A 56,634-nucleotide genomic window follows, 5' to 3' on the forward strand; every position below is an offset into this window, starting at 1 on the left:
GCGGAGCGGCCGAGCGAACCCGGTCGCCAACGATTGCGCTGCCGCGTAGTTTGCGTCACCACGAATAGCCTTGCATGCCGTAATCGGTGTCGTGTCGACGACCCCACCACGGCAGGTAAGCATTGTTGCCGCCGCGTGCGCGGAACCAGTCTTTGGCGGGATCGATCGGGGTGAGCTTCGATGGTGGTCTGACGACGACCGCGACAGGGTGCTCGGGGTCGGTCGTGCCGGCTACCAGCGCGTTGCCGCCAAAGTGGTTGATCCGGCCGATTGCGAGTGCGACGTCGGTCAACGCGCTGCCGGTTCCCATGTCGCCGAGCAGGGCGGCCGTGTTGAAGGTCTGATTCCTGGGGTCGTATTCCGGAAGGGTTTCAGTCAAGGTCTGCGCGAGCGAGACAACGCGTAACGACGCTGCGTCGCTGGGTACACCTGCGTCGTGGACGATGTAATTCAGGTCCGTGACCGCGACACCGGCGTTGCGTGCTGCTTCGTCGATCGTGGCTTTCCATGCCTGCACCGTTCGCGTCGTGCCGACCTTCGGCGAAAAATCGTGCGTGTTGCCGGTTGCGGCCTTGCCGATCCAGGCGAGCGGTTCGCGCTCGGTGTTGAAGTTCGGGCCGGCGAGGAACAGCACGACGAGGTTTTCGTTGATCTGCGCATCCGTGGGCGGGAAGTTCGGGGCGTCCCAGTTCATGGCCCATACGGTCTTGTCGGGGTTCGCCTGCAAGTAGTCCAGCGCGTTGTTCAGCGATGTGAAGCCGGCGTTCGCGCCGCCTTGAGTGATTTGCACGTCGGGAGGTGTGTCGCGGCTCCAAAGCGTCTTCGGTGATGGCGGGCCAATCTCGAAGAAGTTCATCATCCGATCGACCATGCGCGACTTGGCAAAGGCCGGATCGAGTCGGGGCGGAACGGCAGCTTCGACGCGTATGCCGGCGAGTTCGCGCCAATGGCCTTGGTTTTCTGGCTTTACCGTGTAGAAGTAACCTGAGTTGCTAAAGTAGCGCGAGCGCAGGAGGAGAATGAACTTATCAATGTACTTCGCGTAGAAGCCCTTGAACGTTTCCTCGCCCTCGTTGCCGTAAACCAATGCTCCGATGGAGCGAAGTGACGAAAATTTTTCGGGCTTCGTGCGCACCATGTCGTCATTTTTGTTCGGTTTGGTCAGCCCTTGCGCCCACAACAATTGCCATTCGGTGGGGTAGTCCATCCGTTGCAACGGATTCAACCACATCAGCCCGACAACCTGAGCGGTGAATGGCTTCGCCGGATCTTCGGCTGCTGGTGTTGAATTCGCCGCAGGCTCTCTAACAGGGGCGGCGTGTGCGGAGCGCATCGTGGCCGTAGTGAAGAGAAACACCGTGAGCGCAGCCAGTCCAGGTACGACAAAGTATCGTTTCATCCAATCCCCTACTTCCAAATGTGCCGGGTCGGGTTGTTCTACATGAGCCATCAGCGAGGCCATGAGAACAGTGGTGATTAACCAAACCGAAATGGCAACGGCGATACGTCGTGGTCGCGTAGTAATCAGTGCCCTCATACGGCACCTCCGACCTTCAAATAAAGCTGACCTTCCCGCTCATCCACGATCGCGAGCGGCATCTTGCCTTCGCTTTTCTCGGTGTGTACCCATTCGGGGAGAGGTGTTCTATCGAGAGTTCCCGACGCAAAATAGTCGACGTACTTCTTGTTCGGATTTTCCAAGGGGATTCCATCCCCCATCCTCCAATCCGCCTCTATACGCAACGCTTTGAGTTGCTTCTCCGTTACGTAGCACAAGCCCACTGCGACGTCATACGCAAGCGCCTTTTCAGCATGCTCGGGGTTGGTCATCGTCGTTGAGTGATTCGTGGGGCTATTGGTCGCACCGCGATCGAGCCAATCGACGATCTGCTTGTCGCGCCAATCCTTGTAGCCTTCCGGCATCGCGCTCTTGCCATCCTCGCCGATCACGTGGCCGTCTCGGTCTAGCCACTCCGTGTTCAATGTCCTACGTGCCTCCATTCGCATCAATGCGCGGTCCTCGTAACGCTGCCCGGCTTCGGTTGCGGCCGTACCTTGAGCGATACTGTCCTGGTTCTTCGCCTTGTACTGGTCGTAGGGGTCGTCGGCTCGCTTGTCCGCGTCAGCCTTGTTCGCATCGCGCCATGCAGCCGGCGGATCGTTGCCTTCGTTGAAGTCGCTGATCGCGTCGCCGTCCTTGGTCTCGACTGACTTGCCGAATCGCAAGGCCTTCGGCGGGAAAGGTTCATCAAGCGCCGGGGCATCCGCCACCACCGTCCAGCCCTTCGGCGGATCGGCGTTCACGCGGAGCATGTTCAATGCCGAACTGATGCCGGTCACGACGAACATGAGTGGCGCGGTCACGAGCGTCGCCGCCACACCGAACACAGACTCGTTCCCTCTGATCGCACCCACCAGATTGAATTTGGCCGGCGGCGAGGGCGGATACCAGAACCCCGGCTTCGTTCCTTGCTTTCCATGTCGCCAATCGTCTTCCCAGTATCGGTATGGTTTCTGCACGCCGACCGCGAAACCCGATGCAAACACGCGCTGCGTCAGGATACCGGCCGCGCCGATATCGTCGAGTTCGTGCGTGCTGATGCCGCGCCAGCCGATCCCTTGAACCGTCACCGCCGAAATCACCTGATCGTGCGGGCAGCAATATGCGGTGACGCGGCCATATGTCGATTCATTCAGCCCGTGCCTCGCGCGATCCTCTTGCGCCGCATAAGACCGCTTGCTCGTCGGCGAGACCCGCTCGTTTTCCATGTCCTCATCGATTTTGTCGGCAGGCTGTTCGTAAGCTTTTCGAGCGCTGATGATCGACAGGAATTTGCCGAATGTCTTCGTGCGCGCGGCGTAGGTTTGTCGTCCACGCCGGCCGCTGCCGTCTTTCGTCGCGCGTTGCGACCATGAATCCATGAATGTATCGGACTTGTTCGGGCCGTCAGCATTGGCGAGGCTGTACGGTGCGTTCGCCAGCACGTAGGCGTCTGCCACGCAGTGGCCCGAGCGCCCCCACGGATCTTCGACATCGGGGAATGCGTCGCCGAAGAACGCGGCAGTGAGGCCCACGATATTTCCTTGGCTGTGGCATACGACGGTAATCGGGACATCGGCCTGCATGCTTCGGATCGACTCGATCAGCCTGGCCAAGCGCAACGCGGCGAGTACGCCATACGCACGCGGCGGCGCGCGATACAGCGGCCGATTGGTCGGGTTGATGCCTTGCACGGTCATCCAGCCCATCGTTCGATCATCCAGACCGCCGTGCCAAAGATCGGGCAGGCTGGCACACCCGTTCGTGAACGGGCCGCCGCCCCAATAATCTTTTTCGTTGAGAAAGATCTTGTCGCCGTACTCTTTCAATTCCGCTGCGGTCGCGCGATAGCCCCAGCGGAAATGAATGACGGGTGAGAACGACGGATCGGGCTTGATGTAATTGTCTGCCAGCAAATCAGGGTTCAGGAACCCATCCGGCGTCACACTCTCCGTGTACTTCGCGGGCGTCAATTGCCCCGCATCGATACCGTGATACATCATCTGATCGTCCAGACGCCCGAGCCTGCGATTCAGGCCTTTGCATAGCCCATCCTCCGACGCCTCGAACCATTCGCCTTCTGAATTCACCCCATGCACGAAGATCACGATACCGGGCAAGGGCAATTGCTTGATGCAGATGAGTGGCGTGTTCTTCGCGAACATCGTCACGCCTTCGACGCGGCCGACGACGATCGGCGGCGGTTTCGGTCGCGGCGCCGGCCCGTCTCGGGCTATGGCTTCAGCGCCGCGCGCCCCCGTTCGAGCGGCTGCTACTGGCCGCGCATCGGAAAATGAATCGCTCATCTGCATTCCTTCATATATCTTGACCATTCTTCTTGATGAACCGCGTCGCCGGCCTCCCGAACCGGTCTGCGTCGGCCGCCGGTCGCTTTCATGTACGCGCAACCCTAGGCCGCACATAACGCCGGAGCGATATCGGCACGCGCTTCCTTTCGTTCCGACCGATGATCGTGGGGGAGGCATGCAAAGTGCCCCCCTGCATCGGCCCTCCTCAGACGTCAGCAAGACGAAGCGCCGACGCACTGGACAATCACGCGTTCAGCCTTTCGATATGAAGGACAACCAAACGATTGTCCAAGTCGACGCGGCCCTAAGAAAGATTCCGGAATGTCACTGCTACCGAGATAGCGCTCGTGATTCCTGTTCTCGGCTCCCCGCCTGCTCCGCGCCGTCCAGGCAGCTCGCAACCTTGCCGCCGTCGAGCCCCAGCGCGGCCGCTCGCTGAACCAGCTCGATGTCGTTGCTCGCACCGAGTTTCTTCATCGCGCTGATCTTCTGCGCGCTGACCGTTTGCTTGCCCTTGTTCAGCCGCTGCGCGATCGCCTTGATCGGCATGCCGGCCAGATAAAGGCGAATCACCTCGATCTCGCGCGTCGAAAGCTTCACCGGCGGCGCCTCGTGTCCGGCCAACGCATCGAGCGCGCGGCGCACAAGCGGCGACAGATAGTGACCGCCGCTATAGCTCGAGTGAATCGCAGTGACGATATGGCCCACCTCGTCGAACTTGCTCACGAGGCTCGCGCCGACTTGCGAGAGAATCGAGCGGAAGATCACCGGGTTCTCGTTCCCGACCAACGCAACGATCCCGACGTTCGGACGCATGCGTCGCAGCCACTCGCACAGTGCGAAGCCGTTCATCTGCGCATCGCCGCGGACCGAATAATCGACCAGCGCGATGTCGCAATCGAGCGTGTCGAGGGTCGCGACGAGTTCGTCCGGCGTCCGGCAGACACCGACGAGATCGATTGCGCACACGTCGCCGGCAATGTGCTCCATGCCGGCGAGCGTCAACGGCCAGTCGTATGCAAAGATGGTGCGAATATTGAATTTCCCCATGCGCGGTTCCAGAAGGTTCACCCGGCGCGCGGCGCGGAATGCGCGTACGACCGGCGTGGCGTTGAATTTACGAGTGAGATATTTTTATCCCGATCGTTATTCTATGAGGCGACGCTTGGACGGGATATCGGACGGTGAATAGAGCGGCCTGCGGGGACGTAGTACAAGTTTGATTTTTGGCGCCGGCCCGACCGTTTGGCCGGTGTCGCCCTCGTCCTGACAGCCAACGTTACAGGTCGCGCGGGCCGCACCGACGGCCCGCGGGGTAAAATTGCGGCCTTTGCATGCCATTCCGGGCGACCGGCCAGGGGCAGCGCGCCGTTGCCGGCCGCGCGCCCCGCCCGTTCGCCGGCGGCCCGTACTCCCGCTTCCTCCATGACCGAATCCGATCTGCAATCCGACGACACCACCATCCACGAAGACGGCCTCTGGCGCGACAACGGCTGGACGGCCCGCATCATCAAGAACGAAGACGACGACGGCTGGGCCGTCGAGATGATCAAGGACGGCGAAGCCGAGCCCGCGCTCGTCGGCCCGTGGACCATGGGTCGCGACAAGAAGAACCCGAAGCCGATGGACGCGAACGCGTTCCGCACGCTGGTGAAGACCGCGACCGAGGTGCTGATGCGTCACGAGCAGCAGCGCCGCGCGATGCTGCACAAGGAAGTGACGGTGCAGGACGGCGACGGGCAGGATGTGTCGGTCACGCTCGACATCGTGCCGGACGAGTTCGAGCCGTATGCGCAACTGAAGGCGTTCGACCCGTACGGCGAACTGCTGGCCGACGCGAAAGTGTCCGCCGGGTTCAAGCTCAACAAGGCCAGCGCCGCACGCTGGGTCGAATCGGGCTTCGAACGGCCGGCCTGACGCCGCGAGCCGTGGGCCATGGGCCGCGACGTCGGGCCGCGTGCCGCGCGGCCGCAACCGGCGTCAGCCGTGCAGGCCGAGCGCGGTCATCAGCCGGTACAGCGTCGCGCGCGAGATGCCGAGTTCCGCCGCGACGTCGGCATGCTGATGCCGATGCCGCAACAGCGTTTCCTCGATCGTGCGCCGCTCGGCCTGCCGGCGCGATTCCGCGAGCGTCGGCGGCCGATGCGACGTGTACTGGTTCAGTTGGAGATCGACGGCCGAGATCAGCGGGCCGTTCGTCATCACGACCGCGAAACGAATCCGGTTGATCAGTTCGCGCACGTTGCCGGGCCACGCATAGTTGTGGATCGCCTCGATCGCGCACGGCATGAAGCCGCGAATCCGGTGCGAACTTTCGCCGCGATAGCGCCGCAGCACATGATCGGCGAGCAGCATGATGTCGCGGCCGCGCGCGCGCAGCGGCGGCTCGTCGATGCGCAGCACGCACAGTCGGTAGTACAGGTCCGGGCGGAACCGCCCCGCCTGCATCGCGGACTCGAGATCGACGTGAGTCGCGGACACGATCCGCACGTCGACCGGAATCGACGCGCGCCCGCCGAGCCGCTCGATCTTGCCCTCCTGCAGGAACCGCAGCAGGCTCGCCTGGCTCTCGAACGGCATGTCGCCGATTTCGTCGAGAAACAGCGTGCCGCCGTGCGCGGCCTCGATGCGGCCGATATTGCGCTGATGCGCGCCGGTAAACGCGCCCCGCTCATGACCGAACAGTTCGGCCTGCAGCAGCGTCGACGGAATCGCCGCGCAATTCACGGCGACGAACGGCGCATCGGCGCGCGACGAATGCTGGTGGATCGCCGATGCGGTCAACTCCTTGCCGGTGCCGGATTCGCCGGCGATGAACACGGTGGCTTCGGTGTTCGCGACCTTGCGGATCGTCGCGAACAGGCGGCGCATCGCGGCGCACGCGCCGATCATCACACCGCCGGGCGGCGCGGCATCGTCGGCCGGATCGCTTTCCGCCAGTTTCAGCATCCCGTATGCATGGCCGACGAGATAACCGATCGTCGTGTAGGCCGTCACATTGCGCACGTAGTCGAAGCAGCACTGGCGAATCAGGCGCGCGATGGTGGCATCGCGCAGCCGCTCGCCGTCGGCGAGCGCGACCCAGCCGATCCGCGGATCACGCAGCAGCGTCTCGAACGACGCGACGTCGGGCGACGCGAAGCCGTCGAAATCGACGATGCCCGCATGCAGGCGGTTCGCCTTCACGAGATTGAATGCGTCCGCAACGGATTTAGCGTGCCACACATCCCAGCCGCGCGACGCGAGACAGTCGACGAGCCCCGCATCGGGATGCTGCGACAGATAGACGAGCGGGCGCGACAGCACGGTTAGGTGACGCCGGGCCGCAACGAACGGCGGCGCGTATGCGGCCCGTTCGTCCTCGTGCGGGCCTGACAGGCTGATCTGGCAGCAATGGTTCATGATGGCCTCGCCGCATAGGGTTGTCTGACGGAGCGGGCGGCGCGAAGCGGTGCGCGGCGGGCCTCCCTGCCCGCACGCGGCGCTACCGGCATGTCCGCTCCGGAAAGTTTCGTCATCGGCAGAACACGACACGCTGCGTGTAGATCTGCGGTTCGACGACGGGCCGCGCGGCCTGGTTGAGTTCCTCGCGATACGTGCGGTAGGTCTTGCCGTTCACCGTCACTTGCGTCGCGGGCGCCGTCTCGATCGTGTTCAATCCTTTGCGCTGCCAGTCGCTGACCCGCGCCGACGCGGACAGGTTCGACTCGCCGGCGATCTTCTGCGTGATCGCACTGCTGTCGCTCCACGGCTGTGTCTGCATGTCCTCCGCGTGCTGCATCGCGCCGATTGTCTTGCCGGTCGCGGTCGGCCCGTTCTGCGCCTCGAACGACGCGCCGCGGCCGTACACCGGCGATTGCCACGACGGGGCGTGTCCGTCCTCCGGCATCATGTAGACCATCTGCGGATCGCCAACCATCATCATCGGCACGCATGCCGTGTTGTCCGCGCGGCCGAGCGTCGTCAGCGCCTGCTGGACGCTCGCGGCGTTCGCGAGAGTCTGCTCGCTCAGGATGACAAAGACCGCGGGGTTCTGGAAAACCGACTGTGCGGCGGCTTGTGTGTCGACCAGCAGCAGCGCGACCCAAAAGATCCTCATGATTGAGGCCTCCTCGTACCCTCGTCAGGCAAAAAGAGGTGTTGACCTCGGGGAGGGATCAACACCCGTCCAACTTGCACCGTGCGTCGCACAGCGGATCCCGGCGTTCCCGTGCGGCCCGGCTTGCCGGTCGCGCGGAAGCGTCGCCCGCGTGCTTACGACGATGTGCTCGTCGAGATGACGGTCGGAGCAGGCATCGCCGGCGCGGCCGGGGCGACCTGCTGGTCGGCCGCGGCCGGGGCTGGATCCGGCGCGGCCGGCATGTCGGCGGACGGCGCGGGCGCGGCGGCGGATTCGACCAAGCCGGTCGCCTTTGCGTCGACGGCTGGCGTGTCGGCAGCGGCTGCCGCCGTGGCGCGCGACGCGGCCTCCGGTGCGGGCGCTTCGGCTGCCGCCTGCGTTGCCGGCTCGGCAGCCTTCGCATCGACCGCGGGCTCGGGCGCTGCAGCGTAGGCCGGGGCCGGTGCGGCTTGCGCGGTGTCCGGCACCTTCGCGTCGACGGCAAGCGCTGCCGGGGCTTGCGCTGCGGTGTCGGTTGCAACCGGTGCCGGTTCCGGTGCCTTGTCGGCGACCGTCGACGCGGGTTCCGGCGCCTTGTCGGCGACCGTCGACGCGGGTTCCGGCGCCTTGTCGGCAACCGCCGGCGCGGGTTCCGGCGCCTTGTCCGCAACCGCTGGCGCAGATTCCGGCGCCTTGTCCGCGAAGCCCCCCGCGGCAACGATGGCGGCACCCGGCACCACGCTCATCGCAGCCGGTGCAACGGCAGGCGCAGCACTCACCGCCGGTGCTGCCGCGGCAACCGGCGTGGTGACGACGGCAGGCACGACGGCAGCCGCTTGCGATGCCTTCACGGCGGCCGCCTGCGTCGCGGCAGGCACCGCGCTGACGGCCGGCGCGACCATCGACGGCGCGGGCACCGGAACCGGAATCGGCGCCGCCTGGACCGCGGTCGTCGCCAGCGGGCGAATCTGCACGGGCGCGGCGGCATCGAGCGGCGGCAGGCCCATGCGGTTTCGCACGAGCGGATCGCGATACTTCACGTCGTCGGCGACGGTCGCTTCGGCGGACGGCGCCACATTCGAACGCGCGAGCGGCGTGGTCGTGCCCGGGCACAGATGCCCGGTCGCTTCCACCGCGCGCCGGTTCGCATCGCTCTGGCAGAGCAGCGCGAGCGCGACGTCGGTCAGCCCCATCGCGCGGAATTCCCGCGCATCGAGACGACGCACGCACGCCTGGTCGACCAGGGTCGTGCCGCCCGTCGCGCCGAAGCCCGGGAACGACACGCCGACGCTCACCGAGCCCATGCAGGTATCGGACAGCGTGGTCGTGAGGCCGGGCGCCTGGATCGACGGGTTCGTCTTGATCGTCTGGGTGCCCGAATAGTTGACGTTTTCCGACGCCTGAGTGTTGTAGGGGTTGGTGCCGGGCGAGCCGGCCGACTGGAGCGAGCTCACGCTCTGCGGCGTCACGTTCGAGCCGCCGCTCGTGCTGGATGGCATCGTAACGTTCACGTTCACGCTCGAATTGCCGCTGCCGCGCACGCCGCTCGTGCTGGCACTGCTGGCGTTGCCGCCGCGCGAACTGGTGACGTTCGTGTTCATGCTCGAGCCGCCGCCCTGGCTGATCGCCGTCGACGACGTCGAGGACTGCGAACTTGAAGTCGAGTCGGCAGTCTGCGCCTGGGCACCGATCGCGGCCATCGCGAACATTGCGGCACATGCCGCCCTGATCTTGTTGCTGTTCATTTCACTCTCCGGACGAGGTTTGACCTCCGACCCAGGCAACCGCACTAATTCCCCCGAATGCCTTCAGCTTTGCCCGCTTCCCCGAACTGCTTCCAGCCGCTACCCAGCTGGGACCACGAACCGCCCGACATTCCCGGCCACGCCAGGGAATCCGGTGCGCCGATGGCACTGCCCGACGAAAGCGTGTGTTGTTCTGACGGATTGGTTGCAGGGTTCGACGTCTGCAAATTTGATTGCACGTCCTCGGCAGCGCGGTCAGCGCCATATGCCGTCAGAGACGCGAGCATCAGAGCGGCGGCAATCAGGTTCTGCTTCATGCCAACTCCTTACTTGAACAACAGTGCGGAAAAGAGACCAGCGTCGCTGGGAAACTGGTCCCCCGCACCCGACTAGTGACTGCTCCCGGTCGCGCTCGAACTCCCCTGGCTTCCGCCCGATGCAGACGGCGAACCGGCCGGACCGGTACTCCACACGGTCGACGCGTTGTAGTGATTCGAACCCGCGATCGCGCCCGACCCGCCGCTGCCCGTCAACCCGGCAGCACCCGCGTTGGCGATACCCTGATCGTTCCCGCCGCTGGCCGTGTAGTGGTTCGCGCCGAGGACGATCGTGGCGGTCACCCCTCCCGACAGCGCATTCGCGTTCTCGTTCGTGCTGCTGTTTCCACCGTACGAACCTGCGGCACCGATACCGCCGCCTGCCGCGAACGCGCCCCCGTTCGAGCCCCAGCCGCTGGCCGTCGAAGTCGAGTTGTGGAAGGCCGATGCCGCGCCGGTGGAACCAGCGGGTGTCACGGTACTTCCTGCGCTTGCGCCCGCGACCGAATTCGAATTGCTCGTATAGCTGCCTGAGCCGACCAGCACCGAACCGGACACACCTGCTGCGACGGATTGCGTCTGGTTGGTCGTGGACGGACCGGCGGCCAATACGGCCGACGAAAGGACGGTGAGCGCTGTCGCTAAAATGACTTTGGCTTTCATAGCAATTCCTTGCCGTGAGAAAGTTTGATGGCGAAGTCGCCGGGCTCGCCCTCGCGAAACGAAACCCGGCGTCCGTGCCACCAGCCAATGACGAACGCTGCGCGCCGCGGCTCAGTGGTGATACGTCCAGCCGATCGAGCCGGCATTCGCACCGCTGTTGCCGCCCGCTTGTGCGCCGCCGAAGCCGAAGCCGCCCACCGTCGACGTTTGGACGTGGCTCGTGTACGAGATCGAACCGCTGCTGCCGCCGCCAGCCGTGGCACCGGCTGCGCCGAGTGCGGCACCCGAATCGGTCGCGGTGAAATGGCCGAATCCGGCAACCCCGGCAATCGTCGAGCCGCCGCTCGACGAATTGCTGGTCGATACCGTGCCGCTGCCGGCGAATGCTGCACCCGAAACCGCCAGAACTGCGGCTGCAATCAGAAGCTTCTTCATGGTCGACTCCATAACGGCGTGGACGGAACAAGCGAGGAAAGCTGCACGCCTTCAACTTTCCAGCCCTGAGCAATCCCCATAACATAAGGATCACTATCTAATTACAAAGAATTGATTCATCTCGAATCCGATGGCCGCACAATTTTTCGGCGATCCGAATCCTGGTTTCGTATTTTTTTAGTTTTCCGAAATTTTTATACTTATTATCGATATAAGTTATCGATCATTTATCAATCGGAAAAACGAATCGACGCACGCACCCGGAAACAGGCATTCGCCATTCGGGATCAGTCGTTTTCGAAATTTGCTTACACGGCATACCGGCACATGGCATCCGCTTCAGCGATCGAAAATGCGTGAGTACAGTTATCTACCGTGAATGCAGTGCCATCAAAACATGCGCGTTATCGCGGCGATAACGGGCCTGCATTACAGTCAGGCGGCATCGCTTCTCCCTGGGCTACCGATCAAAGATCTTCCGGGCAATCCGGCCGACGGGTATGCGAGCTAGTCCAGCCAGCGCAGGCATCGGCCCGGCGCAGCGGATACGGCTCGGCACGAGCGGAAACGATTCGGCGTCGAGCTGTCCGGCACGGACAGCATGGCCCATCCGGACGAGCTGAATGAAGGGGAGCACGGCTGTCGGCCGGTTGTCGTGAGAAACGACAGGCGGTCCAGCACGCGCAACGCGCGGATACCGGGAAACCGGCAACGAACCCGCGAAGCTGGCACTGCATCGCGAGTCCTGTTCCGAGCTGTCCGACTACCCCACGGGTGCGCAAGGAATGCGCGCATCAAGTTGTTGCTTCTGGTCTTCATCGCTATTTCCCCGACTGCTTATTGACGAACGGGCCGCCCCCCATCTTTGTTGCATCAGGTCGACCGCTCGCCGGTGCGTCCAATATCGCAAACGGCATGCCATGCGTGATTCCACCGATGGTTGCGCGTCGCGTATCGTTCGCGGCGCCCGCAATATCGCCGGGAATCGAATTTTTTGTTTCAGGAATGTATCGCGATAACGGTCGGCAGCACGCGCCGATCATCGAATGGCGCGAAGCAATGCCGGAAAAGGCGGACGAACGCGGCCCGCGGGGCCTCGCGCAAGGGGGTGTCGAACGGATGTTTCATACTTGAGAACTGCACCGTCGCATATCCCGGCCGATGTACATTTCGGCCCCGGCAAACCGCCTGCCGCAGCCCGTTCGGCAGCCTTCCCGTACGCGAAAAAATCGTGAATCGAAGCGCGCGACAACCGGTTCTGCGGGACCCGCGCGGCCGACATCGCTATCGTTCCGGACGTGCGGACCCGCCGCCGCGAAACGCAATTGATTCATCCGTGAAAATACCGACGATATCGAGCATCGGCCGGCGATGCGATCGCGCAGCAAAAACCGGTAAATACGACGCGAGCCGACATGACTTTCACGCCGCATATCGGAAAAAACGACGGCAGGTGCGCCATGCGGCCTTGAACACACTTTATCGATTTTTACTGTTTTCCTTCAATTCACCGACATCCAGTACCGGCAACCATCGTGCTCCAACGGCTGGGATGAGAACGCGCGCTGCGCGCGAGAAACATTTTCGAATCGATTTCGGCTGCGAATCTCATCGCGCGAAACATGGTCGTGAAATGCGCGATCCATGCAGAATGTGCGGGGCGGAGCGGCGTTATTGCGCGTTTCGGCCCGTCGGTTCGCATCCTGCCGGCATTTTCCGTATCGGTTCGCCCGTTTCCGGGATGCATGCTTGAAACAGAAGTTCGTGCGCGGCGTGGCGGCACGCTCCGCTGTCCCGTTGCGCATGCGTGCGGCGGCCATGGCACATCGATTGCGTGTCATCCCGTTCCGGCGAGCCGCGCATCGCGCGACGAAGCCGGGCCCGATGCGGTCGACACGACCGGCACTCCCGTCAGGTGCCGAGCAATTCCTTCTTGCGCAGATGCACGACATCGCGCATCGGCGGCGCGCCGAACAGCCGGCTGTATTCGCGGCTGAACTGCGACGCGCTTTCATAGCCGACGGTCGCCGCCACCGACCCGACGTCGCCGCCCTGCCGCAACAGCAAACGCCGCGCCTCGTGCAGCCGCAGTTGCTTCTGGTACTGCAGCGGACTCAGCGTGGTCACGTGCTTGAAGTGATGGTGCAGCGACGACACGCTCATGTTGACCGCCTGTGCGAGCGTGTCGACGCGCATCGGCTCCGCGTAGTGATCGCGGATCCATTCGATCGCACGCGCGATCCGGTGCGTCTGGCTGCTCGCGACGGCCATGTGCCGCAGCCGCGTGCCCTGCCCGCTCGTCATCAGCCGGTACAGCAGTTCCTTTTCGATCAGCGGCGCGATCACCGGAATGTCGGCCGGCGTATCGAGCAGCCGCAACAGCCGCAGCGCGGCATCGAGCAGCGGCGGCGTCAACTCGGCGAGCGCGATGCCCTCGCCTTCCGGGCCCGCATCGGGCTCGGGCAGCCGCATCTCGGCCGCAAGTTCGACGATGCGCTGCAGATCGAGCGTGAGCGACAGGCACAGGTAAGGCGCGTCGGGCGAGGCCTGCGTGACGCGCGAGAGGATCGGCAAGTCGATCGACGTAATCAGGCAATTGCGCGTGTCGTATTCGTAGGCCTGGCCGGCCACGATCACGCGCTTCGCGCCCTGTGCGGCGATCACGAGCGCGGCACGCGACACGCCGCAGCCGAGATCGACCGGATGCGCATGCCGATGCAGCATCAGCGCCGGCACGGCCGTCGAGTGGGAGCCGTCCGTCGGCGCGAAACGGCCGATCAGCGACGCCAGTTCGCGCCGCCCGGATTCGCGCGACGCCGCGATATCGGTCATGTCCATGACGGATTCCTCGCCTCATTTCCCTGAATCGCGGGAGCATAGCGAATCGCTCGCCGCCGCGCCGGGGATTTGCAGGATTGTTCAATAAATTTGCAGGATTGGGTAGACGTAAAAATCGGCCGTTCGCGCACACTCCCACCTGATCCGGCGCATGCCGGGTTTTCCCCACGGAGACAAAAAATGCCCACCACGTTTGTCCTGAACGGCAAGAGTGTCACGCTCGACGCCGATCCGTCGATGCCCGTCCTCTGGGCAATCCGCGAGCATGCGGGGCTGACCGGCACGAAGTTCGGCTGCGGCATGGCGCAGTGCGGCGCGTGCACCGTCCATCTCGAAGGCCAGGCCGTGCGCTCGTGCGTGCTGCCGCTCGCCGGCATCGCGGGCAAGCACATCACGACGATCGAAGGCCTCGAGAGCAAACCCGCGCAGGCCGTGCAGGCCGCCTGGGTGAAGCTGCAGGTGCCGCAGTGCGGCTATTGCCAGTCCGGCCAGATCATGTCGGCAACCGCCCTGCTCGAACAGAACCCGAAGCCGACCGACGCGGACATCGACGCCGCGATGAACGGCAACATCTGCCGCTGTGCGACCTACGCCCGGATCCGGGCCGCGATCCACGACGCGGCCGCGACGCTGGGAGCCTGACCATGACGATCGAACTCGACAACGCCGGCTCGGTGCGACCGTCGCGCCGCACGTTCCTGAAGGCCGCCGGTGCCGCGGCCGCCGTCAGCCTGACGATCGGCTTCGAATGGGCCGGCCTCGGCCGCCGCGCGCTCGCCGCGACGGCGCCCGCCGCCGACTTCGCGCCGAACGCCTTCCTGCGCATCACGCCCGACGGCACGGTCACGGTCATCGCGAAGCACGTCGAAATGGGCCAGGGCGCGTACACGGGCATCGCGACGATCGTCGCCGAGGAACTCGACGCGGACTGGTCGAGCGTGCGCGTCGAAAGCGCACCGGCCGATGCGAAGCGCTATGCGAACCTCGCGTTCGGCACGATGCAGGGCACGGGCGGCAGCTCGGCCATGGCGAACTCGTGGCAGCAATTGCGCGAAGCGGGCGGCAAGGCCCGCGCGATGCTCGTGTCGGCCGCCGCGGCGCGCTGGAAGGTGCCGGCCGGCGAACTGACCACCGCCAACGGCGTCGTCACGCATGCGAAGAGCGGCAAGACGGCCGCCTACGGCACGCTCGTCGCCGACGCGTCGAAACTGCCGGTGCCCGACAAGGTCACGCTGAAGCAGCCGGCCGACTTCAAGCTGATCGGCCATCGCATTGCGCGCGTCGACGGGTCGGCCAAGTCGAACGGCACCGCGCATTTCACGCTCGACACGACCTTCCCCGGCATGCGCGTCGCGCTGCTGCAGCGCCCGCCGCGCTTCGGCGCGACGGTCAAGTCGTTCGACGCGACGGCCGCGAAGGCCGTGCCGGGCGTGGTGTCGGTCGTGCAGGTGCCGGGTGGCGTCGCGGTCGTCGCGAACGGTTTCTGGGCCGCGAAGCAGGGCCGCGACGCGCTGAAGGTCGACTGGGACGAAACCAACGCCGAAAAGCGCAGCTCGGACGAGCTCATGCGCGAGTACCGGCAGCTCGCCGCGCAGCCCGGCGCGTCGGCCCGCAAGGATGGCGATGCCGACGCGGCGATCGCGGGTGCCGCGCGCAAGGTCAGCGCGACCTACGAATTTCCGTATCTCGCGCACGCGCCGATGGAGCCGCTCGACGCGGTCGTCAAGCTGAGCGCGAACAGCTGCGAGATCTGGGCCGGCGACCAGTTCCAGACGGTCGACCAGGGCAACGCCGCCAGGGTCGCGGGCCTGAAGCCCGAGCAGGTGCAGATCCACACGCTGTACGCGGGCGGCAGCTTCGGCCGGCGCGCGAACGCGTGGTCGGACTACGTGGTCGAGGCCGTGTCGATCGCGAAGGCGCTCGGCGCGGACGGCAAGCCGGTCAAGCTGCAGTGGACGCGCGAGGACGACATCCAGGGCGGCTTCTATCGCCCGATGTACTTCCACAAGCTCGACGCGGGGCTGACCGCGGACGGCCGGCTGGTCGGCTGGCGCCACCGGATCGTCGGCCAGTCGATCCTCGCCGGCACGCCGTTCGAGGCGTTCATGGTCAAGGACGGAATCGACGCGACGTCGGTCGAGGGTGCGGCGAACCTGCCGTACGCGGTGCCGAACGTGTCGGTCGAACTGACCACCACCAAGGTCGGCCTGCCCGTGCTGTGGTGGCGCGTGGTCGGCAGCTCGCACACGGCCTACGCGGTCGAGGCGTTCATCGACGAAGCCGCGCACGCGGCGGGCAAGGATCCGTACCTGTTCCGCCGCGACCTGCTCGCGAAGGAGCCGCGGATGCGCGCGGTGCTCGAGCTGGCCGCGCAGAAGGCCGGCTGGGATCCGGCGAAACCGCTGCCGAAGGGCCGCGGGCGCGGGATCGCGGTGGCCGAGGCGTTCAAGAGCTACGTCGCGCAGGTCGCGGAAGTATCGGTCGACGCCGACGGCAAGGTGAAGGTCGAGCGCGTGGTGTGCGCGGTCGACTGCGGGATCGCGATCAATCCCGACATCGTCGCCGCGCAGATGGAAGGCGGCATCGGCTTCGGGCTCGGCGCGGCGCTGCACAGCGCGATCACGCTGAAGGACGGCCATGTCGAGCAGCGCAACTTCGACGGCTATCACGTGCTGCGGATGGCGGAGATGCCGAAGGTCGAGGTGCATATCGTGCCGTCGGCCGAGGCGCCGACGGGCGTCGGCGAGCCGGGTGTCGCGCCGGTCGGGCCGGCGGTCGCCAACGCGATCTTCGCGGCGACCGGCAAGCGGCATTACGTGCTGCCGTTCGATTCGGGCGATACGGCGAAGGCTTGACGGGCAGAACGAAGAGACGCCGGGCCGGCCGCGTGACGGGAACGTTGCGCGGCCGGTTTTTTATTGCGCTGGCGCCTGCGGCACGCGACACGATCACGCCGGACCGGTCACTCCTGTTCGACTTCCGGCCAAAGCCTGGGGAAAAGAAATCGCAGTGCCGCGAGCGGCAGCCCGAAGGAAAGCTCACCGCGGTGCGAAGGAGAAGTCAGCAGCCCGAAATCGAGCAGCGATCGAACGATACGGCGTGCCAGCACGTCACTGACTCCCAGCATCTGCGTGAATTCCGCGCGCGTGACGGCGCGACGCAGTGCGACGAATTCCATGGCCAGCGCAGCGGCTTCCGCCTTGATGACGGACTTTTCCGAACGGATGCTCCATGGATTGAATTCGAGGTACCGCAATAGATCGAGCATGCGTGCGGTGACTCCGTCGAATTCCGTCATACGCACCATGAATCCGACCTGATCCTCGCAACAGGCCAGAAAGAACCGCGCGAACCTGACCAGCCCTTCCTGAGTCAGATTGCCCCGGCCGTCCAGATCATTGCGCCGGGACTGATCGGCTTCGCTCAGCCTCGCGTAATACTGCTCATGCTCGCGCGCCAATCCGCGAAGCGGTGACCACAGCCCGTGGGTGAGATCGGCGGCGCGCAGTCCAAGATGCGAATGCAGACGCGCAACCCTGCCGTTACCGTCCATGAACGGATGTACCCACGCCAGGCGATGATGCGAGCAAGCGATCCCGATCACTTGATACTCCCTCGCGCGGATACGGGCGTAACGCGTCGCCCAGGCCTGAAGCAGCGGCTCGATCATCTCGGGCTCCGGTGCCAGATGGCGCCCGACCGTCACATCGGAGCGCCGAAGCTCGCCCGGAACAACGATTTGACCATCGTCGGTGATTCGCTCATCTGCGGGAAGGCACGAAAAGAACCGCTCGTGGATGACGGAAATTCGCGCAGGCTCGAACAGCGCGGCGAGCGGAAGGCCGCCCCATTCTTCCTCGAGTGCGGCTTCCGTTGCGATATGCGCGACCGCGAAGCGCTGCTTCTTGCGCTCGACGATATCGGTCGAATAATCCCGATGAAGCGCCGCCTCGATTTTGGCGGGGGTCGTGTGCTGACCTTCGATCTTGTTCGTATAGTACGAATTCATTACGCGCAACTGCGGAACGAGCGCGCGTGCCAATGGCGTATCCCTCACCGCGAGCAACCGTTGCGACGAATCGACGAGTTGGCCGGCCTGATCAAGCAGCGGATCGAGGACACGGTCCTCGGGAAACAGCGGTTCAAAGGTGGCAACGGTTGTCATGCTTCGCCGGGAGGGTTCGATGTCGGGTTGAATGTAGGGTTTGATGTGGCCGATTATAGCGACTTATATATATGATTTATATGCATTTTTCATGATTATTGGTTGGGTTGAATGTAGGGTTCAGTGTAGGGTTTATTTTGCTCGATTTTGCGCCATGTCGCGCGAACGCGTCGCCTGCCGTCAGCGCATTCCCCAACGTTACGCCGCCCGTAACGCCCGTAACGTTCCGGCCGGATGCTACGTAACAATCCTTCAATGTTGCTCCGACCCTTCCGAAGCACACCACACGCCCCACGTTAAAAATTCTTTTAGATTCAACGCTGGCGCGCCGCCCACCCCGCTCCGACCATTCGTCGATCCCTGTCAGCGCGTCCCTGGCCCGGAAGTTGCGGTACATGACCCGCAAACACTCCTTTACGGACATGCGAGGGCCAACATGGATTGCAAATACCTGTACATCGACAACATAAAAATCAACTTCGTGCGCCGCACGATCGAAATCGACAACAAAGTCGTCGACGTCACGCCGCGTGAATTCGATGTCGTCGAATTCCTGCTCGACAACATGAACAAGATCGTGCCGCGGCAAGCGATCCAGGAAGCGGTCTGGGGCCGCGAGCTCGGCGTGTCGTCGCGCACGCTCGACACCCATATCTCGCGCATCCGTTCGAAGCTGCAGCTCGATCACGACAAGAACCTGCGGATCATCCCGATCTATGCGGTCGGCTATCGGCTGGTGCTGTTCGGCGCGGCCATGACGCACGTCGAACGCCACGATGTGGCGCCGATCCTGCGCGCCGCCCCGCAGCAGGCGCTGGCCGCCGACTACGCGTAACGCGTAGCGGCTCACCCGCGCGCCGCCGCAGCGCGGCGCGCCGGCAAGGCTCGTCCACGGCGCTGCACGCGCGACCCGGAGCGTCTCGTGGCCGGGCACGCCTTCCCCGCCGCGACACGACCGCCGCCATCGGGCGGCGGCCGCGTTTGCGGCAGTCGCATGCAAGCGCGCGTGCCGTCGATTAGCGGCTGCGCTATCGCACGCCACGCCGCCGCGACACCGCGCCGACCCACCACCGCCCCGCCACGCCTCCCGACAAAAGGCTTCGTAGCTCGCCGCCGCCCGCGCGGCCCCGCGCTGCACACGACTACGGATTCCGGCGCGGCACGCGGCCGGCGGCGTCCCTACAATCGACGCAGCAGCCGCGCGCCCCTGCGCGCGCGCCACAAACAACCGTCGAACCAACGCCGAATCCGCCCTGATCCGCCGTGCCTGCTGTCTGTCCCTGACGAATGCCGACGCCGCGACGCCGCGAACGGGCGCGCCCGCCGCCGCACCCCGGCCGCCACCCCGGCCGCGCGGCCGCATCCCCGCCGCGCCGGCGGTCGCGCTCGACGGTCGCCTGGCTGCCGCGCTGTCGCGCGCCGCGCGCGGGCTGTCGCAGTGCGTACGGCGCGACGGCCGCGGTCCGGTCACGCTCGGCGAACACGCGTACGAGGTGCGCTGGCGCGTCGATGCCGAACCGGCCGCCGACGCGCATGCCTACCGCTTCGTCATCGGCCCGGCCGCCGGCACGCTGTGGATCGATCCGGTCGCGGAAAGCGCATGGCTCGGCCACGCGGCCGACCCGGCCGTGCCGGCCGTGATCCGCGCGGCGCTGCTCGCCGACCTCGCCGTGCCGCTCTCGGCCGTGTTGCAGGCCGCGACGCGGCAGCGCGTGGAATTGCTGCCGCCGCCGGCGAGCGTGCCCGCGTGGCGCACCGCGCCGGCCGCGCTGCGCTTCGAGCTGCGTCGCGCCGACGGCGCCTGGCGCTGCCACGGCGCGCTGCTGTTCGATGCGCCGGACGCGCTCGCGGTGTTCTTCGCAGCACCGACGCCGGCGGCCGCGCGGCCCGACACCCGCGCCGCGTATGCGGGCCTGCCGGTGCCTCTGGTATTCGAGATCGGCCGGACCGAGCTGACGATGGCCGAGCTGGCCGACGTCGTCGGCGGCGACATCATCGCGATCGAACGCTGGCGCGCGCACGAGCAGAACCTGCTGTGCGTCGCGCGGGTGCCGGCCGCGCCGACGTGGGAGATCACCGGACGGCCGTCGGGCAACCGGCTGACCGTCGAACGAATCAGGGAGATGCCTTTGGAACCGACCCGCACCGACACCCCGCCCGCGAGCGCGCACGATGCGCCGCCCGACGATGCGCCGCGCTCGCTCGACGGCCTCGCGGTCGACCTGCGTTTCGAATTGCCGCCCACGTCGATCCCGCTCGGCGAACTCGGCGCGCTGCAACCGGGCGCGGTGATCGAGCTGCAGCAAGGCATCAACCAGAGCGTGATCCATCTCGTCGCGAACGGGATGCTGATCGGCACCGGCCACCTGATCGCGGTCGGCCAGAAGCTCGGCGTGCGCGTCGTCACGCTGACGCAGCCCGCGCCGCGCGAGCGCTGAACGATGGGCAGCCTGCCGAATCCGGTCGCGCTGATCGCGGTGATCGCCGCGCTCGGCATCGCGCCGTTCGCCGCGCTGATGGTGACGAGCTATACGAAGCTCGTGGTCGTGCTCGGCCTGCTGCGCTCCGCGCTCGGGATCCAGCAGGTGCCGCCGAACCTCGTGCTGAACGGCATCGCGCTGATCCTGTCGCTGTTCATCATGGCGCCGGTCGGGATGTCGATCCGCGACGCGCTGCAGGCACGCCACTTCGACGCGTCGGGGCAGTTGTCGACCGCCGATATCGGCGCGCTCGCCGATGCCGCGCTGCCGCCGGTCAAGGATTTCCTGGTGTCGCACACGCGGCAGCGCGACCGCGAATTCTTCGTGCGCACGGCAACCTCGGTCTGGCCGAAGAACCGCGCGGACGGCATCAAGGACGACGACCTGCTCGTGCTGGTGCCGAGCTTCACGCTCGCCGAGCTGACCAAGGCGTTCCAGATCGGCTTCGTGATCTACATCGTGTTCATCGTCGTCGACCTGCTGGTCGCGAACATCCTGCTCGCGCTCGGGATGCAGATGATCTCGCCGACGACGATTTCGGTGCCGTTCAAGCTGCTGCTGTTCGTCGCGCTCGACGGCTGGTCGCTGCTCGTGCACGGGCTCGTGCTGTCGTATCGCGTGGCGGGGGCGGGATGAACGCGCGCGCGTTGCGCAGCGTCGTGCCGAACCTGAGCGCAGTGGTCGCGCCGGCCGTGCTAATCGCGCTGGCGTTGACGCTCGCCTGCGCGGGCCTGCAGCCGCGCAGCGCGCACGCGGCCGGCAGCGCTGCCGGCTTCGCGCAGCTCGCGCGCGCGTGCGCGCCGAACGTCGATCCCGACACGCTCGCCGCGCTGGTGCGCACCGAATCCGGTTTCAACCCGTATGCGATCGGCGTGGTCGGCGGCCACCTGACGCGCCAGCCCGCGTCGCTCGACGAAGCGCGCGCGACCACAAGCGAGCTGGCCGCGCGCGGCTTCAGCTACAGTGTCGGCCTCGCTCAGGTAAACGAACGAAACTTCGCGAAATACGGCCTCGACGACACGACGATGTTCGAACCGTGCCGCAACCTGCGGGCGGGCGGCGCGATCCTGACCGAATGCTTCGCGCGCTCGTCGAACACCGGCCGTCCCGCGCAGGCCGCGTTGCGCGCGGCGCTGTCGTGCTACTACAGCGGCAACTTCACGACCGGGTTCTCGAGCGGCTACGTGAGCCGCGTCGTCGCGAGCGCGCAACGCAATGCGCGCGAAGGCGGCGTCGAACCGATTCCGGTGGTGAGCGATACGCCGCCACCCGCGCGACAACGGCGCATGGACGCGGCCGCGACCACGCCGCCCGAACGCGCGCGCAGGCTCGCGTCGCCCGCGGCCTCCGCCGACGCGCCGTCGTGCCATGCGCGCCCGGTCGTGATGATGTGCCGCGGCTTGCCGGCGAGCCAGGCGAAGCGGCTGTGCGTGCGCTGTCTCGATCAGTGAGCGTCGACGCGACGCCGGCATGACGTGCATCGGATGACGCGGCGTGCCGCGTCGCCCCGCTTCATGCGGCGCGCCGTGCCTCCAGCCATGCCTGGCACATCCGAACCGCGCCGCGTCATCCCGCTTCATGCAGCGCGCTGTGCCTCCAAGCGTGCGCGAAACCCCGCTTCACGCAGCGCGCTGCGCCTCCAGCCATGCCTGAAACATCAGCACCGTCCACAGCTGATGCTGCCAGTTCATCCGGCCCGACTGGTGCTGGCGCCACAGCCGCTCGACCGCCGCCGCGTCGAAGAAGCCCTCGTCACGCAGCCGCGACGGCTGCAGCAACGCATCGGCCCAGTCGCGCAGCGCGCCGCGCAGCCAGTGATCGACGGGCGCGCAGAAGCCCTGCTTCGGCCGGTCGATCAGCGCGGACGGCACGTACCGGTCCAGCAGCCGGCGCAGCAGCGCCTTCGACTGCCCTTCCGGCAAACGCACCGACGCGGGCACGCGCCATGCGAATTCGACGACGTGATGATCGAGGAACGGCATGCGCGTCTCGAGGCTCACCGCCATCGCCGCGCGGTCGACCTTCGCGAGGATGTCGGTCGGCAGGTACGTGAGCGTGTCGATCGCCATCGCCTGCTCGGCGAAGCTCAGGTTCGCGGGCCACGCGGACACCGTATCGAGCGGGGTCGGCGGTTCCTGTCCGGCCAGCGCGATGCGCTCCGGATGATGCACCGACGACATCAGCAGCCGGTACAGCGCGATGCGGCTCTCGGCCGTCATCACGTGGCCGAGCTTGTGCAGCCGGTCGCCGATGCGGGTCGCCGAGTCGCGCGCTTCCACGCCGCTCCATGCGCCCTGCGCGACCGCCGCGAGCTGGTCCGCATGATCGGGACGCAGCGCATGCAGCGCGGCGGCGATCCGCGCGCGCACCGCCGCCGGCACGCGATGCAGCTTGCGCCACAGGCGCGGCGTCAGGAAGTAGCGCGTATAGCCGCCGAACAGCTCGTCGCCGCCGTCGCCGGACAGGCTCACCTTCACGTGCCGGCGCGTCAGCTCCGACACGAGGAAGGTCGGAATCTGCGACGCGTCGGAGAACGGCTCGTCATAGATCGTCGGCAGTTTCGGCACGACGCCGAGCGCATGGTCGGCCGTCACGTAGAGCTCGGTATGCCGCGTGCCGAGGTGACGCGCGACCGCCTTCGCATAGCCGGCCTCGTCGTAGCCGGCCTCGTGAAAGCCGATCGTGAACGTGTCGACCGGCTTCGCCGACTGCGCCTGCATCAGCGCGACGATCGCCGACGAATCGATGCCACCCGACAGGAACGCGCCGAGCGGTACGTCGGCTTCCATCTGCCGCGCGACGGCCTGGCGCAGGATCGTGTCGAGCTGATCGACGGCCTCGTCGGCGCTGCCCTCGAACGGCTGCTCGCGGCCGGCTTCGATCGCCTGCTCGAGCGTCCAGTACGCGCGCGGGCGCGGCGTGTCGCGCGCATGCTCGAACTGGATGAAGGTGCCCGGCGGCAGCTTGCTGATGCCGCGATAGATCGTGTGCGGCGCGGGCACGCTCGACTGGCGCAGGTACAGGCACAGCGCGTCGCGATCGATCGTGCCGTCGAAGCCCGGGTAGCCGCGCAGCGCCTTGAGCTCCGACGCGAACACCAGTGCGTCGCCGATCCGGCCGTAGTAGAGCGGCTTCTCGCCGATCCGGTCGCGCGCGAGCGTCAGCACCCGCGACGCGCGATTCCACAGCGCGAACGCGAACATGCCGGTCGCGCGCCGCAGCGCCGCCTCGACGCCCCACGCGGCAATCGCCGCGATCAGCACCTCGCTGTCGGAGTGGCCGCGCCACGCCGGTGCGCGACCCGCACGCCCGAGCTCCGCGCGCAACTCGCGATGGTTATAGATTTCGCCGTTGAAGACCATGACGTAGCGGCCGCACGCGGATGCCATCGGCTGCCGGCCGTGGACCGACAGATCGACGATCGCAAGCCGCCGGTGGCCGAGCGCGATACCGGCTTCCGGGTCGACCCAGAGGCCCTGCCCGTCGGGGCCGCGATGCGCGAGGCTCGCCGTCATTCGCGCGAGCGTGCCGCGCGCTGTCTCCTCATCGAAGGCGACGCTATTCAGAAAGCCGTCGATTCCGCACATTGATTTGTCTGCCTCTGTTGACCTGTTCCGTCAGCGGCGGCGCAACCTCGCAGCCCGCCGTCCGGCTGACGGTCGAGCCATATTACGAAGAAATAAATCAGCAATAATTCATGGGTGAATCTCGGAAGAACCCGGAAAAAAACCGGCGTCAAGCACTGCGTGCGACCGGCCCGGTGAAGCGGAAACGGTTCCGCATCACGACGCATCGCTGAACCGCGCGCCTTTCGATGTTCCGGCCCCGACAGTTCGAGCACGTCAGGCCGCGCCGGTCGCCCACTTCAGCAACTGCGCGACTTCGCGGAAATGCCGTTGCTGGATCGTGCCCTTTTCAGGCGTGCTCTCGTACAGCGCCTGCGCGAGGCCGGCGTTCGCAAGCGTCGGACGCAGCGCGTCGCGCGCGAGCCGTACGATCCGCTCGGCCGCCTCGCCCTCGCCGCGCGCGAGCACCCATGGCAGCGTGCCGACGCCGCCGTAATAAAGCGCGACCGCGACGCTCGACGAATAGACGACCACCGACGCGAAGCCGATCCGGTCGGGCAGCGACGAGAACTGCGCTTCGCGCGCGAGCTGCCGGCGCTTCGCCTCGATGTGCGGGTCGCCTTCATCTTCCTTGTGCTCGCGCCGCACTTCCTCGATCGACATCTTCATCTTCTGATTGAACTCGCGCCGCTGATGCACGATGTCGATCAGCGCCATCACGATATAGATCAGCGCGGCCCAGCCGAACAGCAGCATCAGCAGCTTCACGATCAGCGCGAGAATCGACATCGGCCGCGTGAAGCCGGACTGCACCGCCGGGTCGAGCGACTCGACGATCAGCCAGCCGAGCGTCGCAACCAGCAGCACGGTCTTCAGCAGCATCTTCGCGAGGTTCACGAGGTTGCGCATCGACACCATGTTCTTCAGCCCCTCGGCGGGATTGAGCCGCGACAGCTGCGGCACGAGCCGGCTCCACGCCATCACGCCGCCCACCTGCACGAAGCCCGCGAGCAGGCCGGCCAGCAGCCCGGCCGCGACGATCTGCGCGGACAGCAGCGCCCACTCGCGCGCGGCGCCGTCGATCAGCACCGCGAGCCGCGCGGAGGGATCGCTGGCGCCCGCCGCATCGAACACGAGCCGGAACAGCGCCTGCAGCCGCGCGATCAACGTGCCGAGCCCGACCGCGAGCGCGACGCACACGCCGACGAAGAACGCGGACGAGATCGTCTCCGCGCTCTTCGGCACGTCGCCTTTCTGGCGCGCCTCGCGCAGGCGCTTCGCGGTCGGCTGCTGGTTCTTTTCGGCCATCGTCGCTCCGGTTCCGGCGGGGCCGTCACGCGCCGCCGTGCGCGGCGAACAGCGCGCGCAGCAGCGCCATCAACCCGCTGTCGGGGCTCAGCAGCGCGTGCAGCGACGCGTATACCACCGGCAGGAACAGCACCATCATCAGCACCGCGAGCGCGCTCTTCAGCGGCTGCGCGAACACGAAGACGTTCAGCTGCGGCACCGCGCGCCCGACGAGGCCGATGCCGAGTTCGACCAGCACCAGCACGATGATCACCGGCGCGGCCAGCTTCACCATCCATTCGAAGATCGTGTCGGTCTGCCGCACGACGAAGGTCTGCAGCATCGACGAGAAATCGGGGCCGAGCGAGCCGATCGGCCACCACGCGTACGACTGCGCGAACAGTTGCACGAGCACCTGCAGCCCGCCCGCGGTGACGAACAGCGCGATCGCGACGAAATTCAGGAACCCTGACGTCGGGCCGCCCTCGTGCCCGCCCATCGGATCGAAGAACGCGGCGCTGCCGCTGCCGGTCTGGAAATCGATCAGGTAGCCGACGCCCTGGATCGCGAACAGCACCGCGCTGAACGCGCCCGCGAGCAGCATGCCGATCACCGCCTCCTTCGCGACGAGCAGGCACCACATCAGGAACGGCAGCGCGGCGACCTGTGCCGGGTCGATCACCGGCGCGACGAACGCGGCGATCACGACCGCGATGCCGTTGCGCACGAGGCCCGTGACGATCTGCTCGTTGAACACCGGCACGACGAACATGATCGGCAGCAGGCGCGGCATCACGTAGAGCAGCGGACGCAGCGTGCCGGCGATGTCGTTGAAGTTCGCGGCGTGGTCTAGCATCGGCGCTCCGCGGCGGCGGGCGGCGCCGGATCGTCGACGGCGGCGGCCGGGACAGTCGCGCCGCCCGGGTCGGCGTTGCCGGCCGCTGCGCGCGTGTTTGCCGTGTTTGCCGTGTCCGTCGTGTCCGTCGCGTCTACCCCCGCCGGTCGCGACACCATTTCCGCATCGAACGCGGCCGCCATGTCACGCTGACCCGATGCATGCCCCTGCGCGTCGCCCGCCCACACGCCGGCCGTCGCGAAGCGCCGCACCGCATGCGCATCCGCGACTTCGTCGGCATCACGCTCGACCCGCGCCGCGCGCGCGTGCAGGGCCTTCTCGCCGGCCTTGTCGAGCTTGTCCTCGGCGGCCTTCGCCTTGCGCGCGGCGCGCTGCAGGTCGGCGAGCGTGGCCTCGTGATCGCGGTGCACGTGCGCGGCCTCGCTGACCGACGCGTGCGCGACACCGATATGGCGGTCGAACGTGCGCGTATCGGCCGCCGCGTTCTGCAACGCGCGCGCCTCGCGCACGTCGTCGGCGAGGCGCGTCTGGATCGCGGCCTTCGCCGCGACCTGCTGCGCAAGCTGCGCGTGCGCGGCATCGAGCGCGCGCCGGCTCTGCGCGGCGATGCCCTGCTGGCGCGCGGCCGCCACGCGCGCGATCTGGCTGCGCATCTCGCGCACGCGCTTCAGGCGTGCGAGCGTCGCGAGCACGAGACGGTCGTCGGCTTCAGACATGGTCGTTCGCGAGTTTCGTCAGCTTCGCGAGCAGCGCGTCGAAACGCACGTCCTCGTGCGACGCCTGCGCGCAGAACGCGCCGATCGCATCGCGCGCACGCAGCGCGAGATCGCCGAGCCGGTCGCTGCCTTCGCGGTACTCGCCGATCTGCACGAGCAGCTCGATTTCCTGGTACTTCGCGATCAGCTCGCGCACGCGCGCGGCCGCTTGCTGATGCGCCCGGCCCGCGACGAGCGGCATCACGCGCGACAGGCTCGCGAGCACGTCGATCGCCGGATAGCGGTTCGCGAGCGCGATCTTGCGCGACAGCACGATGTGACCGTCGAGGATCGAGCGCACTTCCTCGGCGATCGGATCGGATTCCTCATCGCCTTCGACCAGCACCGTATACAGCGCGGTGATCGAGCCGGTCGCGCCCTGCCCCGCGCGTTCGAGCAGGCGCGGCAGCACGGCGAACGTCGACGGCGGGAAGCTGCGCCGCGTCGGCGGCTCGCCGCTCGCGAGGCCGACCTCGCGCTGCGCGCGCGCGAAACGCGTGAGCGAATCGACCAGCAGCAGCACGCGCTTGCCCGCATCGCGGAAGTGCTCGGCGATCGCGGTCGCGACCAGCGCGGATTTCACGCGCTCCATCGCCGGACGATCGGACGTCGACACGACGACGATCGAGCGCGCGCGCACCTCGGGCGACAGGCTGTGCTCGATGAACTCGCGCACTTCGCGGCCGCGTTCGCCGACCAGCGCGATCACGTTCACGTCGGCCTGCGCGCCGCGCGCGATCATCCCGAGCAGCGTGCTCTTGCCGACGCCCGACGGCGCGAAGATGCCGACGCGCTGGCCGATGCCGAGCGTCATCAGGCCGTCGACCACGCGCACGCCGGTCGGAAACGGCGTGTCGATCAGCTTGCGCGCGAGCGGGTTCGGCGGGTCCTGCTGCGTCGACACCCACGCGGCGCCCGTCACCGGCCCGCGATCGTCGAGCGGCCGGCCGAGCCCGTCAAGCACGCGGCCGAACAGCGCTTCGCCCACCGGAAACACGTGCTCGCGCCCGGACGGCACGACGCTCGTCTCCGGCGACAGCCCGGCCACGTCGCCGAGCGGCGTGAGCAGCGTGGTCTGCCGCGAGAAGCCGACCACTTCGGCGAGCAGCGTCGGCTGGTTCGGCGTGCGCAGCTCGCAGATCTCGCCGAGCCGCGCACGGATGCCCGTCGCGTTGAGGATCTGCCCGACCGCGTGATTGACGCGGCCCTGCACCGACACCGGCGAGAAGAAGGCGAGCCCCGCGTCGAGATCGCCGACGAGGCGACCGCGATCGAACGGCGCGGCATCGTCGTCGCTCTCGCGGCCGTTCGGTTGCGGATCGTCGAGCGGCGCATTCATCGCGGCGAGCCCTTCAGCGCGTCGCGGCGGATCGCCTGGCGCAGCGCGTCGATCTGCAGGTCGAGGCTCGCGTCGATGCGCCCGGACGGCGTCTCGACCGTGCACGCGTGGCGTTCGAGCTGCGCATCCTCGACGATGCGGATCCGTTGCCGGTTCGACTGGCCGGCGAACGCGCGCTCGAGCGCGTCGCGCATCTCGTCCTCGCGGCCCGGCGCGACCCGCACGATCAGGAACGCCTCGTCGCGCACGAGCGGCGCGATCCGCGCGAGCGCGGCCTCGTACAGCCTCTGCGTGGGCATCTCGCCGACGATCGCGCGCACGGCCTTCACGACGATGTCGGCCATCGAATCCTTCATCGACTCCATCGTGCGCGCGGCGGCCAGCGCCTGCGTATAGGCCTGCGCCGCATGCTCGCGCTGCGCGCGGCGCATCCCTTCGTCGTAGCCGGCCGCCTGGCGCTTGTCGAATTCGCGCTGCGCATCGGCGACGATGCGCGCGGCCTCGTCGCGCGCGGTCGCGATCACCGCGGACGCGTCGAGCAGCGCCGCGTATTCGCGCTCCTTGAGTACCTTGCGCTCCGACAGCAGCTGCAGGTTGTCGCTCGTGATCAGAAAAGCCAGTCCCATGACGCAAGCCTCTCGGGAATCAGAAACAGGAACAGCAATTCGCCGAACTGGTCGCGCTGCGCGCGGTTCAGCCAGTACGGCGCTTCGTCGTCGATCGCGCGGTTGAATTTCAGCCGCGCGCGCCGCGCGACCGCATCGCCCGCCACGCCGATGAAATCCGCGAGCAGCCGCCCGCCGCGCGCACGGATCACCACCGGCAGCGCGGCCGGATCGGCACGCCACGGTTCGAGCGTGTCCGCCAGCGCGCCGAACTCCGGCGCGCGCTCGAGCGCGAGCTCCAGTGCATCGCCGCCGAGCTTCGCCGCGACTTCCGCGCGAATGCGGCGCACGGCCAGCGCATCGCGCAGCCAGCCGCGATGCAGCAGCAAGCCCGCATACGATGCGAGCTGTTCGAGCGCCGCGCCGGGCAGCAGCGCAAGCCGCGCGCACGGATTCGCGAGGTCGAAGTCGTGATGTTCGGCCACGCCGTTCGCATCGAGCAGATGGCGCGCAAGCAGCTTGCGACCGGCCGGGCCGAACGCGTCGGGCGAGCGGTAGCGCGCGGGCCAGTCGGCCGGCACGCGCGTCACGTGCAGATAACGGTCGGGCCGCAGGTTGAATTCGCAGACGAGCGCATGAAACGCCGCGCGCCGCGCAGCGGGCGGCGCCGCGAGAGATTGCAGCCACGGCAGCGACACGGCGTCGGGCGCAACGCCCGGCGGCAGCACATGCGGCTCGTTCATGCGCCGTCGCGCGCGCCGTCCGGCGTGCGCAGGCTGCCGCCGACTGCGCGGACGCGCCGCCTGCACCGTTGCCGCCGCGCGGTGCGCCGCCGACCAGCCCGGCAGCCGCGCGCCGAACATCCCGCGCCGCGCGGCCGACAGCGCGATCACCGCGCAGGTCAGCAGATCAGCGCGAAACACCAGCCAGCCGAGCGGCGAGCGCAGCCGCAGGATGTCCGACACCGCGCTGCCGATCCCGTCCACGCGCGCCGTGCGCGCGGCGGCCGGCTGCAGGAACAGCGACACGTTGTCGTACTGCAGCCCTTCGATGCTGTGCGCGACGAGATCCTTCACCATCGGCGCCATCGCGCGCAGGTCCACGCCGGGCCGGTAGCGGATGTACACGGCCGCCGACGACGGCTTGATCTTGTCCGCAAGCGGATCGTTCTCCGGAATCACGACCTGCACGCGCGCGACCACCACGCCCTCGATGTCCTGCAGCGTGCGCGACAGGTCCTGCGACACGCCATACAGGTAGCGCACGCGCTCCTCGGCCGGCGTCGACACGAGCCCCTGCTTCTGGAACAGCTCGCCGAGGCTCGCATAGCTCGGCTTCGGCAGCCCGTTCGCCTGCAGCACGGTGAGCGCCGACTGCATGTCGCCGTCCGCGACGCTCACCTGCCATGCGTTGCGATCCGACGTGTCGCGCGCGTCGTTGTCCTTCGCCGCGCTGATGCCCGCGTCGCCGAGCACGGCAACCATCTGGTTCGCATCGCGCTCCGACAGGCCGGAGTAAAGCTCCTTCTGGCAGCCGGCCAGCAGCGCGAGCAGTCCCGCGAGCAGCGCACGCGCCGCCCGGCTGCGCCACGCATGCAGGCGCGGCGTCGAATCGATCGTCGTCATCGTTTGTCCGCTTCAGGGCGCGCGGCCGGTTCAGGCGCACGCACCGGCTTTCGCTACTCCTGGGTCTTCAGCACCGTGTGCGTGAAGCCGTTCGCCGCCTGCGCGACCGACAGGCTCAACTGGTATTCCGAAATCGTGGTGGTCGCGGTCCACTGGAAATCCATCGCCTTCACCATCGTCATCAGCGGATCGCTGCGGTTGTCCGCCATCGACGTCAGCATCTCGGTGCGATGCTTGTCGATGTTCGCGTACCGCGTGTCGAGATCGTTGCCGTAGGTGCGCAACCGCTCGACGAGCGACGAATGGTTCGCCTGCGCGGGTGTCGCGGGCGTCATCTGCACGGCCGGCGCCGCATCGGCCGGCGCACGCGACATCGCGACGCCCGACGCCGACGGCGACGCCGCGGCCGGCGCGGCACCCGGCTGCATCAACGCATCGAACTGGCGCACCTGCGCCGGATCGGACGCCGTGCCCGCCTGCTGCACGGCACCCGCGAGCGCGGCCGCGTCCGGGGGTGCCGCGCCTACGCCTGTTACCGACATGATCGTGTCCTCCTTGACCGGCAGCGCCGGGAACGAGCCGGCCGCCACGCGCATACGCCCCGCCGGGCGCCCGTCACGGGCGGCCCCGGCATCCGGCGTCGCGCGGCACGGCCGGCGACCGGCGTCATGCGCGGCCGGCGGAACTCAGGTGTTGCGCGACCTGGGCGTTCGCCGTCCCTTCCTGCGCGGTCACTGCGTTGCTGGTTTCGAACGTCGCGGTCGACTGCTGGACCTGGAAGTTGATCTTCGTCAGTTCGAGCTGCGTCTTGGTCAGGTCGTCCGCCTGCTGCTGGACCTGTTGCGTGTTGTTGGCACCAGTGGGGGGGGTACTCATGTTTCGCTCCTTTGCATGTACGTCATTGAACTGCTTCCCTGTTCCGGCGGCGGCCCCATGCCCCGCCGGCGACGTGACGCGCCGCATGCGCGCGGCGTGTCGCGTAATGCGCGCACCGCGCGACACGCGATGCGCAAGTCCTGTCGCGGCGCTAACGCGCCGCCGCCTTCGATGCGCCGGCCGCAGCAACCGCCGGTACCGCCGGCGCATCCGGCAACAACGCCGGTCCGGGCACTGGCTGCGCGACGCCGGCCGCCGCGCCGCTCGCGAGCGGCGGCACGTGCGGCGCCGATGCCCGCTCGGGCGCGCTCGCGGACGGACCGCCGAGCGGCATCGTGATGCGCTGGCCATTGCGTTCGAACACCACTTCGTCGGGGCCGATCGACACCACGGTCGGCCCTTCCTTCAGCCGCGCGCCTTCGAAATAGCGGCTGCCGTCGGCGGTCTCGATGTAGCGCTGGTCGCCGTCGCCCGCGAACACCGTCGTGATCTCCGGAATCCCCGCGACGCCGCCGAGCGTCGTCGCGGTGCGCGGCGCGGCCGCATCGGCGTCGCGCACGTGGTCGACCACCTCGAGCGCCGGGCGCGCGTCCTTCATGTAGTTGCGGATACGCGGCTCGATCTGCGCGCGCTCGGCCGCCCCCGTCAATTCGATCCGGCCGCGGCCGAGATAGGTGACCGTCAGCGCCGTGTCGCTGAAATACGTCTGCGCGGTCGCGACGAGATCGCTGACCACGTAGAGGTTGCCGAGCGCCGCGTTGTCGACGCCCGCGACGATCTGCGCGACGCGTTCCCGCGCGGCCGGGTCGCTCACGTAACCCGACACGATCACGCCGTCGTCGCGCGGCGCGACGGCGAGCTCCGGATACGCGTGCAGCAGCTGCTGCAGCCGGTGCGTGCGCGCGAGCACCGACTCGTGCTGCCACGGCAGGCGCCCCGACCATGCGACGAAGCCGTAACCGAGCGCGCCGAGCAGCACGCCGATCCACAGCGCGACGACCGCGATCACGAGCCGCCGGCTGCCGAGGCGGCGCAGCCCGCCGGTGAGCCAGCCGAGCCACGCGGCCTCGCGCGCGGCGTCCGGCGCGTCGGCCTCGTCGGGCACCGCGACGCTCGCCTGCGCATGACGCGCGATGCCGAGCTTGATCGAGCCGACCGTCACGACGTCCTGCGGCGTCATCGAGCGGCGGCCCGCGCCGAGCGGCGCGTCGTTGAACAGCACCGGCGCGCCGCCGTCGCCGCCGTGGTTCTGCACCGTCACCGCGAGCGCGCCGACCTGCAGGCACACCTGTTTCGCGCCGATCTCGCGATCGGGCAGGATCACTTCGCAGTCGGCCGCGGTGCCGACCCAGTTCGCGCCGCGCGCGAGCGACATCGTGCGGCCGTACATCGGCCCGCTGAGGAAACACAGGTTCCACGGCGACGCGAGCGCGGGCGCCCCGGCCGCGGCGCCCGCCGTGCCGCCGGACAATGCGCCGTCGCCGTGCGGGTCAATGATGGTCGTCGACATGGGTGGACGCTCCTGCGGTCGTCGCCACCGGCTGCGCCGCCGAATCCTTCGGCGGCGGCAGCGCGGGCGGGCCGAACTTGGTGCCGGGCAGCGGCGCGGGCGTGAGCGGCACCGCGATGTCGTTGTCCGGCGGGCGATACATCGACGTGCCGTTCGAACCGGCCGGCCCGTCCGCGCCCGGGTTCACCGGTGCGCCGTCCGGCGCGTACATCGACGCGGTCGTCACCACGCGCGGCGTCAGCAGGTAGAACCGCTCCATGTGGTTGCCCGACTTGTCGGTGTACTTGAACAGGTTGCCGATCAGCGGGATGTCCGACAGCCACGGCACGCCGCTCTTGTTCAGCCGCACCTCGTCGTCGTTGAAGCCCGCGATCAGCAGGCTCTTGCCTTCGTCGATCATCGTCTTGGTGACGATGTTGCGCTGCTGGATCACCGGCACGTTCGACACGGCCTGGCCCGGCACGATGTTGCCGTCCTGGATGTCGATCGACATCATCACGCTCTGCGGGTTGCCGGACACGGCGGCCGCGTTGCGGATCGCCTCGTCGACGATCATCGGCGTCACCTTGATGCTGGTGCCGGTCGTCACGCTGTACAGCGACGAATCCTGGTAGCCCTGCACCTGCACGTAGAACTGCGTGAGGTTCTCGAGAATGGCCTCGGTGTTGTCGAGCGCGAGCACCTTCGGCTTCGAGCGCAGCTGCGCCTGCCCCTTCTGCGCGAGCGCGTTCACGCGCGTGAGCAGGTAGTTGCGCAGCGAGCCGCCGATCGACGCGGTCAGCGCGATGCCGGTCGGCATGAAGGTGCCGGTCTGCCCCGTCTCCGACGCGCCGACGCCGAACGTCAGCGGCGGATTGCCGGCGCCGTTGTACTGCGTGTTGCCGTTCAGCGGATTCGCGCCGTTGCCGATCTGCACGTCGCCGTGCGTCGTGTGCAGGCGCCAGTCGATCCCGAGACTGTCGAGCGAATCCTCGTTGATGTCGATGATCGTCACGTTGATCTCGACGATGCGCGGCCGCTCGTCGAGCTGGTTGATCAGCGCCTGGTAGCGGTACATGTTCTCCGGCAGGTCGCGCACGATCACCGCGTTGATCGCCGGATCGGCGACGATCTGCGGCAGCGTGTCGCCACCGCCGCCGTTCGAGAACGGCGAGACGCCGCCGGCAGCGCCGTCGGCACCGCCATAGCCGGCCTGGCGCGGGCCGCCGGCAATGTCCGGGAAGTCGAGCCGCGGCACCGCGATCGTCAGCCCCGAGCCGAGCTTCACCTGGCGCGCGGCCTGCCCGAGCGGCGTGCTCGACGGCAGCTCGCTCGTGCCGCCGCCCTTGCCGAACAGCCGGCGCAGGATCGTCGCGACGCCCGGCACCGTCACTTCCTTGCCCGAGCGGTTGATCGTGAAGTCGGACGCCCAGCCGTACCGGAGCCGGAACGCGCGGATGTCCGCATGCGCGCCGTTCGCCGACGGATCGCCGACCGAGCCGACCGCCTGCCGCACGAGCTCCACGTAACGACGCGGGCCGGCCACGTACACGCTGTTCGCGCGATCGTTGATCACGAGCGTGTAGCGCTTGTCGGGAATCTGCATCGCCTGCAGCGCGCGGCCGATCTCGCCGGCCGCGTTCGGCGGGATCGGGATCATCTGCGTCTGCGACTGGTCGGCCGGGTCGACGTACAGGAACGAGCCGTCGTAGTACCACGTGAGCCCGTAGGTCGAGCAGATCGTGTCGAGCGTCTGCTGCGGCGTGCCCGAGAAGCGGCCGCTGATCACGCCGTCGACCTTCGGGTCGACCACGGCCGTCACGCCCTGCGACGACGCGAGCTCGCGAATGAAGTCGCCGATCTTCTTGCCGTTCGCGACGATCGTGAACGGCTTGTTGCGCCAGCGCAGGTCCGCCGCGCGCGCCGGCTGCGCGACCGTCACGCACAGCGACGCGGCGAGCAGCGCGGTCGCGCACATGGCGAGCGCGGCCCGTTGCAGGCGGCGCGGTTGAAACCGGATCGGGGCGACGCGTCGACGCATCAAGACACTCCTGTGGAAGAAACGAACATGCGTTCCAGCGCCTGCTGCGCGAAGCGCAGCACCTCGCTGCCGAGCCAGCCCGACAGCAGCACGAGCGCGACCATCACGGCGATCAGCCGCACCGCGATGCCGAGGTTGGCGTCCTGCACCTGCGTGACGGCCTGCAGGATCGCGACGACGAGGCCGGTGACGGTGGCGATCAGCACGATCGGCAACGACAGCAGCAGCACCAGCATCAGCGCCTGCCGGGTCAGGTCGAGGATCGTCGAGCTCGTCATTGCACGACTCCCGGCGCACGCACGCCGGCGCCCGCGCCGAGCGTGCCGTCGTCGGGCGGGTTCTTCACCCAGCCGACCGTATGCAGCTGCACGTCCTCCTCGACCTCCTGGTACGACAGCACCGCGAGTTCCGGCAGCACCGGCTGCAAAATCGTCTTCACGTAGCGGCGCGCGCCGAGCGCGACCATCACCGCGAGCCGCGCGGCGCCCGGCGGGTTGCCGTGACCGCCCGCGCCTGCCGGCTGCGCCGCCGTCGCGGCCTGCACGATCGCGCGCACCTGTTCGCCGATGTCCTGCTTGATCGCGCTCGACAGCGCGAGGAAATTGCCCTGCTTCGTGCGCATCACCGCGTTCTCGATCCGCTCCTGCAGGTTCTGCTCGAACAGCACGACGCGCAGCTGCCGCGTCGCGCCCGCATGGCGATCGGTGATCATCCGGCGCAGGTCGACGCGCACCAGCTCGACCAGCGCGATCACGTCGTCCGGCTCGTTCGGCGCCCACGTGATCAGGCTTTCGAAAATCACGCGCAGGTTGCGGATCGGCACCTGCTCGGCCAGCAGCCGGCGCAGCACCTCGGTCACGCGCTGCAGCGGCACGAGCCGCGTCAGTTCGCCGACGAGTTCCGGATGCTCGCGGCGCACCAGGTGCACGAGCGCCTGCGTTTCCTGGATGCCGAGCAGCTCGTCCGCATGCTGGCGCACGATCTGCTCGACGTGCGCGGCGAGCGCGCCTTCGCTCGTCAGCCACTTGCCGTCCGGCGCCGCGCCGTCGGGCTTGATCCACAGCGCGGTCGCGAACGGGCCGAACGCCTCGGCCGGCTGGCGCTCCGCGCGCTCCGGCAGCGGCGCGACGCCGTCCCACAGCAGCCAGCCCGGCTTCAGCGCGCCATGCGCGGCGAGCACGTCCTGCAGATAGATCCGGTACGTGCCGGGCGCCGCCCCTTCGTCGTCGTTCAGCGTGATGCGTGGAAACACCGTGCCGATGTCCGCGTCGACGCGCGCCTTCGCGCTCGACAGCGCAGTCTGCAGCTGCGCGAGGTTCAGCGTCGTGCGCAGGTCGTCCGACAGCGACACCGCGATCAGCGACGTGACGCCTGCCGCATGCGACACCTTCGCGGGCTGGCCGTCGTCGGTCGCGCCGATGCGACCCGCGATATGAATCAGGTTGAAGCTCGGCGCGGTCGTCTTGCGCTTGAGCTGCGTGAAGGCGAACGCGCCGAGGCCGAGCGCGATCAGCGCGAACGACCATTTCGGAAAACCGGGCACGACGAGGAACCCGGCCAGCACCAGCGCCGCGATCAGCAGCGCGCGCGGATGCGCGCCGAGCTGCTCGCCCAGCTGTTCGCCGAGCTGGCGCTGCCGCGTGTCGCGCGTCGCGACGCGCGTCGTCACGATGCCCGCCGCGATCGACACCAGCAGCGACGGGATCTGCGACGCCATCCCGTCGCCGACCGTCAGGATCGCGTAGCGCTGCAGCGCCTCGCCGATATCCATCCCGTGCATCAGCGTGCCGACCGCGATGCCCGCGACGATGTTGATGAACGCGATCACGAGGCCCGCGATCGCATCGCCCTTCACGAACTTCATCGCGCCGTCCATCGCGCCGTGCATCTGCGATTCCTGTTCGAGCTTCTCGCGGCGCTCGCGCGCTTCGTCGGCGCTGATGATGCCCGCGCGCAGGTCCGCGTCGATGCTCATCTGCTTGCCCGGCATCGCGTCGAGCGAGAAGCGCGCGCCGACTTCGGCGACCCGCTCCGAACCCTTCGCGATCACGATGAACTGCACGACGGCGATCACGAGGAACACCACGCCGCCCACCACGACGTTGTTGCCGACCACGAGCCGGCCGAACGCGTCGATCACGTGGCCCGCGTTCGCGTGCAGCAGGATCAGCTTGCACGACGCGATGTTCAGCGCGAGCCGGAACAGCGTGGTGAACAGCAGCAGCGCGGGAAACGACGAGAAGCTGACCGCCGACGGCACGTAGGTCGACACCGTCAGCAGCACGACGCTCGCGGCAAGGTTCAGCGAGATCATCCCGTCGAGCGCGGCTTGCGGCAGCGGCAGGATGAACAGCGCGACCACCGACACGATGAACGCGGCGAGAAACAGGTCGGCGCGCGGCGATGCCCCGAGACGTCGCCCGGACACGCTGCGGCCGGCGGAAAAGATCCGCTGCCAGTCGCGAGGGAGCGCCTTCGGTTCTGCCATCGTGCCGTCGTCCTGTCGTTGTCGCCGGCGGGCGCGGGCCGTCATGCCCCGCGTCGCGCGGACCGTTGAATGGGACGAGTGTAGCGACGCGCAACCGCGTAAAAAGGGAAGCGCCTCGTAGCGTCGCGGCCGTTTTCCGGTGACGATCGGATCGGACTACGAAACCCGGCGGCGCCTGCGCGCGCGCATCGCCGGAACCGCTTCCATCGCGCGGCTGGCGCCGCGCGGCGAGACAGGGTCAGGACTCCAGACGGCGCGCGGCGAGATACGCGAGCTGCGCGCGGTTCTGCACGTTGAAGAGTTTTTCGAGCGAGCGGATATGGTGACCGACCTTGTGCAGCGACGTGCGCAGCGCGCTCGCGATCTCCTGGTCGGACAGCCCGTGCACGAGCCGGTCGAGCACCTGCTGCTGCTCGTCGCCGAGCGCGAAGCCGCGCATGCGCGCGATGCGCGCCTCGAGAAACGGCAGCGCGACGCGATGCACGGCGAGGCTCACCGACAGCGCACCGCCGATCACGCGATCGTCGATCCATTCGGTGCCGTGGGCTTCCGACGTCACGTTCACGGCAACGCGCAGGTCGAGCCGCGGCGCCGACAGGCTGAAGATCACGCCGCTGTTCATTGCATGCGCACGCAGATGGCCGGCCAGCGCGAGCACCTTGCGGTCGCCGCTGCCCTGCGCGGCCGACTCGATCTCGTCGAGCCGCCACGCGACCGGGAAGCCGCTGCTGCGCACTTGCGCGAAACGCGGGTCGCTCTCGTAGAGCATGCCCTCGATATACGGCTGCATGAACGTCGCGGGCGCGAGGTCACGCAGCAGATGCGCGCACAGGATGCGCCGCCCGATCATCTCGTAGGCGCCGTAGCCGAGCGTGCTGAAACCGATTTGCCGCAATCGCGCATGGCATTGGGAGAAATCGACGGAAGCGAGGTCGGATTTACCGGGCGCGATTTGAATGCCGGTAAAAACGTCGCGCTCGATTGCATGAATTTCTTTCGAATAAGCGGCAGCGGCCGCGATATCGGCTTGCGAGAACCACTCGACGCGTGGCGCGTCGTCAGCATATGTCATGAGGAGCCCACCCCTTCCCAATATGTGAACCTGCCCCGTCACGATTTGGTCTTTTCTTTATGATTTTCTGGTCGACTCTATACCGGTGCGAATATGAACCTTTCGCCCGAATTAGTATTACGGCATATTACGCGCAGACAGGCATTTTTGTACAATGCCCCCGCGTTTCGTCTGGATGACGATCGGCGCAAATCATAAAGATGCTCGATCGCATCGTCGCAGGCACCGTGCATGACACGGCTGCCGCTGCGCGATGCGCGTCGATTCCGAGGGATGGCTCATGTCCGATATTGCATTGCAAGAAGAAGCGGTCGCCCCAACCTTGCCCCGTCCGCCGCGGCGGACGGTCGCCTGTGCCGACGCGTCGAGAGCGCGCCCGGTGCAGGTCGTCTGGTGCGACGACGTCAAGCGCGACGACATCGCGCAGCCGCACGCGCCGAAGCTCGGCGTCGCCGATACGCTCGCGCACGCGCAGAGCACCGCCGAACGCAACCGGATCGTCACCAGCCTGCTGCACCTGACGGGCTTCTCGACGTTCGCGTATTTCGCGCTCGAATTCTCGCGGGAGCGTGTCGAAAGTCTCTACCTGCACGAGGCGTTCACGCCGCCCACCTATCGCGGCGACTACGTCCGGCACAACCATCACGACATCGATCCGCGCACGCTCGACGCGCGCGTGTGCAACATGCCGATCGTGTGGGACCTGCAGCAGCTGCGCCGCGACCACCGCGCGCGCGACGGCGGCCCGTGCGTGAGCCCGGCCGCGCTCGACGGTTTCCTGCAGACGATGCAGGACGACGGCATGTGCAGCGGCATCATGTATTCGATGGCCGTGCCCGGCACGCGGCTGCATGCGTTCATGAGCTTCACCGCGCCGCGCCGCACGCGCGAGTGGATCACGCCGGCGACGATCGAGCAGGCGCTGTCGATCGGGCTGTCGGTGCACAAGTTCGCGTCGCCGCAACTGATCGCGACGTCGCGCGAACGCGCCGTGAACGGGCTCACGCCGTTCGAGCAGGAACTGCTGCTGGGCATCGCGGAAGGCGCGTCGGACAAGGAGATCGGCCGGCGCCTCGACACCAGCGCGCACAACGTCGACTATCACCTGCGCAAGCTGCGCAAGCGCTTCGGCGTCGCGAACCGGATCCAGCTCACGTACCTGACGTCGAAGCTCGAGCTGATCTGACGCGCGCGCGCTCTGCCCGCGTAAACGCACATGCCGGCCTCGCGGGCCGGCATGTGCGCACAACTGGCGATGACGTCTCGAACGGCGTTACTTCAGCAGCGTCATCTGCACGACCTTGACGATCACGAGACCGACCGCGATCACCAGATAGCCGCGCAGCACGGCCATCCAGACGCGCGTCGCGACCGTCATGTTCTGCGGTTCGAGCGTGTCGAGCGGCGGCATGCGCCAGGTGGCGCGCAGCGCGCGATCGATGCCCGGCTCGACGACGCGCTTGTTGCGGCGGATCAGCACCGTCGCGAGATAGCCGGTGATCGCGAGCACGGTTCCGCCGACCAGCACGTCGATGATCGCTTCGCCGCTGATGTCCGGATACATCACCGACGCGGTCAGGATGATCGACAGCAGCACGAGCACCCAGATCACCGCGCCCGTGAAGATGTTGAGCTTCGTCGAGTTGACCCACGGGCCGAGCACCTGGCGATCGTTGCACAGCACGAGCAGGAACACCGTCGCGCTCGGCAGCAGCACGCCCGCGAGCGTCTGCACCGCTTCGGTCAGCAGGCCGAGCGGGCTGCCCGGGATCAGCACGAGCGCGGCAGCGGCCGCGACGATCCCGAAGTAGACGAGATAGAAGCCCTTCGCGTCGGACACGCCGCGATGCAGCGAATGACGGATCTTGAACACGTCGCCGATCGCGTACGCGGTCGACAGCGACACCGCCGCCGCGCCGATGATGCACGCGTCGAGCAGCGCGACCGCGAACAGCGTCGCGCTGGTGCGGCCCGCATACTTCTCGAGGCCCGCGATCACGCCGCCCGCGTCGCTGAAGTTGCCCGCTTCCGAATGGCCGCCGAACAGCGCCGCGCTGAAGCCGATCATCGCGACCGCGCCGATCAGCACGAACGCGATGCCGATCCACAGATCGACCTTCTCGTACTTCATGAAGCGCGGCGTGATGCGCTTGTCGATCACGTAGCTCTGCTGGAAGAACAGCTGCCACGGCGCGACCGTCGTGCCGACGATGCCGATCACGAGCAGCATCACGTCGGACAGCTTCGCGTGCGTGGGCCAGTTCGGCACGAAGAAGTCGCGCGACATCTGCGCCACCGGCGGGTGGATCGACACGAGCACCGGCACGAGCAGCAGGCTCAGCACGCACAGCACGATCGCGAACCGCTCGAAGCGCCTGAAGTCGCCGGTACTCACGGCCGCCATCGTCAGCGCGGCCGCCACGCACACGCCCGCGATCTTCGGGAGACCGAAGAAAGCCAGCACGAACGTGATGCCGATGAACTCGGTGACGATCGTCAGCGCGTTGAGCAGGAACAGGTCGATCACGCTGAACGCGCCCCAGAACTTGCCGAAGCGCTCGAAGATCAGGCGCGCATGGCCGACGCCCGTGACCGCGCCGAGGCGCAGCACCATTTCCTGGTTTACGTACAGCACCGGCACGAGCAGCAGCAGCGTCCACAGCAGCGTCGTCCCGTAGTTCTGGCCAGCCTGCGTATAGGTGCCGAAGGCGCCCGCGTCGTTGTCGCCGACCATCACGATGAGGCCGGGCCCGATGATCGCGAGCAGCGTGCGCAGGCGCGCCCACCACGTGCCGCGCGCGGCGGTGTCGTGATGCGCGATGGTGCCGAGCGCGCCGCGGATGTCGCCCAGGTGGGCTTCGTCGAGCACGGCACTGCGTTCGACGGCGATCGGTGGAGAGACGTTGGATGGCGTGGACATGATGAATTCCGTACGACTGGTTTTTTTCGGTCAAGCGTGTGGTCTTGGAATGCGCACGCGTAACGAGCCCGGAGCCCGCGCGCGCATGCCGAGACGCGCTCGGTGTTTCAGTTCAGCAAAGCAGCGATTTCAACCGGTTGAACAAACGGGAAAACACCCGCGGACGGGCGTCGAGCATCGGCATCGCGTCGTAGTGCGGATGCGATCGCGTGACTTGCGGAAGATTCGACAGCAGAAGGCCGAAGTTCATGGTCTGGCTCCTGACGGCAGCGGCATGCATGCCGGCCGCGTGGTGGGTGCGGGGCCAGTCCGGGGCCTGAACGACGTGTCAGGCTAGTTGGCCGGAATGTCCCTGCGACCCGGGTTCAAAAGGGTCTGTTGGTGCAACGGGCATAAGGGACAACTGTCACTGTCGTTCATGGCGGCTCCTGTGCGGTGTTCCGGAGAACACGGTTGACCGCCGCCCGGCGCGCGAGCCGCCGTTCGGGTGCATGCGAAACGCATGCGCGAACGCGGCCGCGCGCCGGGCGGCGGCGAAACCGGATGGCGCATGCGCAAACGCATCACGCTGACCGGCGCGAATCTGGGTGCACGAGGGGGTTACTGCGAAATACTGCTGCGCGCACCGTTTGCCTGGGGGACAAACGGCGGCTTCGATGAGGCGCGGACGTCGGTCGCTCAGGCGGAAACTTCGTTCGAAGATCGACTACTGCAGGCGTCCAAGGCGGCGGCCCCAAGAGTGAAGATGGCGGATTCTATGGACCGGCCGAAACGGAAGTCAACCCTTTGGAACAGGCTTGACGGAATATTTTTTCGGGTTCATGCGAGCTGAAAGAATCGCGCCCGGAATGACGCGCCGCAACCTTTCAGCGCCTCGACGCGCACGCGCCGCCGATGCGTGCGAGCAACAGTCGCCGCGCGCCGCCGGCGGGCGGTCGCGGCGGGCATCAACCGGCCCGGAGGGGGCGCCGCACGCGGTGCGAAATGCGCAACGTCGCCGCCTTTTTTGCTTGCACCGCAGCAAAACTCGCGACTACAATCCGCCCCAATTCATCAAGGGAGTCCCTTCGTGGACGCATGCTCCAGTTGCAGTTCGATGCCGGTCCAGGCCGGCCAAGCCATCGCGAGATAGCAGCCAGGCGCATGTCTTTCGCCGCTAGCTCGCCATCGTCGGGTTAGCGCGCTTCCTCCCGGGCCGGCATCGCCGGATCGTCCGTGTCGCACGCTCCGTTACGTTCCAACCGCCGAGCGCCGGTCGCGTCATGCAGCCGTGCTCGATCACGTCGTCCGGCATGCGCCGGACCGGACGGAGGCACGTCATGTTGTTTCAATCGCTCATGGTCAGACTCAAGCAACTCGCGCGTGTCGTGTCCGACCGCTCGTTCGCTTCGGCCCTTGCACCGCTCGCCCACACGTTCGGCAACTGGCGCGGCAGCGCGCTCGCGCACCTGCCGGCGGCACCGCGCCCGCTCGACTGCGTGCTGGCCGGCGCGATGGCGGCCGCCGTCGCGCTCGTCGCGCTGCTCTGTGCGAGCGCATCGCGCCTCGGCTTCACGCACGTATGGCGGATCGGCGGCTGGCTGCCGTAACGGGTCGCGCGCGCAACGCGCAGCATGCCCGCGCGCCGCCGCCCGCACCTGCGCCATCGCTTCACGTTTTCACTGCTTCAGCCAAACCAATCACTCGAATCATGGAGCCCGCATGAAAAATCGCTTCGCATCCGCGCCGCGCACAGCGCGCCTCGACGCGCTCGCCGCGCTGTTGCTGTCGCTCGCGGCCGCGCCTGCGTTCGCGCAATCGTCGTCACCGGCCAGCGCGGCCGAACCGGCGGCCGGAGCCAGCGACACTGCCGCCGCCCCCGCCCAAGCCGCCGCTGCCGCGCCCGCCCCCACCGGTTTCTGGGAACGGTCGAACCTGCTCGGCAACATGGGCGGCCTGCGCGACGTGCTCGGCGATCACGGCGTCACGCTGAACCTGCAGGAAACCAGCGAGTACCTGTACAACGCCGCGGGCGGCACGCAGCGCGGCGGTGCCTACCAGGGCCTCACGCAATTCGGCTTCAACGTCGATACGGAGAAGGCGATCGGCCTGCCGGGCGGCACGTTCAACGTGTCCGGGTTGCAGATCCACGGCACCAACCTCACGCAGCGCTATTTGCAGACGCTGCAGACCGCGACCGGCATCGAGGCGAATTCGACCACGCGGCTGTGGGAGCTCTGGTACCAGCAGGCGTTCCTCGCCGGCAAGGCCGACGTGAAGGTCGGCCAGCAAAGCGTCGACCAGGAATTCATGGTCAGCCAGTACGCGGCGACGTTCATGAACGCGACGTTCGGCTGGCCCGTGCTTCCGGCGACCGACCTGCCGGCCGGCGGCGCTGCCTATCCGCTGTCGTCGCTCGGCGTGCGGCTGCGCGTGAAGCCGGCCGACGCGTGGACCGCGATGGTCGGCGTGTTCGACGGCAATCCGGCCGGCCGCAGCGACGGCGATGCGCAGGCGCTGAACGCGCACGGCACCAACTTCAACCTGCGCAGCGGCGCGTTCGTGATCGGCGAACTCCAGTACGCGCTGAACGCGCCGCCCGCCGACCCGAAGGCACCGCAACCGGCCGGCCTGCCCGGCACGTACAAGCTCGGCTTCTGGTATCAGTCGCAGCACGCGAACGATCCGCGCGTCGGCACCGACGGGCTGTCGCTCGCGGATCCGGCCAGCAACGGGATCCCCGCCACGCATCGCGGTAACTACGGTTTCTATGCGGTCGCGGATCAGATGGTATGGCGGCCGTCGGCGGACAGCCCGCGCTCGGTCGGCGTGTTCGCGCGCGTGATGGGCGCGCCGGGCGATCGCAACGTCGTCGATTTCGCGGCGAATGCGGGCGTGACGCTCAAGGCGCCGTTCAAGGGCCGCGACGACGATACGGCCGGCATCGCGGTCGGCTACGCGAAGATCGGCTCGCACGCGCGTGCGCTCGACGGCGACACCGGCAGGCTCGCGACGCCCGGCTATCCGGTACGGCGCGCGGAAACGGTGATCGAGGCGACCTACCAGTACCAGGTCGCGCCGTGGTGGCAGGTGCAGGCCGACCTGCAGCACTTCTTCCGGCCGGGCGGCGGCATTCCGGACCCGAACGCGGCCGGCGCGCGTATCGGCGACGAAACGGTGGTCGGCGTGCGCACGACGATCACGTTCTGACACCCTCGCATGCGACACGGGCCGGACTGCCGCGCGCGCGGCGATCCGGCCCGTGCTCGTTCAGGTGCGTGCATGCAATGCGCGCGGCCTGTCACTCGCCATACAGCCCGAGCAGTTTCAGCGTGACGCCGTTGGTCCAGCCGAAGCCGTCCTGCAGCGGATATTCGCCACCCCCGCCGCCGCCCGCGCCAGCCCCTTCGACCACGTACTTCTCGACGAGCTTGCCTTCGGTTGCATACACATGCTTCACGTCGGCCAGAAAGCGCGTGCCGATGTCCTTTGCGAGCGCCGGCTCGCCGTAGCGGCGCAGCCCGTCGATCGCGATCCACTGCAGCGGCGCCCAGCCGTTCGGCGCATCCCACTGCTGGCCCGTGTTCGCGGTCGTCGTCGCGAGGCCGCCCGGCTGCAGCAGCGTCTTGCGCACTTCGCGCGCGGTCGCCTTCGCACGCTCGGGCCACGCGACGCCCGCGAACAGCGGATACAGCGCGGCCGCCGTCACGCCGTCGCGCGGCTTGCGCAACTGCCAGTCGTAGTCGCCGTAATAGCCGCGACGGTTCCACAGATAGTGGTTGATCGCGGCCGCGCGCCGCGCCGCCCGTCCGGAGAAATCCGCGACACACGCGAAGTCGCGCGTGACCGCGCAGCCCTTCACGATCGTCGTCTCGAGATGGAACATCAGGCTGTTCAGGTCGACCGGCACGATCGCCGTCGTGCGGATGGTCGCGAGCGTCCTGCCGTCGCCGAACCAGCGCGAGCTGTAGTCCCAGCCGCTTTCGGCACCCGCGCGCAGGTCGCGGTACACCTCGTTCGCGGGGCGATCCGGCACGGCCTTCGCGGTCGTCACGTCCTCGAGATACGACTCGTCGCGCGGCGTGTCGCTCGCGTCCCAGTAGCGGTTCAGCACCGCACCGTCCGGCATCGCGACCACGTTGCGCGCGGCCTGCCCGCGCGGCGTCGTCGTTTCGCCCTGCATCCAGTACGCATGCTCCTTGCGCAGCGCCGGCAGGTATTTCTGGTAGACCTTGTCGCCTTCGGCCTGCGCGGCGAGCGTGACCATGTACGCGAAGAACGGCGGCTGCGAGCGGCTCGCGTAGTACGTGCGGTTGCCGTTCGGGATGTGGCCGATCGTGTCGATCAGGTATGCGAAGTTGTCGAGCATGTCGTCGACGAGATCCTCGCGCCCCGACACCTGCAACCCGAGCATCGTGAAATAGGTATCCCAGTAGTAGCCTTCGCGGAAGCGGCCGCCCGGCACCACATACGGCTTCGGCAACGCGATCAGCGAACTGTACGGCGGCACCGTCGTGCTGGTGCGCGTGAGCTGCGGCCACAGCCAGTCGATGTGCTGGCGCAGCGTCTGGTTCGCGGGCGGCGTGACGCCGCCTTCCGGCGGCGGCGTGAAGTGCTGGTCGACGAACGCCTTCAGCGAGAAGCCCGGCTGCGACTTCTGTTGCTGATACAACTGTACGATCGTCGCCGGATCGGCGTTGGGCGTCGCGTCGACGAAGGTCTTCTGGTCGGGATAGAGTTGCGCCGTCTGCACCGCGACGAACAGGTCGCCGTAGAGTTGGCTCGGCGGCGGCAGCAGCGTGCCGGAAGCCGGCGCCGTGGCGGGCGCGGCGGACTGGCTGGCCGCCTGCATCGCGGCCTGGTTCGCGGCCTGGTTCGCACTGTCGGCCTGCGCGGCGCAGCCGGCGACGGCGAGGTAAGCGACGGCGAGCACGGCGGCCCAGCGCAGACGCGGCGCGGGCACGGATGGATGCGAGGCAGGATGCGATGCGGTCGATGCGGCGCGACGTGACGTCATGACGTGTCCCCTCCTTTCGATGATGAATGGTTCGGCAGGGGTCTCGTTCGCGCGTGCGCTCGTCTCGATGGCCGTCGATCGATGCGCGTCGTTGTCATCCGCGGATGAGTTCCGACTGTCGCACGAAACGCGCATCGCACGCAAGTTTCGCGGCGGCCCCCGCGGGCGCGCGTCATGTGTCATGTCATGGAGCGCACCGCAGCGCGGTCGTCTCTTCTTCCACGCGCGCTAACAGGAACGACTGTTGCAACATGCGGAACGAGCGTTGTCTCGCGTGACGCAACGACCACATTGTGGGCATAATGGCGTCTTTACCGCGCGCCCTGCCCATGTCGCCCGTCTTTCTAGCACCGCTCATCGTTGCCTGTGCGTTGTTCATGGAAAGCGTCGACGCGAACATCATCGTCACCGCCCTGCCCGCGATGGCGAGGGACTTCGGGCACAATCCCGTCACACTGAACATTGCGATCACGGCCTACGTGGTCGGCCTCGGCGTGTTCATCCCGATCTGCGGATGGCTTGCCGACCGCTTCAGCGCGCGCGCCGTGTTCCGCACCGCGATCGGCATCTTCGTCGCCGGCTCGCTGATGTGCGCGGCCTCCAACTCGCTCGGCGTGCTCACGTTCGCGCGCTTCGTGCAGGGCGTCGGCGGCGCGATGATGGTGCCGGTCGGCCGGATCATCATCTTCCGCGCGGTGCCGCGCTCCGATCTCGTGCGCGCGATGAACTACCTCGCGATTCCCGCGCTGTTCGGGCCGACGGTCGGGCCGCTCGTCGGCGGCTTCATCACGACCTACCTGCACTGGAGGATGATCTTCTTCATCAACGTGCCGATCGGCATCTACGGGATCTACCTCGCGAGCAAGCACATCGCGAACACGCACGAGGCCGATCCCGGCCCGCTCGACTGGTTCGGCTTCCTGCTGTCGGCGAGCGGCGCCGCGCTGCTGCTGATGGGGCTCACGCTGATCGACGGCGCGCTCACGTCGCGCGGCAACGCGCTCCTGATGTGCGCGGCCGGCGCGGCGATGCTCGCGCTCTACGTGCCGTACGCGCGCCGCAAGGCGCGCCCCGTGCTCGACCTCAGTTTCCTGAAGATCCCGACTTACCACGCGAGCGTGGTCGGCGGGTCGCTGTTCCGCATCGGCCTCGGCGCCGTGCCGTTCCTGCTGCCGCTCGCGCTGCAGGAAGGCCTCGGCATGAGCGCGTTCCACTCCGGGCTGATCACCTGCGCATCGGCCCTCGGCGGCGCGGTGAGCCGCTCGACGGCTACCCATACGCTGCGCCGCTTCGGCTTTCGCACGGTGCTGATCTACAACGCCGCGTTCGCCGGGCTCGCGATCGCCGCCTACGGCGTGTTCCATCCGGGCATGGCGACCTGGGCGATCTGGATGATCGTGCTGGTCGGCGGGATCTTCCCCGCGCTGCAGTTCACAAGCCTGAATTCGATGATCTACGCGGATATTTCGCAGGCCGATGCAGGCCGCGCGACGAGCCTCGGCAGTGTCGTGCAGCAGATGTCGCTCGGCCTCGGCGTGACGGTTGCCGGCCTCGTGCTGCACCTGTCGCACTGGCTGCAGGGGCATCAGGCGATGGTGTGGTCGGATTTCTGGCCCGCGTTCGTCGTGGTCGGGCTGTGTTCGTTCGCATCGATTCCGATCACGCGGCGGCTGCCGCCCGGCGCCGGCGACGAGGTCGCGCGCGGCAAGCGGCAATGAACGGGCTGGCTGGCGGAAAAAGGCAGGCGGCGGAAACGCCGCCACACAAAAAAAATCAGCGGACATCCACACGGGGCCGGTGCACAGCCGCATGGATGTCCGCTCAGGGCTCCGGGTCTCTCGTTGGGGGTTGAGAATCCCGGATCTGCTTCCTGCGTGCCATGGACATATGTGCGTCGGAAGCCGAATCGTTGCGCGCACATTTCGTCGCGCCATGACTGCACTATAGGGAAAGTCGCGCCGCGCATCTGTCAAGCATTGTCAGACGTGTCGCGCGAAAGCGTCGCACACGTGCGCCGCTTTCGCGCTAAAGTGGTGCCCGACCGCCACCTTCAGCCGCCGCTCCGATGCTCACGCTTTCGCTCGCCGCCGCCCGCGCGCTGCATCTCGCCGCGCAGGGCCTGCTGACCCCGCCCCGCCGCAAGGCCACCAAGGCCGACGTGCTCGACACGATCCGCCGGATGGCGCAGTTACAGATCGATACGATTCATGTCGTCGCGCGCAGTCCGTATCTCGTGCTGTTCAGCCGTCTCGGCGACTTCGCCCCGCAGTGGCTCGACGAGCATCTCGCCGAGGCGCGCCTGTTCGAATACTGGTCGCACGAAGCGTGCTTCCTGCCGGTCGAGCAATTCGGGCTGATGCGCTACAAGATGCTCGATCCGTCGGGGATGGGCTGGAAATACGCGGCCGACTGGCACGCGCAGAACCGCGCCGAAATCGAGCGGCTGCTCGCGCGGATTCGCGACGAAGGCCCCGTGCGGTCCGCCGATTTCATCCGGGAAGACGGGGTGAAAGGCAACGGCTGGTGGGACCGCAAGCCCGAGAAAAAACACCTGGAAGTGCTGTTCACGACCGGCCACCTGATGGTGTCCGAGCGCCGCAATTTCCAGCGCATCTACGACGTGCGCGAACGCGTGCTGCCCGACTGGGACGATGCGCGCGACCTGCCGCCGCGCGACGCGGTGCTGCCTGCGCTGCTCGACTACACGTGCCGCGCACTCGGGATCGTGCGCGCGGACTGGGTGGCCGACTACTACCGGCTGCCGCGCCGTTCGTACCGCGCGGAGCTCGAGCGACTCGCGGACGCAGGCGAGCTGATCCCGGTGGAGGTCGCCGACTGGAAGGAGCCGGCCTACGTGCATCGCTCGCTCGACGCGCTGCTGCCGGCCGCCGCGGCAGACACGCTGCGCTCGACGGTCACGACGCTGCTGTCGCCGTTCGATCCGGTGGTATGGGACCGGCGGCGCGCCTCGACGCTGTTCGGGTTCGACTACACGATCGAGTGCTATACGCCCGCGCACAAGCGGCGCTACGGGTATTTCTGCCTGCCGGTGCTGCATCGCGGCCGGCTGATCGGGCGCGTCGACGCGAAAGCGCATCGCGCGCTCGGCACGTTCGAGTTGAAGACGGTGCATGTCGAGCCGGGCGTGCGGTTCGGCACGGGGCTCGCGGCCGACGTCGCGAAGGCCGTGAAACGGCTGGCGGCGTGGCATGGCACGCCGGAAGTCACGGTCGGGCACGCGCCGCCAGCGCTCGCGGACGCACTGCTCGGCGGCTGATCTGCCGCGGCGGCGCGACCGCTCGCCCGCCGCATGCATGCGCGCCGGCACCGTTGCCGTACCGACGCGCCGACGCATCGACCCATCGACGCACCAACGTATCGAGGCGCCGCCGCGCATGCCCACCGCGCGGTGGGCCTCCGCTGCAACCGCTACCGCTTCGCGGCAATCCAGCGGGCAATGCCCGGCCACACGTCCTTCAGCGTGCGCGATCCCATGAACAGCCCGATATGTCCGCCCGGCACGAGCTGGCGCGTCACCTGCGAGGCGGGCGTCCCCACCAGGTCCTGCGCGGCGAACACCTGCTCCTGCGTCGTGATGTCGTCGGCCGCGCCGGCAAGCAGATAAACGGGGCACGTGATCGCCTTCAGGTCGAGCATCCGCCCGAGTGCGACGAACGTGCCCTTCGCGAGCCGGTTCTCCTTGAAGATCTGCACGATCGCCTGCAGATACCAGCGCCCCGGCAGGTCGATCGGACTTTCGTACCAGTTCGCGAATGCTTCGCGCTTGCGCAGGTAGTCCGCATCGTCGAGGTGTTCGTACAGGTCGACGTGCTCGGCGAGATAGTGCTGGTCGGGATGCATGTTCTTCCAGCCGCGCAGCATGAAACGCCCGCGCATCAGGCCGCCGCCCATCGTCACCAGTTCCTCGTAGAACGACGTCGGATAGGTGTGCGCCATCCGCTTGATCGGACCGTCGCCCGCATCCGTGTCGATCGGCGCGCCCGCGAGCACGAGGCTCGCGACCTTGTGCGGAAAGCGCGCCGCATACATCGCGGACATCCACCCGCCCTGGCACAGACCCACGAGATTCACGCGCCCGCCGAGCTCGTCGACGCAGACGTTCAGCTCGGCCAGGTACTGGTCGATCTCGAGGTCCCGCATGTCTTCGGTCGCCGAGCGCCAGTCGGTCAGGTACACGCGCGTCACACCGTGCTCGCGCAGCGTCTGCATCAAACTCTGCCCCGGCTGATAGTCGGCGATCATCGCCCGGTGTCCCGCATACGGCGCTTCGACGATCGTCGGCAGCCCGTGCGCCGGCGCGACCGAATAATCGCGGAACGTCATCGTACGCAGTTCCAGCAGCGCGCGGTTCGGCGACGCCAGCGCCGGATGCGGCTCGCAATGCAGCTTCTCCTCTTCCGCGACGAAACGCAGGTTGCGCGCGGTGAGTGCCGAGCCGAGCCGGACCATCGCGGCGGCGGCGGCCATCGGCCAGAAGATCGGCAACGCCGGCGCGCTGGCGGACGTCGCGGAAGGCAGGGCGGTATCGGTATCGCTCGAATTCATCGAATTCCTGGCTACTGGGAACATGAAGGGAAAAAAGCCGTGTGCGGGATGCGCGACGATCGTCCGCGCTGCACCCGCGGCGAATCGCACGTCACGCGCGCGGCCGTGACGTATGCGTGACGTTTGCGTCCTTCGATGCGTCCGCATCGATCTTCCGATGCGGACGGCAATCGGCCATCGAACGCCCGGTGCGACGATTGGCGAAACCATTCTGGTCCGTAACCGGAAGCGATCGCTTGATCGCCGTCAATCGTTTCAGGTGAAATCCCGATAGCATGAAATCGCGCGATGACAGTTCGATGGCCTCGGCGCGATATCCGCCGACCTCGCTGCCGCACTCGCGGCCGACATCGCGTCGCCACAGCGCACCGGCGACACCGGGCGACCTGCCTCCCCGCCTCACATGCACATCCGCGAAATCCGCTCGAAGATCAGCAGTACCTCGTCCACGCGCAAGATCACGAAGGCGATGGAAATGATGGCTCGCACCAAGATGGCGGGCGCGCAGCGGCGGGCGCGCGATTTCCGGCCCTATGCGGCGCGCATCCGGGAGATGGCCGAGCGCGTGCTGCGCGACCGGTCCGGCCACGTCTCCGCGCTGATGGCGAGACGCACGCCCGTGCGCCGCGTCGGCCTGATCGTCGTCAGCACCGATCGCGGGCTGTGCGGCCCGCTCAACACACGGCTGCTGGTCGAATGCGTGAATGCGCTCGAACGCTGGGACGGCGCCGGCGTCGCGTGCGAACTCAGCGTGATCGGCGCACGCGGCATTGCCCCGCTGATGCGCCACGGCGCGACCATCACCGCCCGCGCCAGCGGCCTCGCCGCCGCGCCGCACTTCGAGCAGCTGCTCGGCGCGCTGCTCGTGCCGCTCACCGCGTTCGTCAACGGCGAACTGGACGAACTGCACATCGCGTACAACCAGTTGACGAGCCCGCTCGCGTATTCGCCGCGCATCGACGCGGTGCTGCCGCTCACCGGCCTCGACACCGGCACGCCGCCCGGCGACACCGCGACATCCGACTATCTGTACGAGCCCGCGCCGAAACCGGCCGTGGATACCTTGCTGCTGCGCTACGTCGAGGCGACGCTCTACCAGGCCGTCGTCGAGAATTACGCGTGCGAGCAGTGCGCGCGGATGTTCAGCATGCAGACCGCGACGGAGAACGCCGATCGCGTGCTGCGCGAGCTGCGGCACCTGTATCAGAAGACGCGCCAGGCGCAGATCACCACCGAGCTGTGCGAGATCGTCGCCGGCGCGGCGGCGGTCTGAAGGAGGCACGCATGCCGACGTCGATGAAGCTCGACATCCTCAGCGTGGAAGACGTGCTGTATTCGGGCGACGCACATTTCGTCGTCGTGCCCGGGGAAAGCGGCGAGCTGGGCATCTACCCACATCACGCGCCGCTGCTCACGCGGCTGCGGCCCGGCGTCGTGACGCTCGTTGCCGCACCGGGCGGCGAGCACCGCCGGCTGCTCGTCGCGGGCGGCCTGCTGGAAGTCAGCCGCGACGGCGTGACGCTGATTGCCGACCACGCACTGCGCACGCCCGAACTCGACGACCTGCGCGCACGCGAAGCACGGCATGCGGCGGACGAGTGGCGCCGGCGCTTCGCGCACGACAACCGGCGCGCCTTCGATTTCGCATCGGCGCGTGCGGAGTTGATGGACGAAATCCGGCGCTTCTTCGCGCTGGCGATGCACCGGGAGTCCGCGCCGCGCGACACGCCGGGCGCCGCCGGCTAGGCCGGGCGCCGGCACCGCTCGTCGTGCGGTCGGCGAGCGCGCTCAGGTCAGTCGCGCAGCTTGCGAAAACGCGGCGTGCCGTCCGGCAGGTTCTCGTTGAACATCGCTTCCGGCCGCACCCACAAGCCGCGCGCATGCGGCCACAGATGCTCGTATACGACCACCGACTCCTCGGTTTCGGAATGACGGGCGACGCCGATGTAGCGATACAGCCCGCCCTTGTAGTGACGATGCGTGGCGAGCTGTTCGGCTTCCTGTTCGGTCATGATCTGCTTCCCTTCGGCAAAAACGAAAGCGCGTATTGTATGCGCTCGCCGCGCGTCAGCGTTTCGCGTAGATATCGGGGCGGCGGATCTCCATCAGCCGCTCGGGATTCGCGGACGGCCCGAAGCCGACCGGCCGGTACAGTTCGTGCGCGTCGGTCGTCACGAGCATGATGCGGCGCAGGCCCTGCACCATCGGCTGCGCGAATACGTGGTCGATCAGCGCGCGGCCATAGCCGTTGCCGCGCTCGGCCGGCAAGACGAATACGTCGCACAGGTAGGCGAACGTCGCGTGGTCGGTCACGAGCCGCGCGAACCCGACGAGCCGGTCGCCCACATACGCGCCGAAGCACAGCGAGCCGTCGATCGCGCGCTCGACGACGTCGCGCGGAATGCCCTGCGACCAGTACGCATCGCGGTGCAGGAAATCGAAGATCGCGTCGATGTCGAGCTCGCGCTTGTCGGTGGAAAATCTCAGCGGGGCGGGGGTGGCTGCGGGCACGTCGGCTCTCCGGTCGGCTCGGGGTGGAGCAGCAACGATAGCGCGGCGCGGGGTGGGCGACAAGCGATGCCGCCGATTCACGATCGCGTCGCTCCCACCAACCTGCCCCCTTACGGCGCCGGCAACGCCCGATCAGCCTTGCAACGCTTCAGCGGCAGTGGCCGGGCCGCCACGATCCGCGTCACCTCGCGGGTGCGCGGGTCGATTTCCAGGTCGAGGCACGCGCAGCCGTAACCGTGCATCCCCGCATTGGTGACGACCCAGCCGCGCGTCGACATGTCCGGCATCTCGTCGAGGCCCGGCACCGGCGGGCTGCCCTGGGTCGACAGCGTCCAGCTGTTGTCCTTGTCGACGAGCCACCAGTTGGCCGGCGTCGGATTCTCGAGCCATCCGCAGCGCTTCTCCGCGGCGGCGGCCGCGGGCGTCGCGGACGTCAACGCGACGAACACACCGAGCATCCACATCGCAGAACGGGCACGGGCGATTTTCATTTCAGGGAAGTCCAGACGAAGGAAACGGGGGGAAACGATGGCGTCGACAGCATACCGGGCTTTCACGCCCGTTATGTCATGCACCGCGTTTCGCGGGAGGCATTCCGGTCGATGCAAGGAAGCTGTCCAACGCTCCCGCTTCGCTACGGCCCCAACCGCTCGCGCGGGCCACGCGGCCCGATTCGGTGATATCGTCACCGGCTCGATCAACTCGCGGCATCGCTTCATGCCTTATCGACTCATCGCGTTCGACTTCGACGGCACCCTCGCCGATTCGCTCGACTGCTTTCTCGCGGCGCTCACGGAGGCATCGCGCCTGCACGGCTTTCGCGACGCGACGCCCGAGCTGCGCCCCGCGCTGCGCGGCATGTCGGCACGCGAGATCATCCGCGCGCTCGAGGTGCCGATGTGGAAAGTGCCGCGCGTGACGCTCGACATGCGCCGGCTGATGCGGCCGCGCATCGCGCACGTAAAGCTGTTCCCCGGCGTCGACGCGACCTTCGACGCGCTCGCCGCACGCAGCATCCGCATCGCGATCGCGACGTCGAACACCGAGGACATCGTGCGCGACCGGCTCGGCCCGCACGCGAGCCGTTGCGTCAACATGTTCGCGTGCGGCATTCCGCTGTTCGGCAAGGCGCGCCGGCTGCGCGCGCTCGTGCGCGAAGCGGGCATGCAGCCCGACGACGTGCTGTATGTCGGCGACGAGATCCGCGATGCCGAAGCGGCGCGCCGCGCGCGTATCGCATTCCAAGGCGTCGCATGGGGTTACACGGCGCCCGACGCGCTGCAGGCGCATTGCGCGACGCCGTTGCTGCCGCGTCTCGACGCATTGCTCGATCGCGTGTGAGGACGCCGTACGAATCGCGCGTTCGATTCGACGGATCGCGAAACAATCCACCCGCACGACGATGAAACGTCGATGACATGCGCGCGCATTGCAGCGATCGCATGCACGTCGCGCACGCAAAAATTGCCGCCACGATGCACGCAACAGGTACGCCCTACCTGGCCGCGCGCGCACCCATCGCTTCGTCTTACCAACCGTTACACAAACCACAGCGCGGTTGCACCTGCTACCTGAGCGCTCTCCTAGAATCAGTCGGGCCGGGAAACACTTCGAACGCCGCCGCGGCAGAGCGGTAATCGAGCCCGGCCCGGGCGCGCCCGGTCTCTCGCACAGCTGCGGATCACGCGATCCGTCCGTTAATCAGAGCCCCGATCGAAAGGAGGTCCCATGAACCGCTTTCCCCAAGTCTCGCGCCTTGCATTGTCTGCCGCTGGCCTGCTTCTCGTCGCCGTGACGGCGACCGCACAAACCGCGCAACCGGCGCCGGCCGCACCGGCCGCCGCCACGCAGACGCGCATCCACGAAGCCGACCAGGCCTTCATCAACGACGGCACGAAAACCGTGTCGACCCAGCACGACGCCGCACGCATCGCCGATTCGCGCACGTCGGACAGCCAGGTGAAGGCGTTCGCGCAACGCGTGTCGACCGACGATGAGAAGATCATCCAGGCGATGCGCGCGGCCAGCCCGCGCGGCGTCGACGTGCCGGCCAACGATCCCGACACGGCCGTGCTGGACAGCATCAAGACCCTGCGCGGCGCGGAATTCGACAAGGCGTATATCGAGCAGGTCGCGCTCGCCGGCCAGCAGAAGACGATCTCGGCATTCCAGGCCGAAATCGCGTCGGGCCGCGACACGAAGCTGAAGGAAGTCGCACGCCAGGCGCTGCCGATCCTGCAGGCGCACTACGCGGCCGCGCAGAAGCTCGCGCAGCGTCATCACCTCGCATCGGCGCAGTAACGCGCTGCCCCGCCGCGCATCGCGCGCGGCACGCCGCTTCCCCCCTCGTCGCGTCGCCGCCCCCCTCTCCGGCGGCGCGACGCCTGCGGCTCCTTCGCGTCAGGTCGCGAGCTTCGCCCGCAACCGCTCGCTCACCTCCGGCCATTCGTCGTCGATGATGCTGAAGCGTACCGAATTGCGCTTGCGGCCATCGGGCATGATCCGCTCGTGACGCACGATCCCTTCCTGCTTCGCACCGAGCCGCAGAATCGCCGCGCGTGACTTCTCGTTCAGCTCGTCGGTCGTGAACTGCACGCGCACACAGTGCAGCGTGTCGAACGCATACGCGAGCAGCAGCCATTTCGCTTCGGTATTCGCACGCGTGCGCTGCGCCGATGCGCTCAGCCACGTATGACCGATCTCGAGCTTGCGGTGCTTGCGGTCGATCTTCCAGAAACGCGTGCTGCCGATCACGCGGCCCGACGCACGCTCGACGATCACGAACGGCATCACGGTGCCGGCCGCGCGGCCTTGTAGCGCCGTGTCGAGATAGGCGTCGACCGTCTCCTCGCCCGGCACGACCGTGACCTTCAGGTTCCATAGCTCGCCGTCCGCCGCCGCATCGAGCAAAGCCTGCCGGTCGGATGCTTCGAGCGGCCGCAGCGTGATGCGCTCGCCGTTGAGCGTCGGTTGTCCGGGGGAAGATGCAGCATCGGTCATGACGGGTTCCGTTTCCGTGAAGATGACGAAGAGGAGCAGGCTGCGCGCAGC

The 56,634-nt window shown here is 67.6% G+C and carries 52 protein-coding genes and 1 pseudogene; 18 read left to right on the forward strand and 35 right to left on the reverse strand.

Translation table 11 applies throughout. The features are described from left to right. Positions 1-55: 55 nt before the first annotated feature. The 3 genes from PL79_RS08085 to PL79_RS08095 all read right to left on the reverse strand — a co-directional run bounded on the left by PL79_RS08085 (position 56) and on the right by PL79_RS08095 (position 4,899). The gene (locus PL79_RS08085; RefSeq protein WP_235879231.1) at positions 56-1,537 is read right to left on the reverse strand and encodes a virulence factor; all 1,482 of its coding nucleotides are present in this window, start codon (positions 1,535-1,537) and stop codon (positions 56-58) included. Beyond that, a complete protein-coding gene (locus PL79_RS08090; protein WP_442861534.1) occupies positions 1,534-3,705 on the reverse strand; it encodes a T6SS effector phospholipase Tle3 domain-containing protein in 2,172 nt (723 codons plus the stop codon). The genes PL79_RS08085 and PL79_RS08090 overlap by 4 nt, the downstream gene beginning before the upstream one ends. Before the next feature lie 474 nt (positions 3,706-4,179). Beyond that, positions 4,180-4,899: a response regulator transcription factor gene (locus tag PL79_RS08095; protein WP_044846643.1), complete on the reverse strand. Its 720-nt coding sequence runs from the start codon at positions 4,897-4,899 to the stop codon at positions 4,180-4,182. A gap of 375 nt (positions 4,900-5,274) precedes the next feature. Between PL79_RS08095 and PL79_RS08100 the strand changes: the two genes are divergently transcribed. Continuing rightward, positions 5,275-5,766 (forward strand): hypothetical protein, encoded by a 492-nt coding sequence (locus PL79_RS08100; protein WP_044846642.1) that lies wholly within the window; start codon positions 5,275-5,277, stop codon positions 5,764-5,766. A gap of 63 nt (positions 5,767-5,829) precedes the next feature. On the opposite strand, the gene PL79_RS08105 is transcribed toward PL79_RS08100, so the two are convergent. From PL79_RS08105 to PL79_RS08130, 6 genes are all read right to left on the reverse strand, one after another. Further along, positions 5,830-7,251, reverse strand: coding sequence for a sigma-54 dependent transcriptional regulator (locus PL79_RS08105; RefSeq protein ID WP_044846641.1), 1,422 nt, complete (start codon positions 7,249-7,251; stop codon positions 5,830-5,832). Positions 7,252-7,363: 112 nt separating this feature from the next. Continuing rightward, positions 7,364-7,948 (reverse strand): hypothetical protein, encoded by a 585-nt coding sequence (locus tag PL79_RS08110; RefSeq protein WP_044846640.1) that lies wholly within the window; start codon positions 7,946-7,948, stop codon positions 7,364-7,366. Between the two features lie 155 nt (positions 7,949-8,103). Next, complete coding sequence (locus PL79_RS08115; protein WP_044846639.1) at positions 8,104-9,693, reverse strand: hypothetical protein; 1,590 nt, start codon at positions 9,691-9,693, stop codon at positions 8,104-8,106. 44 nt (positions 9,694-9,737) lie between these two features. Beyond that, positions 9,738-10,010 (reverse strand): hypothetical protein, encoded by a 273-nt coding sequence (locus PL79_RS08120; protein WP_082088620.1) that lies wholly within the window; start codon positions 10,008-10,010, stop codon positions 9,738-9,740. 72 nt (positions 10,011-10,082) lie between these two features. Beyond that, complete coding sequence (locus PL79_RS08125; RefSeq protein ID WP_044846638.1) at positions 10,083-10,673, reverse strand: hypothetical protein; 591 nt, start codon at positions 10,671-10,673, stop codon at positions 10,083-10,085. 111 nt (positions 10,674-10,784) lie between these two features. Then, the gene (locus PL79_RS08130) at positions 10,785-11,108 is read right to left on the reverse strand and encodes a hypothetical protein (protein ID WP_044846715.1); all 324 of its coding nucleotides are present in this window, start codon (positions 11,106-11,108) and stop codon (positions 10,785-10,787) included. Between the two features lie 1,336 nt (positions 11,109-12,444). Between PL79_RS08130 and PL79_RS36345 the strand changes: the two genes are divergently transcribed. Next, the gene (locus PL79_RS36345) at positions 12,445-12,861 is read left to right on the forward strand and encodes a hypothetical protein (protein WP_135801006.1); all 417 of its coding nucleotides are present in this window, start codon (positions 12,445-12,447) and stop codon (positions 12,859-12,861) included. 158 nt (positions 12,862-13,019) lie between these two features. Here the strand turns inward: PL79_RS36345 and PL79_RS08150 are convergent, their stop codons facing one another. Further along, entirely contained in the window at positions 13,020-13,946 is a 927-nt protein-coding gene (locus tag PL79_RS08150) for an AraC family transcriptional regulator (protein ID WP_044846637.1), read from the reverse strand. 180 nt (positions 13,947-14,126) lie between these two features. Between PL79_RS08150 and PL79_RS08155 the strand changes: the two genes are divergently transcribed. Together PL79_RS08155 and PL79_RS08160 are read left to right on the forward strand one after the other, a co-directional pair. After that, positions 14,127-14,588: a (2Fe-2S)-binding protein gene (locus PL79_RS08155; protein ID WP_044846636.1), complete on the forward strand. Its 462-nt coding sequence runs from the start codon at positions 14,127-14,129 to the stop codon at positions 14,586-14,588. 2 nt (positions 14,589-14,590) lie between these two features. Further along, the gene (locus PL79_RS08160; protein WP_044846635.1) at positions 14,591-16,801 is read left to right on the forward strand and encodes a xanthine dehydrogenase family protein molybdopterin-binding subunit; all 2,211 of its coding nucleotides are present in this window, start codon (positions 14,591-14,593) and stop codon (positions 16,799-16,801) included. Between the two features lie 107 nt (positions 16,802-16,908). Here PL79_RS08160 and PL79_RS08165 read toward each other — a convergent pair whose 3' ends face one another. Next, on the reverse strand, positions 16,909-18,111 hold the full coding sequence (locus tag PL79_RS08165; RefSeq protein WP_044846634.1) for a Fic family protein: 1,203 nt from the start codon (positions 18,109-18,111) through the stop codon (positions 16,909-16,911). A gap of 436 nt (positions 18,112-18,547) precedes the next feature. Here PL79_RS08165 and PL79_RS08170 point away from each other — a divergent pair, with 436 nt between their 5' ends. The 4 genes from PL79_RS08170 to PL79_RS08185 all read left to right on the forward strand — a co-directional run bounded on the left by PL79_RS08170 (position 18,548) and on the right by PL79_RS08185 (position 22,042). Further along, positions 18,548-18,946, forward strand: coding sequence for a winged helix-turn-helix domain-containing protein (locus PL79_RS08170; RefSeq protein ID WP_044846633.1), 399 nt, complete (start codon positions 18,548-18,550; stop codon positions 18,944-18,946). Positions 18,947-19,367: 421 nt separating this feature from the next. Beyond that, a complete protein-coding gene (gene sctQ / locus PL79_RS08175) occupies positions 19,368-20,549 on the forward strand; it encodes a type III secretion system cytoplasmic ring protein SctQ (protein ID WP_442861535.1) in 1,182 nt (393 codons plus the stop codon). Positions 20,550-20,552: 3 nt separating this feature from the next. Then, positions 20,553-21,227, forward strand: a complete 675-nt coding sequence (sctR, locus tag PL79_RS08180) for a type III secretion system export apparatus subunit SctR (protein ID WP_044847619.1) — start codon at positions 20,553-20,555, stop codon at positions 21,225-21,227. Further along, positions 21,224-22,042: a lytic transglycosylase domain-containing protein gene (locus PL79_RS08185; protein WP_044847618.1), complete on the forward strand. Its 819-nt coding sequence runs from the start codon at positions 21,224-21,226 to the stop codon at positions 22,040-22,042. The genes sctR and PL79_RS08185 overlap by 4 nt, the downstream gene beginning before the upstream one ends. A gap of 168 nt (positions 22,043-22,210) precedes the next feature. Here PL79_RS08185 and asnB read toward each other — a convergent pair whose 3' ends face one another. The 15 genes and pseudogenes from asnB to PL79_RS08260 form a co-directional block, all read right to left on the reverse strand. Then, positions 22,211-24,178, reverse strand: coding sequence for an asparagine synthase (glutamine-hydrolyzing) (gene asnB / locus PL79_RS08190; protein ID WP_044847617.1), 1,968 nt, complete (start codon positions 24,176-24,178; stop codon positions 22,211-22,213). A gap of 255 nt (positions 24,179-24,433) precedes the next feature. Continuing rightward, positions 24,434-25,465: an EscU/YscU/HrcU family type III secretion system export apparatus switch protein gene (locus PL79_RS08195; protein ID WP_044847616.1), complete on the reverse strand. Its 1,032-nt coding sequence runs from the start codon at positions 25,463-25,465 to the stop codon at positions 24,434-24,436. Between the two features lie 25 nt (positions 25,466-25,490). Then, positions 25,491-26,300, reverse strand: coding sequence for a type III secretion system export apparatus subunit SctT (gene sctT, locus PL79_RS08200; protein WP_044847615.1), 810 nt, complete (start codon positions 26,298-26,300; stop codon positions 25,491-25,493). Next, positions 26,294-27,016 carry a hypothetical protein gene (locus PL79_RS08205; RefSeq protein WP_044847614.1) on the reverse strand — a complete coding sequence of 241 codons (723 nt, stop codon included), beginning with the start codon at positions 27,014-27,016 and terminating at the stop codon, positions 26,294-26,296. The genes sctT and PL79_RS08205 overlap by 7 nt, the downstream gene beginning before the upstream one ends. Further along, entirely contained in the window at positions 27,009-28,394 is a 1,386-nt protein-coding gene (locus PL79_RS08210; RefSeq protein WP_044847613.1) for a FliI/YscN family ATPase, read from the reverse strand. The genes PL79_RS08205 and PL79_RS08210 overlap by 8 nt, the downstream gene beginning before the upstream one ends. Continuing rightward, a complete protein-coding gene (gene sctL, locus PL79_RS08215; RefSeq protein WP_044847612.1) occupies positions 28,391-29,020 on the reverse strand; it encodes a type III secretion system stator protein SctL in 630 nt (209 codons plus the stop codon). Before sctL ends, PL79_RS08210 begins: the two co-directional genes overlap by 4 nt. Then, a complete protein-coding gene (locus PL79_RS37005) occupies positions 29,002-29,742 on the reverse strand; it encodes a SctK family type III secretion system sorting platform protein (protein ID WP_044847611.1) in 741 nt (246 codons plus the stop codon). The genes sctL and PL79_RS37005 overlap by 19 nt, the downstream gene beginning before the upstream one ends. After that, positions 29,739-30,624: pseudogene (gene sctJ, locus PL79_RS37010) on the reverse strand (type III secretion system inner membrane ring lipoprotein SctJ). Before sctJ ends, PL79_RS37005 begins: the two are co-directional and overlap by 4 nt. Before the next feature lie 53 nt (positions 30,625-30,677). Continuing rightward, positions 30,678-31,166: a hypothetical protein gene (locus PL79_RS08230; RefSeq protein ID WP_044847626.1), complete on the reverse strand. Its 489-nt coding sequence runs from the start codon at positions 31,164-31,166 to the stop codon at positions 30,678-30,680. 124 nt (positions 31,167-31,290) lie between these two features. After that, positions 31,291-31,500, reverse strand: coding sequence for a hypothetical protein (locus PL79_RS08235; RefSeq protein ID WP_044847609.1), 210 nt, complete (start codon positions 31,498-31,500; stop codon positions 31,291-31,293). Positions 31,501-31,651: 151 nt separating this feature from the next. Continuing rightward, complete coding sequence (sctD, locus tag PL79_RS08240; RefSeq protein WP_044847608.1) at positions 31,652-33,010, reverse strand: type III secretion system inner membrane ring subunit SctD; 1,359 nt, start codon at positions 33,008-33,010, stop codon at positions 31,652-31,654. Beyond that, on the reverse strand, positions 32,991-35,030 hold the full coding sequence (gene sctC, locus PL79_RS08245) for a type III secretion system outer membrane ring subunit SctC (protein WP_044847607.1): 2,040 nt from the start codon (positions 35,028-35,030) through the stop codon (positions 32,991-32,993). Before sctC ends, sctD begins: the two co-directional genes overlap by 20 nt. Continuing rightward, on the reverse strand, positions 35,030-35,308 hold the full coding sequence (sctS, locus tag PL79_RS08250) for a type III secretion system export apparatus subunit SctS (RefSeq protein ID WP_044847606.1): 279 nt from the start codon (positions 35,306-35,308) through the stop codon (positions 35,030-35,032). The genes sctC and sctS overlap by 1 nt, the downstream gene beginning before the upstream one ends. Further along, positions 35,305-37,518, reverse strand: a complete 2,214-nt coding sequence (sctV, locus tag PL79_RS08255; protein ID WP_044847605.1) for a type III secretion system export apparatus subunit SctV — start codon at positions 37,516-37,518, stop codon at positions 35,305-35,307. Before sctV ends, sctS begins: the two co-directional genes overlap by 4 nt. A 238-nt stretch (positions 37,519-37,756) precedes the next feature. Beyond that, the gene (locus PL79_RS08260) at positions 37,757-38,590 is read right to left on the reverse strand and encodes a helix-turn-helix transcriptional regulator (protein WP_044847604.1); all 834 of its coding nucleotides are present in this window, start codon (positions 38,588-38,590) and stop codon (positions 37,757-37,759) included. A 280-nt stretch (positions 38,591-38,870) separates the two neighbouring features. Here PL79_RS08260 and PL79_RS08265 point away from each other — a divergent pair, with 280 nt between their 5' ends. Further along, complete coding sequence (locus PL79_RS08265) at positions 38,871-39,776, forward strand: helix-turn-helix transcriptional regulator (protein WP_044847625.1); 906 nt, start codon at positions 38,871-38,873, stop codon at positions 39,774-39,776. Between the two features lie 87 nt (positions 39,777-39,863). Here the strand turns inward: PL79_RS08265 and PL79_RS08270 are convergent, their stop codons facing one another. Both PL79_RS08270 and PL79_RS36080 read right to left on the reverse strand, forming a co-directional pair. Then, the gene (locus tag PL79_RS08270; RefSeq protein ID WP_044847603.1) at positions 39,864-41,510 is read right to left on the reverse strand and encodes an Nramp family divalent metal transporter; all 1,647 of its coding nucleotides are present in this window, start codon (positions 41,508-41,510) and stop codon (positions 39,864-39,866) included. Positions 41,511-41,622: 112 nt separating this feature from the next. Continuing rightward, complete coding sequence (locus PL79_RS36080) at positions 41,623-41,760, reverse strand: hypothetical protein (RefSeq protein ID WP_193759822.1); 138 nt, start codon at positions 41,758-41,760, stop codon at positions 41,623-41,625. Between the two features lie 252 nt (positions 41,761-42,012). Here PL79_RS36080 and PL79_RS36085 point away from each other — a divergent pair, with 252 nt between their 5' ends. The 3 genes from PL79_RS36085 (at position 42,013) to PL79_RS08280 (ending at position 44,699) form a co-directional block, all read left to right on the forward strand. Next, positions 42,013-42,342, forward strand: a complete 330-nt coding sequence (locus PL79_RS36085) for a hypothetical protein (protein WP_193759831.1) — start codon at positions 42,013-42,015, stop codon at positions 42,340-42,342. Between the two features lie 487 nt (positions 42,343-42,829). Continuing rightward, the gene (locus PL79_RS08275) at positions 42,830-43,099 is read left to right on the forward strand and encodes a hypothetical protein (protein WP_044847624.1); all 270 of its coding nucleotides are present in this window, start codon (positions 42,830-42,832) and stop codon (positions 43,097-43,099) included. Between the two features lie 112 nt (positions 43,100-43,211). Next, positions 43,212-44,699 carry a carbohydrate porin gene (locus tag PL79_RS08280; protein ID WP_044847602.1) on the forward strand — a complete coding sequence of 496 codons (1,488 nt, stop codon included), beginning with the start codon at positions 43,212-43,214 and terminating at the stop codon, positions 44,697-44,699. Positions 44,700-44,790: 91 nt separating this feature from the next. On the opposite strand, the gene treA is transcribed toward PL79_RS08280, so the two are convergent. After that, complete coding sequence (treA, locus tag PL79_RS08285) at positions 44,791-46,506, reverse strand: alpha,alpha-trehalase TreA (protein ID WP_044847601.1); 1,716 nt, start codon at positions 46,504-46,506, stop codon at positions 44,791-44,793. 329 nt (positions 46,507-46,835) lie between these two features. Here treA and PL79_RS08290 point away from each other — a divergent pair, with 329 nt between their 5' ends. Beyond that, positions 46,836-48,224: an MFS transporter gene (locus PL79_RS08290; RefSeq protein ID WP_044847599.1), complete on the forward strand. Its 1,389-nt coding sequence runs from the start codon at positions 46,836-46,838 to the stop codon at positions 48,222-48,224. Between the two features lie 347 nt (positions 48,225-48,571). Next, positions 48,572-49,783, forward strand: coding sequence for a winged helix-turn-helix domain-containing protein (locus PL79_RS08295; RefSeq protein ID WP_044847598.1), 1,212 nt, complete (start codon positions 48,572-48,574; stop codon positions 49,781-49,783). A gap of 152 nt (positions 49,784-49,935) precedes the next feature. On the opposite strand, the gene PL79_RS08300 is transcribed toward PL79_RS08295, so the two are convergent. Together PL79_RS08300 and PL79_RS36350 are read right to left on the reverse strand one after the other, a co-directional pair. Next, the gene (locus tag PL79_RS08300) at positions 49,936-50,994 is read right to left on the reverse strand and encodes an alpha/beta fold hydrolase (protein WP_415749125.1); all 1,059 of its coding nucleotides are present in this window, start codon (positions 50,992-50,994) and stop codon (positions 49,936-49,938) included. A 169-nt stretch (positions 50,995-51,163) separates the two neighbouring features. After that, a complete protein-coding gene (locus PL79_RS36350; RefSeq protein ID WP_207671167.1) occupies positions 51,164-51,475 on the reverse strand; it encodes a hypothetical protein in 312 nt (103 codons plus the stop codon). Between PL79_RS36350 and atpG the strand changes: the two genes are divergently transcribed. Together atpG and atpC are read left to right on the forward strand one after the other, a co-directional pair. Beyond that, positions 51,476-52,345, forward strand: a complete 870-nt coding sequence (gene atpG, locus PL79_RS08305) for an ATP synthase F1 subunit gamma (protein WP_044847596.1) — start codon at positions 51,476-51,478, stop codon at positions 52,343-52,345. 11 nt (positions 52,346-52,356) lie between these two features. Next, the gene (atpC, locus tag PL79_RS08310) at positions 52,357-52,818 is read left to right on the forward strand and encodes an ATP synthase F1 subunit epsilon (RefSeq protein WP_044847595.1); all 462 of its coding nucleotides are present in this window, start codon (positions 52,357-52,359) and stop codon (positions 52,816-52,818) included. A 47-nt stretch (positions 52,819-52,865) separates the two neighbouring features. Here atpC and PL79_RS08315 read toward each other — a convergent pair whose 3' ends face one another. The 3 genes from PL79_RS08315 to PL79_RS08325 form a co-directional block, all read right to left on the reverse strand. Further along, positions 52,866-53,084, reverse strand: a complete 219-nt coding sequence (locus PL79_RS08315; protein ID WP_006751720.1) for a DUF1653 domain-containing protein — start codon at positions 53,082-53,084, stop codon at positions 52,866-52,868. 55 nt (positions 53,085-53,139) lie between these two features. Continuing rightward, positions 53,140-53,583, reverse strand: a complete 444-nt coding sequence (locus PL79_RS08320) for a GNAT family N-acetyltransferase (RefSeq protein WP_044847594.1) — start codon at positions 53,581-53,583, stop codon at positions 53,140-53,142. Between the two features lie 110 nt (positions 53,584-53,693). Then, complete coding sequence (locus PL79_RS08325; RefSeq protein ID WP_207671168.1) at positions 53,694-54,074, reverse strand: DUF4087 domain-containing protein; 381 nt, start codon at positions 54,072-54,074, stop codon at positions 53,694-53,696. A 226-nt stretch (positions 54,075-54,300) separates the two neighbouring features. Between PL79_RS08325 and PL79_RS08330 the strand changes: the two genes are divergently transcribed. Together PL79_RS08330 and PL79_RS08335 are read left to right on the forward strand one after the other, a co-directional pair. After that, complete coding sequence (locus tag PL79_RS08330) at positions 54,301-54,924, forward strand: HAD hydrolase-like protein (protein ID WP_044847592.1); 624 nt, start codon at positions 54,301-54,303, stop codon at positions 54,922-54,924. 387 nt (positions 54,925-55,311) lie between these two features. Beyond that, the gene (locus PL79_RS08335) at positions 55,312-55,884 is read left to right on the forward strand and encodes a DUF4142 domain-containing protein (protein ID WP_044847591.1); all 573 of its coding nucleotides are present in this window, start codon (positions 55,312-55,314) and stop codon (positions 55,882-55,884) included. A gap of 99 nt (positions 55,885-55,983) precedes the next feature. Here PL79_RS08335 and PL79_RS08340 read toward each other — a convergent pair whose 3' ends face one another. Continuing rightward, the gene (locus tag PL79_RS08340) at positions 55,984-56,583 is read right to left on the reverse strand and encodes a GNAT family N-acetyltransferase (RefSeq protein ID WP_044847590.1); all 600 of its coding nucleotides are present in this window, start codon (positions 56,581-56,583) and stop codon (positions 55,984-55,986) included. Between the last annotated feature and the right edge of the window lie 51 nt (positions 56,584-56,634).

Source organism: Burkholderia sp. USMB20, from assembly GCF_000949135.2.
Classification (GTDB): Bacteria; Pseudomonadota; Gammaproteobacteria; order Burkholderiales; family Burkholderiaceae; genus Burkholderia.

Bases quoted from the DNA above. Each gene is read 5' to 3' on its own strand.
- PL79_RS08085 (WP_235879231.1), bottom strand. From the start codon at position 1,537: ATGAGGGCACTGATTACTACGCGACCACGACGTATCGCCGTTGCCATT.
- PL79_RS08090 (WP_442861534.1), bottom strand. From the start codon at position 3,705: ATGTTCGCGAAGAACACGCCACTCATCTGCATCAAGCAATTGCCCTTG.
- PL79_RS08095 (WP_044846643.1), bottom strand. From the start codon at position 4,899: ATGGGGAAATTCAATATTCGCACCATCTTTGCATACGACTGGCCGTTG.
- PL79_RS08100 (WP_044846642.1), top strand. From the start codon at position 5,275: ATGACCGAATCCGATCTGCAATCCGACGACACCACCATCCACGAAGAC.
- PL79_RS08105 (WP_044846641.1), bottom strand. From the start codon at position 7,251: ATGAACCATTGCTGCCAGATCAGCCTGTCAGGCCCGCACGAGGACGAA.
- PL79_RS08110 (WP_044846640.1), bottom strand. From the start codon at position 7,948: ATGAGGATCTTTTGGGTCGCGCTGCTGCTGGTCGACACACAAGCCGCC.
- PL79_RS08115 (WP_044846639.1), bottom strand. From the start codon at position 9,693: ATGAACAGCAACAAGATCAGGGCGGCATGTGCCGCAATGTTCGCGATG.
- PL79_RS08120 (WP_082088620.1), bottom strand. From the start codon at position 10,010: ATGAAGCAGAACCTGATTGCCGCCGCTCTGATGCTCGCGTCTCTGACG.
- PL79_RS08125 (WP_044846638.1), bottom strand. From the start codon at position 10,673: ATGAAAGCCAAAGTCATTTTAGCGACAGCGCTCACCGTCCTTTCGTCG.
- PL79_RS08130 (WP_044846715.1), bottom strand. From the start codon at position 11,108: ATGAAGAAGCTTCTGATTGCAGCCGCAGTTCTGGCGGTTTCGGGTGCA.
- PL79_RS08150 (WP_044846637.1), bottom strand. From the start codon at position 13,946: ATGGACATGACCGATATCGCGGCGTCGCGCGAATCCGGGCGGCGCGAA.
- PL79_RS08155 (WP_044846636.1), top strand. From the start codon at position 14,127: ATGCCCACCACGTTTGTCCTGAACGGCAAGAGTGTCACGCTCGACGCC.
- PL79_RS08160 (WP_044846635.1), top strand. From the start codon at position 14,591: ATGACGATCGAACTCGACAACGCCGGCTCGGTGCGACCGTCGCGCCGC.
- PL79_RS08165 (WP_044846634.1), bottom strand. From the start codon at position 18,111: ATGACAACCGTTGCCACCTTTGAACCGCTGTTTCCCGAGGACCGTGTC.
- PL79_RS08170 (WP_044846633.1), top strand. From the start codon at position 18,548: ATGGATTGCAAATACCTGTACATCGACAACATAAAAATCAACTTCGTG.
- sctR (WP_044847619.1), top strand. From the start codon at position 20,553: ATGGGCAGCCTGCCGAATCCGGTCGCGCTGATCGCGGTGATCGCCGCG.
- PL79_RS08185 (WP_044847618.1), top strand. From the start codon at position 21,224: ATGAACGCGCGCGCGTTGCGCAGCGTCGTGCCGAACCTGAGCGCAGTG.
- asnB (WP_044847617.1), bottom strand. From the start codon at position 24,178: ATGTGCGGAATCGACGGCTTTCTGAATAGCGTCGCCTTCGATGAGGAG.
- PL79_RS08195 (WP_044847616.1), bottom strand. From the start codon at position 25,465: ATGGCCGAAAAGAACCAGCAGCCGACCGCGAAGCGCCTGCGCGAGGCG.
- sctT (WP_044847615.1), bottom strand. From the start codon at position 26,300: ATGCTAGACCACGCCGCGAACTTCAACGACATCGCCGGCACGCTGCGT.
- PL79_RS08205 (WP_044847614.1), bottom strand. From the start codon at position 27,016: ATGTCTGAAGCCGACGACCGTCTCGTGCTCGCGACGCTCGCACGCCTG.
- PL79_RS08210 (WP_044847613.1), bottom strand. From the start codon at position 28,394: ATGAATGCGCCGCTCGACGATCCGCAACCGAACGGCCGCGAGAGCGAC.
- sctL (WP_044847612.1), bottom strand. From the start codon at position 29,020: ATGGGACTGGCTTTTCTGATCACGAGCGACAACCTGCAGCTGCTGTCG.
- PL79_RS37005 (WP_044847611.1), bottom strand. From the start codon at position 29,742: ATGAACGAGCCGCATGTGCTGCCGCCGGGCGTTGCGCCCGACGCCGTG.
- PL79_RS08230 (WP_044847626.1), bottom strand. From the start codon at position 31,166: ATGTCGGTAACAGGCGTAGGCGCGGCACCCCCGGACGCGGCCGCGCTC.
- PL79_RS08235 (WP_044847609.1), bottom strand. From the start codon at position 31,500: ATGAGTACCCCCCCCACTGGTGCCAACAACACGCAACAGGTCCAGCAG.
- sctD (WP_044847608.1), bottom strand. From the start codon at position 33,010: ATGTCGACGACCATCATTGACCCGCACGGCGACGGCGCATTGTCCGGC.
- sctC (WP_044847607.1), bottom strand. From the start codon at position 35,030: ATGCGTCGACGCGTCGCCCCGATCCGGTTTCAACCGCGCCGCCTGCAA.
- sctS (WP_044847606.1), bottom strand. From the start codon at position 35,308: ATGACGAGCTCGACGATCCTCGACCTGACCCGGCAGGCGCTGATGCTG.
- sctV (WP_044847605.1), bottom strand. From the start codon at position 37,518: ATGGCAGAACCGAAGGCGCTCCCTCGCGACTGGCAGCGGATCTTTTCC.
- PL79_RS08260 (WP_044847604.1), bottom strand. From the start codon at position 38,590: ATGACATATGCTGACGACGCGCCACGCGTCGAGTGGTTCTCGCAAGCC.
- PL79_RS08265 (WP_044847625.1), top strand. From the start codon at position 38,871: ATGTCCGATATTGCATTGCAAGAAGAAGCGGTCGCCCCAACCTTGCCC.
- PL79_RS08270 (WP_044847603.1), bottom strand. From the start codon at position 41,510: ATGTCCACGCCATCCAACGTCTCTCCACCGATCGCCGTCGAACGCAGT.
- PL79_RS36080 (WP_193759822.1), bottom strand. From the start codon at position 41,760: ATGAACTTCGGCCTTCTGCTGTCGAATCTTCCGCAAGTCACGCGATCG.
- PL79_RS36085 (WP_193759831.1), top strand. From the start codon at position 42,013: ATGCGCGAACGCGGCCGCGCGCCGGGCGGCGGCGAAACCGGATGGCGC.
- PL79_RS08275 (WP_044847624.1), top strand. From the start codon at position 42,830: ATGTTGTTTCAATCGCTCATGGTCAGACTCAAGCAACTCGCGCGTGTC.
- PL79_RS08280 (WP_044847602.1), top strand. From the start codon at position 43,212: ATGAAAAATCGCTTCGCATCCGCGCCGCGCACAGCGCGCCTCGACGCG.
- treA (WP_044847601.1), bottom strand. From the start codon at position 46,506: ATGACGTCACGTCGCGCCGCATCGACCGCATCGCATCCTGCCTCGCAT.
- PL79_RS08290 (WP_044847599.1), top strand. From the start codon at position 46,836: ATGTCGCCCGTCTTTCTAGCACCGCTCATCGTTGCCTGTGCGTTGTTC.
- PL79_RS08295 (WP_044847598.1), top strand. From the start codon at position 48,572: ATGCTCACGCTTTCGCTCGCCGCCGCCCGCGCGCTGCATCTCGCCGCG.
- PL79_RS08300 (WP_415749125.1), bottom strand. From the start codon at position 50,994: ATGGCCGCCGCCGCCGCGATGGTCCGGCTCGGCTCGGCACTCACCGCG.
- atpG (WP_044847596.1), top strand. From the start codon at position 51,476: ATGCACATCCGCGAAATCCGCTCGAAGATCAGCAGTACCTCGTCCACG.
- atpC (WP_044847595.1), top strand. From the start codon at position 52,357: ATGCCGACGTCGATGAAGCTCGACATCCTCAGCGTGGAAGACGTGCTG.
- PL79_RS08315 (WP_006751720.1), bottom strand. From the start codon at position 53,084: ATGACCGAACAGGAAGCCGAACAGCTCGCCACGCATCGTCACTACAAG.
- PL79_RS08325 (WP_207671168.1), bottom strand. From the start codon at position 54,074: ATGAAAATCGCCCGTGCCCGTTCTGCGATGTGGATGCTCGGTGTGTTC.
- PL79_RS08330 (WP_044847592.1), top strand. From the start codon at position 54,301: ATGCCTTATCGACTCATCGCGTTCGACTTCGACGGCACCCTCGCCGAT.
- PL79_RS08335 (WP_044847591.1), top strand. From the start codon at position 55,312: ATGAACCGCTTTCCCCAAGTCTCGCGCCTTGCATTGTCTGCCGCTGGC.
- PL79_RS08340 (WP_044847590.1), bottom strand. From the start codon at position 56,583: ATGACCGATGCTGCATCTTCCCCCGGACAACCGACGCTCAACGGCGAG.